Source organism: Kaistia sp. MMO-174 (assembly GCF_037147815.1).
Classification (GTDB): Bacteria; Pseudomonadota; Alphaproteobacteria; order Rhizobiales; family Kaistiaceae; genus Kaistia; species Kaistia nematophila.
Window position 1 is genome coordinate 52,644 of record NZ_JBBCUO010000003.1, and the last position, 55,194, is coordinate 107,837.

The 55,194-nt window shown below is 67.1% G+C and carries 54 protein-coding genes, 1 tRNA gene and 1 pseudogene (2 of these 56 running past the window's edge); 29 read left to right on the top strand and 27 right to left on the bottom strand.

The annotated features are described in order from the left end of the window. Together cysE and WFK98_RS12125 are read right to left on the bottom strand one after the other, a co-directional pair. On the bottom strand, positions 1-403 hold the 5' portion of the coding sequence (gene cysE, locus WFK98_RS12120) for a serine O-acetyltransferase (RefSeq protein WP_266338245.1). 422 nt of this gene lie to the left of the window's left edge; only the first 403 of its 825 coding nucleotides appear in the window; its start codon is at positions 401-403; its stop codon lies beyond the left edge, outside the window. Between the two features lie 307 nt (positions 404-710). Further along, complete coding sequence (locus WFK98_RS12125; RefSeq protein WP_266338246.1) at positions 711-1,469, bottom strand: alpha/beta fold hydrolase; 759 nt, start codon at positions 1,467-1,469, stop codon at positions 711-713. A gap of 154 nt (positions 1,470-1,623) precedes the next feature. Between WFK98_RS12125 and WFK98_RS12130 the strand changes: the two genes are divergently transcribed. Together WFK98_RS12130 and WFK98_RS12135 are read left to right on the top strand one after the other, a co-directional pair. Then, entirely contained in the window at positions 1,624-1,872 is a 249-nt protein-coding gene (locus WFK98_RS12130) for a zinc-finger domain-containing protein (protein WP_266338247.1), read from the top strand. Between the two features lie 15 nt (positions 1,873-1,887). Next, on the top strand, positions 1,888-3,054 hold the full coding sequence (locus tag WFK98_RS12135) for an FAD-dependent monooxygenase (RefSeq protein WP_266338248.1): 1,167 nt from the start codon (positions 1,888-1,890) through the stop codon (positions 3,052-3,054). A 30-nt stretch (positions 3,055-3,084) separates the two neighbouring features. Here WFK98_RS12135 and WFK98_RS12140 read toward each other — a convergent pair whose 3' ends face one another. After that, positions 3,085-4,533 carry a GGDEF domain-containing protein gene (locus WFK98_RS12140; protein WP_336800391.1) on the bottom strand — a complete coding sequence of 483 codons (1,449 nt, stop codon included), beginning with the start codon at positions 4,531-4,533 and terminating at the stop codon, positions 3,085-3,087. Between the two features lie 154 nt (positions 4,534-4,687). Continuing rightward, positions 4,688-6,271: an AMP-binding protein gene (locus WFK98_RS12145; protein WP_336800392.1), complete on the bottom strand. Its 1,584-nt coding sequence runs from the start codon at positions 6,269-6,271 to the stop codon at positions 4,688-4,690. 210 nt (positions 6,272-6,481) lie between these two features. Between WFK98_RS12145 and WFK98_RS12150 the strand changes: the two genes are divergently transcribed. From WFK98_RS12150 to WFK98_RS12200, 11 genes are all read left to right on the top strand, one after another. Continuing rightward, positions 6,482-7,171, top strand: coding sequence for a PadR family transcriptional regulator (locus WFK98_RS12150; protein ID WP_266338252.1), 690 nt, complete (start codon positions 6,482-6,484; stop codon positions 7,169-7,171). A 1,022-nt stretch (positions 7,172-8,193) separates the two neighbouring features. Beyond that, positions 8,194-9,774, top strand: coding sequence for an arylsulfatase (locus WFK98_RS12155; protein WP_336800393.1), 1,581 nt, complete (start codon positions 8,194-8,196; stop codon positions 9,772-9,774). Between the two features lie 231 nt (positions 9,775-10,005). After that, a complete protein-coding gene (locus WFK98_RS12160; RefSeq protein ID WP_266338254.1) occupies positions 10,006-10,971 on the top strand; it encodes a formylglycine-generating enzyme family protein in 966 nt (321 codons plus the stop codon). A 39-nt stretch (positions 10,972-11,010) separates the two neighbouring features. Continuing rightward, a complete protein-coding gene (locus WFK98_RS12165; protein ID WP_336800394.1) occupies positions 11,011-12,039 on the top strand; it encodes an HAD family hydrolase in 1,029 nt (342 codons plus the stop codon). A 6-nt stretch (positions 12,040-12,045) separates the two neighbouring features. Next, complete coding sequence (locus WFK98_RS12170) at positions 12,046-13,017, top strand: AAA family ATPase (RefSeq protein WP_266338256.1); 972 nt, start codon at positions 12,046-12,048, stop codon at positions 13,015-13,017. 13 nt (positions 13,018-13,030) lie between these two features. Next, positions 13,031-14,023, top strand: coding sequence for a DUF58 domain-containing protein (locus WFK98_RS12175; protein WP_336800395.1), 993 nt, complete (start codon positions 13,031-13,033; stop codon positions 14,021-14,023). Continuing rightward, positions 14,020-14,493: a DUF4381 domain-containing protein gene (locus WFK98_RS12180; protein WP_266338258.1), complete on the top strand. Its 474-nt coding sequence runs from the start codon at positions 14,020-14,022 to the stop codon at positions 14,491-14,493. The genes WFK98_RS12175 and WFK98_RS12180 overlap by 4 nt, the downstream gene beginning before the upstream one ends. A 3-nt stretch (positions 14,494-14,496) precedes the next feature. Further along, entirely contained in the window at positions 14,497-15,522 is a 1,026-nt protein-coding gene (locus WFK98_RS12185; protein ID WP_266338259.1) for a VWA domain-containing protein, read from the top strand. Further along, positions 15,519-16,442: a vWA domain-containing protein gene (locus WFK98_RS12190; protein WP_336800396.1), complete on the top strand. Its 924-nt coding sequence runs from the start codon at positions 15,519-15,521 to the stop codon at positions 16,440-16,442. The genes WFK98_RS12185 and WFK98_RS12190 overlap by 4 nt, the downstream gene beginning before the upstream one ends. Beyond that, on the top strand, positions 16,439-17,110 hold the full coding sequence (locus tag WFK98_RS12195) for a hypothetical protein (RefSeq protein ID WP_336800397.1): 672 nt from the start codon (positions 16,439-16,441) through the stop codon (positions 17,108-17,110). The genes WFK98_RS12190 and WFK98_RS12195 overlap by 4 nt, the downstream gene beginning before the upstream one ends. Then, positions 17,107-18,420, top strand: a complete 1,314-nt coding sequence (locus WFK98_RS12200) for a hypothetical protein (RefSeq protein WP_336800398.1) — start codon at positions 17,107-17,109, stop codon at positions 18,418-18,420. The genes WFK98_RS12195 and WFK98_RS12200 overlap by 4 nt, the downstream gene beginning before the upstream one ends. A 13-nt stretch (positions 18,421-18,433) precedes the next feature. Here the strand turns inward: WFK98_RS12200 and WFK98_RS12205 are convergent, their stop codons facing one another. Together WFK98_RS12205 and WFK98_RS12210 are read right to left on the bottom strand one after the other, a co-directional pair. Then, positions 18,434-19,603 carry an MFS transporter gene (locus tag WFK98_RS12205; RefSeq protein ID WP_336800399.1) on the bottom strand — a complete coding sequence of 390 codons (1,170 nt, stop codon included), beginning with the start codon at positions 19,601-19,603 and terminating at the stop codon, positions 18,434-18,436. A 20-nt stretch (positions 19,604-19,623) separates the two neighbouring features. Next, on the bottom strand, positions 19,624-20,838 hold the full coding sequence (locus WFK98_RS12210; RefSeq protein ID WP_336800400.1) for an MFS transporter: 1,215 nt from the start codon (positions 20,836-20,838) through the stop codon (positions 19,624-19,626). Positions 20,839-21,055: 217 nt separating this feature from the next. Here WFK98_RS12210 and WFK98_RS12215 point away from each other — a divergent pair, with 217 nt between their 5' ends. Beyond that, entirely contained in the window at positions 21,056-21,826 is a 771-nt protein-coding gene (locus tag WFK98_RS12215; protein WP_336800401.1) for a DeoR/GlpR family DNA-binding transcription regulator, read from the top strand. A gap of 33 nt (positions 21,827-21,859) precedes the next feature. Here WFK98_RS12215 and WFK98_RS12220 read toward each other — a convergent pair. Both WFK98_RS12220 and WFK98_RS12225 read right to left on the bottom strand, forming a co-directional pair. Then, positions 21,860-21,944 (bottom strand) — tRNA-Leu (locus WFK98_RS12220). Positions 21,945-22,023: 79 nt separating this feature from the next. After that, positions 22,024-22,998 (bottom strand): hypothetical protein, encoded by a 975-nt coding sequence (locus WFK98_RS12225; protein ID WP_336800402.1) that lies wholly within the window; start codon positions 22,996-22,998, stop codon positions 22,024-22,026. Positions 22,999-23,333: 335 nt separating this feature from the next. Between WFK98_RS12225 and WFK98_RS12230 the strand changes: the two genes are divergently transcribed. Beyond that, entirely contained in the window at positions 23,334-24,032 is a 699-nt protein-coding gene (locus WFK98_RS12230; RefSeq protein ID WP_336800403.1) for a hypothetical protein, read from the top strand. A 93-nt stretch (positions 24,033-24,125) separates the two neighbouring features. On the opposite strand, the gene WFK98_RS12235 is transcribed toward WFK98_RS12230, so the two are convergent. Next, positions 24,126-24,986 carry a LysR substrate-binding domain-containing protein gene (locus WFK98_RS12235; protein ID WP_336800404.1) on the bottom strand — a complete coding sequence of 287 codons (861 nt, stop codon included), beginning with the start codon at positions 24,984-24,986 and terminating at the stop codon, positions 24,126-24,128. Positions 24,987-25,112: 126 nt separating this feature from the next. On the opposite strand from WFK98_RS12235, the gene WFK98_RS12240 reads away from it, so the two are divergent. Continuing rightward, on the top strand, positions 25,113-26,021 hold the full coding sequence (locus WFK98_RS12240) for a DMT family transporter (RefSeq protein ID WP_336800405.1): 909 nt from the start codon (positions 25,113-25,115) through the stop codon (positions 26,019-26,021). 72 nt (positions 26,022-26,093) lie between these two features. On the opposite strand, the gene WFK98_RS12245 is transcribed toward WFK98_RS12240, so the two are convergent. The 3 genes from WFK98_RS12245 to WFK98_RS12255 form a co-directional block, all read right to left on the bottom strand. Next, positions 26,094-26,429: a hypothetical protein gene (locus WFK98_RS12245; RefSeq protein ID WP_266338270.1), complete on the bottom strand. Its 336-nt coding sequence runs from the start codon at positions 26,427-26,429 to the stop codon at positions 26,094-26,096. Positions 26,430-26,440: 11 nt separating this feature from the next. After that, the gene (gene gpt, locus WFK98_RS12250; protein WP_266338271.1) at positions 26,441-26,938 is read right to left on the bottom strand and encodes a xanthine phosphoribosyltransferase; all 498 of its coding nucleotides are present in this window, start codon (positions 26,936-26,938) and stop codon (positions 26,441-26,443) included. Between the two features lie 96 nt (positions 26,939-27,034). Then, the gene (locus tag WFK98_RS12255) at positions 27,035-27,793 is read right to left on the bottom strand and encodes a competence/damage-inducible protein A (protein ID WP_266338272.1); all 759 of its coding nucleotides are present in this window, start codon (positions 27,791-27,793) and stop codon (positions 27,035-27,037) included. Between the two features lie 325 nt (positions 27,794-28,118). On the opposite strand from WFK98_RS12255, the gene map reads away from it, so the two are divergent. Both map and radC read left to right on the top strand, forming a co-directional pair. Beyond that, positions 28,119-28,952 carry a type I methionyl aminopeptidase gene (gene map / locus WFK98_RS12260; protein WP_266338273.1) on the top strand — a complete coding sequence of 278 codons (834 nt, stop codon included), beginning with the start codon at positions 28,119-28,121 and terminating at the stop codon, positions 28,950-28,952. Then, on the top strand, positions 28,949-29,650 hold the full coding sequence (gene radC, locus WFK98_RS12265; protein WP_266338274.1) for a RadC family protein: 702 nt from the start codon (positions 28,949-28,951) through the stop codon (positions 29,648-29,650). Before map ends, radC begins: the two co-directional genes overlap by 4 nt. Here the strand turns inward: radC and WFK98_RS12270 are convergent. After that, positions 29,637-31,121 (bottom strand): MFS transporter, encoded by a 1,485-nt coding sequence (locus WFK98_RS12270; protein ID WP_336800406.1) that lies wholly within the window; start codon positions 31,119-31,121, stop codon positions 29,637-29,639. The genes radC and WFK98_RS12270 overlap by 14 nt on opposite strands. Positions 31,122-31,387: 266 nt before the next feature. Here WFK98_RS12270 and WFK98_RS12275 point away from each other — a divergent pair, with 266 nt between their 5' ends. Genes WFK98_RS12275 through WFK98_RS12290 form a run of 4 tightly spaced genes read left to right on the top strand, consistent with a single transcriptional unit; the run spans position 31,388 to position 34,912 of the window. Continuing rightward, complete coding sequence (locus WFK98_RS12275; protein ID WP_336800407.1) at positions 31,388-32,317, top strand: metal ABC transporter substrate-binding protein; 930 nt, start codon at positions 31,388-31,390, stop codon at positions 32,315-32,317. Next, positions 32,314-33,207: a manganese/iron ABC transporter ATP-binding protein gene (locus WFK98_RS12280; protein ID WP_336800408.1), complete on the top strand. Its 894-nt coding sequence runs from the start codon at positions 32,314-32,316 to the stop codon at positions 33,205-33,207. Before WFK98_RS12275 ends, WFK98_RS12280 begins: the two co-directional genes overlap by 4 nt. Further along, a complete protein-coding gene (locus WFK98_RS12285) occupies positions 33,204-34,064 on the top strand; it encodes a metal ABC transporter permease (protein WP_336800783.1) in 861 nt (286 codons plus the stop codon). The genes WFK98_RS12280 and WFK98_RS12285 overlap by 4 nt, the downstream gene beginning before the upstream one ends. Continuing rightward, positions 34,061-34,912: a metal ABC transporter permease gene (locus WFK98_RS12290; RefSeq protein WP_336800409.1), complete on the top strand. Its 852-nt coding sequence runs from the start codon at positions 34,061-34,063 to the stop codon at positions 34,910-34,912. Before WFK98_RS12285 ends, WFK98_RS12290 begins: the two co-directional genes overlap by 4 nt. Before the next feature lie 66 nt (positions 34,913-34,978). On the opposite strand, the gene WFK98_RS12295 is transcribed toward WFK98_RS12290, so the two are convergent. The 4 genes from WFK98_RS12295 to WFK98_RS12310 all read right to left on the bottom strand — a co-directional run bounded on the left by WFK98_RS12295 (position 34,979) and on the right by WFK98_RS12310 (position 39,394). Continuing rightward, a complete protein-coding gene (locus WFK98_RS12295; protein WP_336800410.1) occupies positions 34,979-36,652 on the bottom strand; it encodes a L,D-transpeptidase family protein in 1,674 nt (557 codons plus the stop codon). Then, positions 36,633-37,655, bottom strand: a complete 1,023-nt coding sequence (locus WFK98_RS12300; protein ID WP_336800411.1) for an amino acid ABC transporter substrate-binding protein — start codon at positions 37,653-37,655, stop codon at positions 36,633-36,635. Before WFK98_RS12300 ends, WFK98_RS12295 begins: the two co-directional genes overlap by 20 nt. A gap of 167 nt (positions 37,656-37,822) precedes the next feature. Then, positions 37,823-38,812, bottom strand: a complete 990-nt coding sequence (locus WFK98_RS12305) for a potassium channel beta subunit family protein (RefSeq protein WP_266338654.1) — start codon at positions 38,810-38,812, stop codon at positions 37,823-37,825. 96 nt (positions 38,813-38,908) lie between these two features. Beyond that, complete coding sequence (locus WFK98_RS12310) at positions 38,909-39,394, bottom strand: VOC family protein (RefSeq protein WP_266338281.1); 486 nt, start codon at positions 39,392-39,394, stop codon at positions 38,909-38,911. Positions 39,395-39,785: 391 nt separating this feature from the next. Here WFK98_RS12310 and WFK98_RS12315 point away from each other — a divergent pair, with 391 nt between their 5' ends. Then, on the top strand, positions 39,786-40,529 hold the full coding sequence (locus WFK98_RS12315; RefSeq protein WP_336800412.1) for a peptidase: 744 nt from the start codon (positions 39,786-39,788) through the stop codon (positions 40,527-40,529). 52 nt (positions 40,530-40,581) lie between these two features. Here WFK98_RS12315 and WFK98_RS12320 read toward each other — a convergent pair whose 3' ends face one another. From WFK98_RS12320 to WFK98_RS12345, 6 genes are all read right to left on the bottom strand, one after another. Continuing rightward, the gene (locus WFK98_RS12320) at positions 40,582-40,851 is read right to left on the bottom strand and encodes an usg protein (protein ID WP_336800784.1); all 270 of its coding nucleotides are present in this window, start codon (positions 40,849-40,851) and stop codon (positions 40,582-40,584) included. 155 nt (positions 40,852-41,006) lie between these two features. Continuing rightward, on the bottom strand, positions 41,007-41,618 hold the full coding sequence (locus WFK98_RS12325; RefSeq protein ID WP_336800413.1) for a nucleotidyltransferase family protein: 612 nt from the start codon (positions 41,616-41,618) through the stop codon (positions 41,007-41,009). Then, positions 41,615-42,322 (bottom strand): XdhC family protein, encoded by a 708-nt coding sequence (locus WFK98_RS12330; RefSeq protein ID WP_336800414.1) that lies wholly within the window; start codon positions 42,320-42,322, stop codon positions 41,615-41,617. The genes WFK98_RS12325 and WFK98_RS12330 overlap by 4 nt, the downstream gene beginning before the upstream one ends. Further along, a complete protein-coding gene (locus tag WFK98_RS12335; RefSeq protein ID WP_266338285.1) occupies positions 42,323-42,664 on the bottom strand; it encodes an XdhC family protein in 342 nt (113 codons plus the stop codon). A gap of 12 nt (positions 42,665-42,676) precedes the next feature. Beyond that, positions 42,677-43,894 carry a vWA domain-containing protein gene (locus WFK98_RS12340; RefSeq protein WP_336800415.1) on the bottom strand — a complete coding sequence of 406 codons (1,218 nt, stop codon included), beginning with the start codon at positions 43,892-43,894 and terminating at the stop codon, positions 42,677-42,679. Next, entirely contained in the window at positions 43,891-44,805 is a 915-nt protein-coding gene (locus WFK98_RS12345) for an AAA family ATPase (RefSeq protein WP_336800416.1), read from the bottom strand. The genes WFK98_RS12340 and WFK98_RS12345 overlap by 4 nt, the downstream gene beginning before the upstream one ends. A gap of 169 nt (positions 44,806-44,974) precedes the next feature. Here WFK98_RS12345 and pcaD point away from each other — a divergent pair, with 169 nt between their 5' ends. Beyond that, complete coding sequence (gene pcaD, locus WFK98_RS12350; protein WP_266338288.1) at positions 44,975-45,760, top strand: 3-oxoadipate enol-lactonase; 786 nt, start codon at positions 44,975-44,977, stop codon at positions 45,758-45,760. Here the strand turns inward: pcaD and WFK98_RS12355 are convergent, their stop codons facing one another. The 3 genes from WFK98_RS12355 to WFK98_RS12365 form a co-directional block, all read right to left on the bottom strand. Next, positions 45,761-46,174, bottom strand: a complete 414-nt coding sequence (locus WFK98_RS12355; protein WP_336800417.1) for a DoxX family protein — start codon at positions 46,172-46,174, stop codon at positions 45,761-45,763. It abuts the gene before it with no gap. Between the two features lie 108 nt (positions 46,175-46,282). Further along, the gene (locus tag WFK98_RS12360) at positions 46,283-47,944 is read right to left on the bottom strand and encodes an electron transfer flavoprotein-ubiquinone oxidoreductase (RefSeq protein ID WP_336800418.1); all 1,662 of its coding nucleotides are present in this window, start codon (positions 47,942-47,944) and stop codon (positions 46,283-46,285) included. 179 nt (positions 47,945-48,123) lie between these two features. After that, a complete protein-coding gene (locus WFK98_RS12365; protein WP_336800419.1) occupies positions 48,124-49,428 on the bottom strand; it encodes a PQQ-dependent sugar dehydrogenase in 1,305 nt (434 codons plus the stop codon). 100 nt (positions 49,429-49,528) lie between these two features. Here WFK98_RS12365 and WFK98_RS12370 point away from each other — a divergent pair, with 100 nt between their 5' ends. Continuing rightward, positions 49,529-50,365, top strand: coding sequence for a uracil-DNA glycosylase (locus tag WFK98_RS12370; RefSeq protein ID WP_336800420.1), 837 nt, complete (start codon positions 49,529-49,531; stop codon positions 50,363-50,365). A 140-nt stretch (positions 50,366-50,505) separates the two neighbouring features. Next, positions 50,506-51,810 carry an MFS transporter gene (locus WFK98_RS12375; RefSeq protein ID WP_266338292.1) on the top strand — a complete coding sequence of 435 codons (1,305 nt, stop codon included), beginning with the start codon at positions 50,506-50,508 and terminating at the stop codon, positions 51,808-51,810. A gap of 167 nt (positions 51,811-51,977) precedes the next feature. Here WFK98_RS12375 and WFK98_RS12380 read toward each other — a convergent pair whose 3' ends face one another. Beyond that, positions 51,978-52,475 (bottom strand): flavin reductase family protein, encoded by a 498-nt coding sequence (locus tag WFK98_RS12380; protein ID WP_266338293.1) that lies wholly within the window; start codon positions 52,473-52,475, stop codon positions 51,978-51,980. A 273-nt stretch (positions 52,476-52,748) separates the two neighbouring features. On the opposite strand from WFK98_RS12380, the gene WFK98_RS12385 reads away from it, so the two are divergent. The 3 genes and pseudogenes from WFK98_RS12385 to WFK98_RS12395 form a co-directional block, all read left to right on the top strand. Continuing rightward, the gene (locus WFK98_RS12385; protein ID WP_266338294.1) at positions 52,749-53,666 is read left to right on the top strand and encodes a branched-chain amino acid ABC transporter permease; all 918 of its coding nucleotides are present in this window, start codon (positions 52,749-52,751) and stop codon (positions 53,664-53,666) included. A 1-nt stretch (position 53,667) separates the two neighbouring features. Next, positions 53,668-55,047 (top strand): high-affinity branched-chain amino acid ABC transporter permease LivM, encoded by a 1,380-nt coding sequence (livM, locus tag WFK98_RS12390; protein ID WP_336800421.1) that lies wholly within the window; start codon positions 53,668-53,670, stop codon positions 55,045-55,047. Next, positions 55,047-55,194, top strand: a pseudogene (locus WFK98_RS12395) (ABC transporter ATP-binding protein) (its annotated part continues 743 nt past the right edge of the window); the annotation flags it as partial. The gene livM and the pseudogene WFK98_RS12395, both read left to right, overlap by 1 nt.

Below are 55,194 nucleotides of genomic sequence, written 5' to 3' on the forward strand. Positions count from 1 at the left end.
GGTTCTGTCCCCACAGCCAATGAGCGAGACGATGGGTCTCGATGGCGTGGAAGCCCTTGAAATAGAGCAGCGGCTCGATGGCGCGCGTGCAGGCGGGATCGCGGTCGAACACCGCCTGGATATCGACGCGCACCGCCTTGGCGATGCCGGGCTCGTCGGCGAAAGCCTCGGCGAAGGCCTGGCGGATGAATTCCGCCGAAAGATCGCGATGATGCAGCCGCTCGGCGATGCGATGGGCGACGGCCTCTTCCAGCCGGTCGTGGTTCAGCACCGTGGCATAGATGAAGCTCGCCAGCGCCGGCTCGGCGCGCATGATGTCTTCGGCCTGCGACCGGATGGACGACCAGAGCGGATCGAAGCTCGCAAGCCCCTCGCCCACGACACGGGAATTGACGGCCGACATTGACGTCTCCTTGCTGCCATCCATCGCTGCAGCCAGTTCGGAGCAGCACCCTAACATGGGGTCGGGATGCCGCAAAACAGACCTCCGCGAGGAAAAATTGCTCGCAGGCCGGCCCGCCGACATGCGGCCCGGATGGGGCTCAGAGACATATCGGCCGGCCCGGAAAAAGCAACGAAAATCCAGATAATCGGACCGCAAATCGAGGGATAGCCGCCGCGACCGAGCCGAAACGGCGCGATCCCGGGCGGAATCAAGCCTTGAAGGGCGGCGGGCAAGCCCCCGACGGAACGGAGCTTTGATCCGCGCTTCAGGAAAGGCCGCGCCGCTCGAGGAAGGAGAGCACGCCGGCCTTGTAGACCTTGTCGCCGACGGCGAGCATGTGGTCGCGCTTCGGGATATCGAGCACCTCGGCGTTCGGCAGGATCTCGGCGAGCTGGGCGGCGGAGCCGGCCAGTTCGTCGCGCTCGCCGACGGCGACCAGCACCGGCAGGCGGAGCGTGGCGAGATCGTCCGCCGAGATCGGCTGCCGCGTCGCCTTCATGCAGGCCGCAAGCGCGATGCGGTCGCTGCGAGTCTGGTCGGCGAACCTGCGGAACATCTGGCCGATCGGATCGGTGATGCTGTCGGGATCGTCGGTCTCGAGCGCGTCGACGACAGGCCCCCACGGCCCGATGCCGGTGACGATGCCATAGCCGAGGCCGCCGAGAATGATCGACTTCACCATCTCGGGATGCGCCAGCGCCAGGAAAGCGGTAATGCGGGCGCCCATCGAATAACCCATGACGTCCGCGCGGGCGATGCCGAGATGCAGCAGCAGGTTGCGCGCGTCCTCCGCCATGGCGGCGACGCGATAGGCGGCGACCTCGTGCGGCTTGTCGCTGTGCCCGTGGCCGCGATTGTCGAAGGCGATGACGCGGCGGCCCGCCTTCACCAGCGTGTCGACCCAGCCGGGGTTGACCCAGTTGACCCGGGCGCTCGATGCGAAACCGTGGATAAGCAGGATCGGCGGCCCCTCGCCCTCATCCAGGTAAGCGATGGAGTGGCCATTGGAAAGGAAGCTTTGCATTGGGGGATTCCGACGATGTCTGCGGCGCAGTTATGAAGGATCGCGACGACCGCGCCAAGGTGTCGCCGCTGGTGGGTGCCATGCGGTCTGTTCATGGCGACGTCGCAACGCTATGGTCCGCGCAACCGCTGCTTCGAACCGACGGACCCGCTCCATGGCCGCACATGTCATCCCGCACTTCCACAACGATTCCGGTGTCGTGACCATCGAAATCGGCGTCAAGGAATTCATGTGCGTCGGCGCCAAGCCGCCCTTTGACCATCCGCATATCTTCATCGACATGGGAGACGACAATGAAAAGGTCTGCTCCTACTGCTCGACGCTCTATCGCTACAATGCGCGCCTGCATGGCGGCGAGACGCTGCCGCCCGGCCACCTGTTCGTCGACCCGATCGCAGCGTAACGGGTCCAGATCGGCATGACATCGATCCGCGTCGGAATTGCAGGCGCGGGCATCGCGGGCCTGACGACGGCGCTGTCGCTGGCGCGGCGGGGCATTGCCTCGACCATCATCGAGCGCACGACGCAGCTCTCCGAAGTCGGCGCCGGACTGCAGGTTTCGCCGAATGCGGGGCGAATCCTCGAAGCGCTCGGCCTGACCGAAGCGCTCGACCGGGCCGCCGTGCAGCCCGAGGCGATCGACCTTCGCGACGGGGAGACCGGTGAGCCGATCGCCAGCCTCCCGCTTGGCGCCCACGCCCACCAGGCCTATGGCGCTCCCTACCGGCTACTGCATCGTGCCGACCTGCAATCCATTCTCCTTGAAGCCGTCCGCCGGGAAGGCCTGATCGACCTGAAGCTCGGCGTCGAGGCAGAGGCGGTCGCGCAGGCGCAGGACGGAGTCACGCTGTTTCTCGACGACAGCGCGCTTTCGTTCGACGCGATGATCGCCGCCGACGGCGTGCGCTCGAAGCTGCGGAGCGCGGTCAAGGGCGCCGCGGCGGCGCGGTCAAGCGGCCGCACGGCCTGGCGCACCACCATACCGATCGGCATGGCGCCGCGAGACCTGCCGCAGGAACGCACCACCGTGCTCCTCAGCCGCGCTGCGCATGTCGTCATCTATCCTGTGCGCGGCGGCCGCCAGATCAACGTCATCGTCGTGATCGAGGAGGACTGGCGCGAGGATGGCTGGAACGCGCCCGGCAATGCCGACGTGCTGCGGCAGCGCTTCGATCAGGACGGCACGCGCTATATCGGCCGGCTGGCCGAGCTCGACCTGCCGTGGACGCGCTGGTGCCTGACGGAGGTCGACCCGGGCGGCGCCTGGTCGGACGGACGGATTGCGCTCATCGGCGATGCCGCCCACGCCATGGTCCCCTTCCTCGCGCAGGGCGCGGCGATGGCGATCGAGGATGCCGACGTGCTGGCGACCGAACTCGCCAGCGCACCGGTCGGCGAAGCCCTCCAGCGCTACCAGGCGCAACGCCGTCCGCGCGTCAGCCGTGTATGGAAGGCGGCGCGGCAGGCGGGCCAGATCTATCATCTGGGCGGCGCCATGGCCTTTGCCCGCGACATGACGATGACCGCGCTCGGCGGCGAGCGGCTGCTGCGCCGCTATGACTGGATCTATGGCTGGCGCCCCTGACCGCAGGTCGGGCGGCGCCCGTCCAGGAGACTACTCCGCCGCGGCCATGGCCCTGCACGACGACGAGCAGAGGACGATCCGGTTGCGGCCCGTGGCCTTCGCCTCGTAGAGCGCCGCGTCGGCAAGCGGCAGCAGCTCGATCAGGCCGCCCGCGGGCGGCCGCGACCGATGGACGACGCCGATCGACACGCTGACGCGGATCGGCTGCCCCTCGCCAACCTTGACCGACAGGCGCTCGACCGCATGACGCAGCCGTTCGGCCAGGGTGACGGCGTCGGCGCTGGCGATGTCCGGCAGGGTAATGGCGAATTCCTCGCCACCGATGCGGCCAAACAGGTCATTGCGCCGAAGCTGGCCGGAAATGGCATCCGTCACCGCGACCAACACCGCGTCGCCGGAGGCGTGACCATAACGGTCGTTCACCTGCTTGAAATGGTCGACATCGATCATCAGCACGGCGACGCCAGACCAGAATCCGGGCCTCGGCCGGGAAAGCAGCGCCGCGCTCTGGTCGAGATAGGCGCGACGGGCGAGGATGTCGGTCAGGCCGTCCATGCGGACTGCGCGATCGAGACGCAGCATCAGCTTGCGATGCACGGCGGTGATGGTCGCGACCGTCAGCGGACCCAGCGCCAGCAGCGTCAGGCCGAGTCGGAACGAGGTGGCGCTGTCGATCAGATCCTCGACGTGAACGAAGCGGAACAGATCGGCCGTCTCCGCTCCCAGCATCGCAAGGCTCGACAGCAGGACCAGCAGCGTGACGGGAAACAGGCCATAGGTCAGCGAGCACCAGAGCAGCGCCGGCACCGGAAAGGCGATGGCGCCAGGGCCGCCGATGACGATCGAGCCGACCACCGAAAGGCCGAGCGCGACGACCGGCATGATCGTCGCGAGGCTCGGCCGGAAGCGGGCCAGCCTGTCCAGCATCACGCCGCGCGCCGGGATTTCCGGCAGCGTCAGCAGCACCGGCAGAATGACCACGTAGTTCGCGAGTTCGGTGGTGAACCAGTAGGCGAAGCCGACCCGCGGCAGGGAGCTGGGAACGAGCAGCCCCAGGCCGCAGCCGGCAATGGCGGCCGCGACCGCCGCGACGATGCAGACCAGCAGCATCCGCAACACGGAGGAAGGCCGCTGCAGGGCACGGTCTTCCGCGTCGAGCCGGCGAAGCAGGATGAAGCCGGCGACGATGCCGGCGAGGTTCGCAGCCGTCAGCCACAGATTGAGGAGCGGCGCATCGCCGCTGACATGGCCGGCCGCCAGATAGGCCAGGACGGCCGCTACCCAACCCCACGGCCCGGCGAGCGACGGACGAATGACGAACAGGCCGAGCAGCACGGCATTGGCCGGCCAGAGCGTGGCGAAGAAGCCGATCGGCCGGGTGAGGATCCCTATCTCGGCCGTACAGAAGACCACCAGCGCCACGACGACGATCCGCCGGATCATGGACGGAAGAAGATGGTGTGCGGTGTCTTCGTTCATCAGTCCCGATTCAATCGATGCGCGCCCTCACGCGCGACGTGCCAGGCGCGGCCACACTCTCGAAGGGATCGATATCACGGCCGCCTTGTCGTCCACTGTGAACAAAAACACTGAAATTTGAAGAATTACAGAAAATTCCGACCGCGCCGCTACGTTATCCCCGCGCCAGTTCCGCGATGGCAGGATAGTCGGTCTTGCCGGTCGCCAGCATCGGCAACGCCTCGACGGTTACGATCCGCTTCGGCACCATTATCTCCGGTACGCCATGCGCCTTGGCAGAGGCGATCAGTTCGTTGCGGTCGGCGTCGATGCGATCGGTGACCAGCACGATCTGCTCGCCCTTGCGCTCGTCGGCGACCGAGACGGCGGCATGGATATTGTCCGGCCAGACCTGCGACGCATAGGCCTCGACGGCCGCCAGCGAGATCATCTCGCCGCCGATCTTGGCGAAGCGCTTGGCGCGGCCGCGAATGGTGATGTAGCCCTCGGCGTCGAGGGTGACGATGTCGCCCGTGTCGTGCCAGCCGCCCGGCGTCCGCTCCAGCACGCCAGGCGCGCTCTCGCGCATGTAGCCGAGCATGACGTTCGGCCCCTGGATCCAGAAGCGTCCGCCCTCGTCGAGGCCCGGAACCGGCTCGATCCGGTAGGACATGCCCGGAAGCAGGCGACCGACCGTGCCGTCCTTGTGGTAGAGCGGCGTATTCGCCGATACGACGGGTGCGGCCTCGGTAGCGCCATAGCCCTCATAGAGCTCGATGCCGAAACGATCGCGCCAGAGCGTGCGCGTCGGCGGCTTGATCTTCTCCGCCCCCAGCACGACCAGCCGCAGATTGGCGAAATTCTCCGGCTCGGCCATCCGCGCCCAGCCCGCCGCGAAAGTGTCGGTGCCGATCAGGATGGTCGAGCCGCTGTCGCCGACCAGCGCCGGGATCTGCTTGTAGTGCAGCGGAGTCGGATAGAAGAATACGCGCATGCCGATGGCGAAGGGCGCGATCAACCCGACCGTCATGCCGAAGGAGTGAAAGACCGGCAGCGGATTGAAAAGGGAATCGTCCGCCCTCAGCGCCAGCGTGCGCAGGAACTGCTCGACATTCGCCAGCACGTTGGCATGCGTCAGCGCCACCCCCTTCGGCGCGCCTTCCGAGCCGGACGTGAAGAGCAGCACCGCGACATCGTCCGGCTTGACGCCGGAAAGCGCATGCAGCGGCCGCGCGAACCAGGACGAGACGACGCCCCGCAGCTTGTCGAGCTTGCTGACCGACTTGCCGATGTCCTCCAGCCACAGGATCTCGACATGCGCCTCCAGCGCCGCGACGAGCGGCTCGAGCTTGCCCTCGGCGATGAAGCGCCGCGACGAGATCACATGCTTGATGTCGGCCGCCTTGCAGGCGACGAGCAGGTTCTTCGGCCCGGCGCTGAAATTGAGCATCGCCGGCACGCGGCCAAAGGCGACGAGGCCGAAGAAAGTCGGCGCCACGGTGGCGACATTCGGCAGCAACACGCCGACGCGCTCGCCCCGCTTCGTCTTCGCGGCGAACACCCGGCCAAGCACCCGCGCGCCGATCACCACGCGGTCGAAGGTGAGAGGCTTGCGCTGGATGTCCTCGATCACCTCTCGCTTGCCGCCGAACTGGGCGCGGGAATCGAGCAGCATGCCGAACAGCGTCTTGCGCCAGCGCCTCGGATCAAGCGGGATCGCCTGCGTGGCTGGGCTGGGAATGGCGGTCGGCATGTCCATCGGCGCTGATTCGCTCTGCTACAGGGTCAAGTGGGCCGCGCATCATCCGAACGGCGCGTCAACATACAATGACCACGGGCACGGTGACGATAAACCGTACCCGGATCGGCTTTGACATAGGCGCGGGCGCGACCATGTCGTAAGATATATCTTGACGGGCGGGGGCGTCGGACTTAGCGCTAAGATATCTTACGATATATCGGAGCCATCGTGCCGCAGACGCCTCCCCCGAACGGGCCGGACCAGACCGCGCCGAGCAGCGGACGCACCCAATTGTCGATGGCGCGCCGCGGCGACAGCCCGGAAAAGCCCGGCAGCGGTCGCCTCGCGCCCGGAAACCGGGGCGGCGACGGATTTCGCGTCGGCCGCATGGTCGCCGACGGGGATCTGCGCCTCATCGTTCTGTCTCTGCTCGCGGAGCAGCCGCGCCACGGCTACGACATCATCAAGGCGATCGAGGAACTGACCAGCGGCAGCTACAGCCCCAGTCCCGGCGTGATCTATCCGACGCTGACCTTCCTTGAGGAGGCTGGCCACGCGACGGCTTCCACCCATGGCAACAAGAAGATCTACGCGATCTCCATCGCCGGCACGGAACACTTGTCGGAAAACAACGCCACGGTCGCCGGCATCCTGGATCACCTCGACCGCATCGGCCGCCGCATAGCTCAGGCGCGCGAATGGTTCGGGCGCGGCGAAGCGGGCGCCCGCGACGACCGGCCCGACCGCGACATACCCGGCGTCATTCCGGAGATGAACGACGCGCGCCGCGCCCTGAAGGCGGCCATCGCCTCCAAGATCGGCAGCACGTCGATCGAGCAGCATCGCGTCACCGAAATCCTGCTGCGCGCCGTGGCCGAGATCCGGGCGGAGCAGCCCGAGGACGGTATCGACATCTAGACGATCCCACGGGGGTTCCCATACCGATATTTCAATTTTCTACCTATTCCAGTCGAGCGAGTGCTTAACCCCAAGCAACGATCGTCACGCGTCAAGTACAACACGAAAATAGACTCTGGACAGCGCTCCCCGGGCAATCCTATCCTCACCGCGACACACGCTCGACGGGGGAGGACAGTCGATAAAGCCTGGGTCGCTGGCGCGCCGTTGTTCCGGATAAAGAAACGGAACGGCGGTCCTGCCTGATGGCGACGGTCCCTTCCCCCAAATGAACTGCTGCCACCGTCGCCCGACGGTGGATTCCGCCGGAGGCTGCTGGCCGGCGGATGTCGAGGCGCAGGACGGGTCCCGAATCCGAAACGCGCCCGACGCATCTTCTCGAAGGCTCTTTGCTCGACGGTTCTTTCTATTGCCACGCTTCGAAACGAGGTCGACGACAATGCGAAGGATTGCACCGCCTCCCGCGGATTTCGCCTCGAAGCGCGCTCGGCCTCGCCGGGGACTGCGGCGACACCTGGCAGCAGCAATATGAGGACCACGACATCGTCTAGGTCGCGGACACGCCGCCGACCTGATCCGAAAAGCTACCGCCCCGGATTTCAGGCCCGAGCGGCGCGCTCCCGGTCTGCGGACGGGTCCAAAAATGCGGTTCGCTCCCCTACCGGCGGCGAAGGCGGGCGCTAGATGGAGGTCGGAAGGCGTGCCTCGATCCGAGGCGGAGGATCCAGCCCATATTGTAACCACCAACCTATGGTGGCAGAATGGGGTAATTGGTCCACCGCTACCGACCGCATGACGGCACTTTGACAGGAAAATGAACCTCTTCGGAGGTTGAACTGCCAAGCCTGGGCTTCGGCCCCGGGTCAATACTGCGAAAGAAGCGCAGCTCTGCCCTGGTTCCACGGCCAGCAACGACAGATCGGACTCCATCTTGCGGTCCGAGTGTCCCCCTGCTGGAAGCCATCGCATCCACCAAGACACTACCTCGACGGCACTACCTTTAGGCAATGCAGGAGAAGGTCATGCGAATCGCGGGATTGATCGCGTCAGCCGCTGTGGTTGGCGCCGGGTTGCTGGCGCCAGTGGCGCCGGCATTTGCCCAGGACGCGGCGCCGGCCCAGCCGAACATCCTCGTGATCTTCGGCGATGACATCGGCCAGTCGAACCTGTCGACCTACAGCTTCGGCCTGATGGGATATCAGACGCCGAACATCGACCGCATCGCCAAGGAAGGTCTGAAGTTCACCGACTATTACGCCGAGCAGAGCTGCACGGCGGGTCGTTCGACCTTCATCACCGGCCAGTCGACCTTGCGGACCGGCATGTCCAAGGTCGGCATCCCCGGCGCGGACCTCGGCCTCCAGGCGTCCGACGTCACGCTCGCCTCCGCCCTCAAGGACAAGGGCTACGCCACCGGCCAGTTCGGCAAGAATCACCTGGGCGACAAGGACGAGTTCCTGCCGACGGCGCACGGCTTCGACGAATTCTACGGCAATCTCTACCACCTGAACGCGGAGGAAGAGCCGGAGGACCGCAACTATCCGCAGGATCCGGCGTTCCGCAAACGCTTCGGACCGCGCGGTGTCATCCATTCCTTCGCCGACGGCAAGATCGAGGACACAGGCCCCCTGACGCGCAAGCGCATGGAGACCGTGGACGACGAAACCGCCGCCGCCGCGATCGATTTCATGCAGCGCCAGAACACGGCGAAGAAGCCCTTCTTCACCTGGTTCAACACGACACGGATGCATTTCCGCACCCATGTGCGCGACGAGCACCGCAGCCCTCCGGGACTGACGGCCCTGACCGAATATGCCGACGGCATGGTCGAGCATGACGCCCTCATCGGGACGGTGCTGAAATCGCTCGACGACATGGGCATCGCCGACAACACGATCGTGATCTACACGACCGACAACGGCCCGCACCAGAACTCCTGGCCGGATGCCGGCACCACGCCGTTCCGCAGCGAGAAGAACACCAACTGGGAAGGCGCGTATCGCGTGCCCGCCATGATCCGCTGGCCCGGCCACATCAAGGAGGGCTCGATCGCCAACGGCATCTTCTCCGGACTCGACTGGTTCCCGACCCTGATGGCCGCGGCCGGCGACACCGACATCACCGAACGCCTGCTGAAGGGCACGACGATCAACGGCAAGCAGTACAAGAACCACCTCGACGGCTATAACCAGCTTGCCTACCTCACCGGACAGTCGGACAAGAGCGCCCGCAACTCGTTCATCTACATGAATGACGATGGCGAGATCGTCGGGTTGCGCTTCGAAAACTGGAAGCTCGTCTTCGCAGAACAGCGCAAGACCGGCACCATGGGCATCTGGGCCGAGCCCTTCACCAAGCTGCGCCTTCCCAAGATGTTCGACCTGCGGTCGGACCCCTACGAGCGCGCGGACATCACTTCCAACACCTATTGGGATTGGCTGCTGTCGCACAGCTATCTGGCGATCGCCGGTCAGGCCTACGTGGGCAACTTCCTGGCGACCTTCAAGGAGTTCCCGCCGGCCCAGCGCCCGGCGAGCTTCTCGATCGATCAGATCCAGGAGCAGATGAACGAGTCCTTCAAGAACGTTGGCGGCGGCCAGTAAAGACGTCGTGGCGGCGCGGCTCGGACGAGCCGTGCCGCCGCTTCTCCATCCGATACATGCGATCCTTTCGCCAAAGCCTTTGACCGCGCGTAACGGCGGGCGCAAGACTCCCGGTTGCCGTTGACGGTCGGACCCGATCCACTATCTTCGACGACCTCTGCTTGAGCGGCTATCGGATCCATCGTGGCGCGGCGACATCCGCCCGCCCCACCCTCGCTGCGGGATTGGCCCATGAACCACGCTCTTCGCCACACATCACCTTCCGCCGCGGCCACGACCGACGAGATGATCTTCATCCCCGGCGGCACGTTCCGCATGGGGTCGGACGACCACTATGCCGAGGAAAAGCCGACCCATCGCGTGACGGTCGACGGCTTCCACATCGATCCGACGCCGGTGACCAACGCCCAGTTCCGCCGCTTCGTCGAGGCGACGGGCCATGTCACCTTCGCCGAGATCGCGCCCGACCCGAAGGACTATCCGGGCGCGCTGCCGCATATGCTGAAGGCAGGCTCGCTGGTCTTCACGCCGCCCGGCCACCCGGTCGACACGCGCGACTGGTCGCAATGGTGGGCGTTCCGCTTCCGCGCCAACTGGCGCAGGCCCTATGGTCCCGGCAGCTCGATCAAGGGCCTCGACGACCACCCGGTCGTGCATGTCGCCTATTCCGACGCCGAGGCCTATGCGAAATGGGCCGGCAAGGAGCTGCCGACGGAGGCCGAATGGGAATTCGCCGCCCGCGGCGGCCTCGACGGCGCCGAATTCGCTTGGGGCGATGAGTTGAACCCCGAAGGCCGCCAGATGGCCAATACGTGGCAGGGCCAGTTCCCGTCCGAGAACCTGAAGACCGACGGCTATGAGCGCACCTCGCCGGTGCGCGCCTTCCCTCCCAACGGCTATGGCGTGCACGACATGATCGGCAATGTCTGGGAGTGGACCGCCGACTTCTGGTCGACCCACCATCCCGCCGACGCCCCGAAGGCTTGCTGCGTGCCTGAAAATCCGCGCGGCGGCCCGATGGAGGCGAGCTTCGATCCCTGCCAGCCGCAGATCCGCATTCCCCGCAAGGTGCTGAAAGGCGGCTCGCATCTCTGTGCGCCGAGCTATTGCCGCCGCTATCGCCCGGCCGCCCGCCATGCCGAGCCGATCGACACGTCGACGAGCCATGTCGGCTTCCGGTGCATCCGCCGCGCCTAGCGGACAGAGACAATCCAGGGGGATGGAACGATGGAGGAAATGATGCGCGCAGCCGGCCAGCTTTCCCGCCGCGCAGTGCTGGGCCTCTGCGCCGGACTGTCGCTGTTCGGAAGCCTCGCCCTGTCGGGAGCCGCCTCGGCGCAGGCGCCCGATCCGCTGCCGTCCTGGAACGACGGCGCGACCAAGACCGCCATCGTCGACTTCGTGACGCGCACGACGACGACCGGAGGCCCTGATTTCGTCGAGGTGGGCGACCGCATCGCCACCTTCGACAATGACGGCACGCTCTGGTCCGAGCAGCCGATGTACTTCCAGGCCGCCTTCATCCTCGACCGCATCAAGACGCTGGCGAAGGATCATCCCGAATGGAAGGAGCAGCAGCCCTTCAAGGGCGTGCTGGAGGGCGACATCGAGGCAGTGATGGCCACCGGAAACCAGGGGCTCGGCGAGCTTCTGGCCGCCAGTTCCACCGGCATGTCGGTCGAGGAATTCGCCGCCGTCGTGAAGGACTGGATCCAGACGGCGAAGCATCCGCGCTTCGACAGGCCCTATGTCGAGCTCGTCTTCCAGCCGATGCTCGAACTGCTCGCCTATCTCCGCGCCAATGGCTACCAGACCTTCATCGTCTCGGGCGGCGGCATCGAGTTCATGCGGCCCTGGGTCGAGGGCGTCTATGGCATCCCGCCGCAGCAGGTCGTCGGCTCGTCCGGCAAGACCGAATTCAAGCTCGACGGCGACAAGCCCGAGATCCTCAAGCTGCCGGGCATCGAGTTCGTCGACGACGGCCCCGGCAAGCCGGTCGGCATCAACCGCTTCATCGGCAAGCGGCCGGTCTTCGCGGCCGGCAATTCCGACGGCGACCTCCAGATGCTGCAATGGACCACGCTCAACACAGGTCCGCGCATGGGCATCATCATCCATCACACCGACGCCAAGCGCGAATGGGCCTATGACCGCGATTCCCATTTCGGCCGGCTCGACAAGGCGCTGGACGAAGCGCCGAAGCGCGGCTGGGTCGTCGTCGACATGAAGAACGACTGGAAGATCATCTATCCCTTCGAGAAATGAGCCGTGATGACCGCAAGAGACTCCATTCTCGAGATCCAGAAGCGCGTCAACGCGGCCGTGATCGGCCAGGAAAGGGTGGTCGAGCGGCTCGTCATCGCGCTGCTCGCCAATGGCAATGTTCTGGTCGAGGGATTGCCCGGCCTCGCCAAGACGCGCGCCATCAAGAGCCTGTCCAAGGCTCTTGAATCGGAATTCAGCCGCATCCAGTTCACACCCGACCTGCTGCCTTCCGACGTCACCGGCGGCGAGATCTATCGAACCGACGCCGGCGGCGCCGGCTCGTTCGAGTTCCGCAAGGGGCCGATCTTCGGCAATCTCGTCCTCGCCGACGAGATCAACCGTGCCCCTGCCAAGGTACAGTCCGCGCTGCTCGAGGCGATGGAGGAACGCCAGGTCACGGTCTCCGGCAAGCGCTATACCCTGCCGGAGCTCTTCATGGTGCTGGCGACGCAGAATCCGATCGAGCAGGAAGGCACCTATCCTCTGCCCGAAGCGCAGATGGACCGCTTCCTCATGCATGTGCGCATCGACTATCCGAGCGATGCCAACGAGGTGAAGGTGCTGCAGCTCGTCCGCGCGGAGCAGTCCGGCGCCGCCGCCGATGCCGCGGCGAAGATCCCGCAGCAGGCGATCTTCGATGCCCGCAAGGAGATCGACGCAGTCAAGTCGGCCGACGCGGTCGAGACCTATATCGTCGCGCTGATCGCCGCGACCCGGCGACCGGCCGAGTTCGGCGACAAGCTCAAGGACTGGATCGCCATTGGCGCCAGCCCGCGCGGCTCGCTCGCGCTCGACAAGTCGTCGCGCGTCTTCGCCTGGCTGCAGGGCCGCGACTACGTCACACCGGAGGACGTGCAGGCGGTCGCGCATGACTGCCTGCGCCACCGCGTGTCGTTGACCTATGAAGGGAGCGCGGACGGCGTTCATGCCGACGACGTCATCGACGAGATCGTCCGGCAGGTCGCCGTCGCGATCTAGGAATGGAGGCGGCATGGCATCGCGGACAAGGACGGCGGAGGAGCCATCGGGTCCGGCGCGGGCCTATGTCACGCTGGACGAACTGCTGCGCCTGAAGACCAGCGCCAAGGGCTTCAGCTTCCTGCCGCGCCAGCCTGTGCACAGCCTTCTGACCGGCCGCCACGCCTCGCGCCTGCGCGGGCGCGGCCTCGATTTTGAGGAACTGCGCCACTACTACGAGGGCGACGACACCCGCACGATCGACTGGGCGGCGACCGCCCGTCTCGGCAGCCCGCATGTCCGCGTCCACACCGAGGAGCGCGACCGCAGCGTGCTGCTGCTCGTCGACCAGCGCCTGTCGATGTTCTTCGGCAGCAGGCTGATGATGAAATCGGTCGCCGCGGCCGAATCCGCCGCCCTCTCGGCCTGGCGCGTCACCTCGCTCGGCGACCGCATCGGCGCCATCGTCTTTTCCGAGGACCGGATCACGGAGATCCAGCCGGAAGCACGCGACAGGGGCGTGCTGCCGATCCTGCATGAAGTGGCGCGCCAGAACGCGGCGCTGAAAGCGACCGACAGCCGCGCCGCCGATCCCGGCCTCTTCAACGAGGCGCTGCGGCGCGCCTCGCGGCTGGTCCATCACGATTGCCTCGTCTGCGTCATCTCGGACGCCTATGGCGCGGACGCGGAGACAACGAAGCTCGTCACCCGCATCACCGCGCATAACGACGTCCTCGCCATCTTCGTCTCGGATCCGATCGAGGCGGATCTGCCGCCACTCGGCCGCGTCATCGTCGGCGAGGGCGACAACCAGATCGAGGTAGATAGCGCCGCCGTTTCGCTGCGCCACCGCTTTGCCAGCGGCTTCAGCGAGCGGCGCGCCAGCCTCGAGGGCTTTTCACGGCAGCGCACGATCCCGGTGCTGCCGATCGAAACCGGAAGGGACGTCTCGGCGCAATTCCGCGACCTGCTCGGCCAGCGCCTCGCCCATTCGCGCGAGACTTCCGGAGCGCGGGCGTCATCATGAGCGGCAATCCCTCCGATCTCTCCAATCTGCGTGACATCGTGCTGCCGGCGCCAGTCCCGTTCTGGCCGCCGGCGCCCGGCTGGTGGATCCTCGCCGCCGCCGTCCTCGCCGGCCTCGTCCTGCTCGCCGCCCGGCAGGTCGTGCGCCGCCGTCACGACGCCTATCGCCGGCAGGCGCTGCGCGAGCTGGCGGCCCTGCCCGAACCGCTCGACGCCGCCGGCGCGCAGCGGCTGTCGTCGATCCTGAAGCGGACCGCGCTCGTCGCCTTTCCGCGAAGCGAGGTCGCGGCGCTCACGGGCGTCGCCTGGCTGCGCTTCCTCGACCAGACCGGGCGGATGCGGGCTTTCGAGACCGGCCCGGCCCAATCGCTGCCGAGGGTCGCGCTCGGCGCTCCGGCCCCTGGCGACGACAGCGACATCCGACGGGCGGCGCGCGACTGGATCCGCCGCCATCGCGCGGCCGGTTGGTGAGCCATGCCCAGCTTCGCCTATCCCTGGTTCGCGGTTCTGCTGCCGTTGCCGCTCGTGGTCTATTTCCTGCTGCCGCGCCATCGCCAGCGCCGGCCGGCGCTCCGCGTGCCGTTCTTCACGCGGCTGGTGACGCTGACGGGCGCAAAGCCCGAGGGCGGCTCGGTCGTCGGCCATCGCGGCCTGATCCGGAGCCTGCTGCTCACGGGCTGCTGGCTCCTTGCCGTCGCGGCGCTGATGCGGCCACAATGGATCGAGCCGCCGCTGCATTTCGACAAGCCTGCGCGCGACCTTCTGCTGCTGGTCGATCTCTCTGGCTCAATGGACACCAAGGATTTCACCGATGCCAGCGGCGCCACGGTCAGCCGGCTGGCTGCCGTGAAGCAGGTGCTGACGGATTTCCTGAAGCGACGCGAGGGTGACCGCGTCGGCGTCGTCGTGTTCGGCGATGCGCCGTTCACGCTTGTCCCGTTCACCACCGATCTCTCGCTCTCCGAGCGGCTGGTGGGCGAGATGCAGGTCGGCATGGCCGGGCCGCGCACCGCTTTCGGCGATGCCATCGGCCTCGGCATCAACCTGTTCGCCAAGTCGACCGTGCCCGCGAAAACGATGATCGCGCTGACCGACGGCAACGACACGGCGAGCAGCGTGCCGACCGACCAGGCGGCCCGCATCGCCGCCGACAACGGCATCGTCATCCACACCATCGCGGTCGGCGACCCGGCCGCCGCCGGCGAGGACAAGCTGGATGAAGCGGCGCTGAAGGACGTCGCCAGCGCGACCGGCGGCGGCTATTACCGCGCCATGGATCGCGAGCAGCTCGCGACGATCTACGACAAGCTCGACCAGATCGAGACGCGCAAGGTCGACACCGTCACCTTCCGGCCGAAGACGGAGCTGTACTGGATCCCGCTCGGCGCTCTGGCGATCCTCTCCATGCTCGGGCAGGCGCTGCTGCTCATCCGCTGGCCGCATCGCCGCGCGACGGCGTCGGCCACTTCCGAAGCACGGGCGGAGGCGGTGAGAACATGACGCTCGCCTCCGTCCTTGCCGGGTTCCATTTCATCCGCCCCTGGTGGCTGCTGCTGCTCCTGCCGGCGCTGCTGCTCTGGTGGGCCGAGCGCCGCTCGGCCGACAGCACCAATCGCTGGCAGAAGGTGATCGACCCGGCACTGCTCAAGCATCTCGTCACCGGCGGCGAGACAAGGCGGCGCGTCCGGCCCGGCGATGTCGCGCTTCTGGGCTGGATCCTCGGCATAGTCGCGCTGGCAGGGCCGACCTGGCGCGAGGTGCCCTCGCCCTTCGCCGCCGCCGCGCGCCCCGCGATGATCCTGCTCAAGGTCTCGCCGACCATGCTGGCGACCGACCTCGCGCCGACCCGGCTCGACCGCGCCCGCCAGAAGCTCGACGACATCCTGAAAAGCCGGGCCGGCGCGCCGACGGGCCTGATCGCCTATTCCGGCACTGCACATCTGGTCCTGCCGCCGACTGTCGACGGCGATGTCGTGCTGACGATGGCCAAGGCGCTCTCGCCCGAGATCATGCCGCGCGAAGGCGACGCGCTCGCCGACGCCGTCGCGCAGGCGGATGCCGTGCTCGGCGAGGCCAGGCTCGGCGGCTCGATCCTCGTCCTCGCCGACGCGGTCGCGCCCGACCAGGTCGGCGCGCTGGCGAAACCGGCCGTGCCGGTGACGATCCTCGGCCTGACGGCGCCGAACATCGCGGCGGATGCCGGCCTCGCAGACGCCGCCAAAACCCTCGGCGCCAGCCTGATCCCCACCAGCCTCGACGACACCGACGTCGCCGCGATCACCCGCCGGCTCGCCGCCGGCGCGGCGCCTGCGCTCGGCAATGGCGAAGGCGCGCGCTGGGAGGAGGCCGGCTATTGGCTGGTGCCGCTGATCGTGTTCATCGTCCTGCTCTGGTTCCGGCGCGGATGGGTGCTGGCATGACGACATCAGCCTCCCCGCCACGCTTCGGAAAATACGGCCTGATCGTGCTCGGCGCCGCTATCCTGACGCTGGCGCTCGGTGCGGCGCAATTCGGCTGGCGCGAGCTCTGGGCCTCTCCGGACCAGCGCGGCCGTCTGCTGTTCGAGCGCGGCCGCTATGCGGACGCTGCCGCGAGCTTTCACGATCCGATGTGGCGCGGCGCGGCGCTGATGCGCGCCGGAGATTTCAAGACGGCCGCGCAGGTCTTCGGCGGCATCGACACGGCCGAAGCGGCCTATGATCAGGGCAATGCGCTGGTGATGCTCGGGCAATATGAGACGGCCGTCGGCCGCTATGATCGCGCCCTCGAACTGAAGGCGGGCTGGGACGACGCCACCGCCAACCGCATGCTGGCGCAGATGCGCGCCGAGATGATGAAGAGCCCGGGCGGCGATCTCGGCGACCAGGAGGAAGGCGCCGACGAGATCGTCTACGACAAGGACGCCAAGAGCCAGAACGGCCAGGACACGCAGGTCGACGACACGCCGATGAGCGACGCCGAGGTGCGCGCACTCTGGCTGAAGCGGGTGCAAACCAAGCCGGCAGATTTCCTGCGCGCCCGTTTCGCCTATCAGCTTCAGGTGGCGTCCGCGCAGCCTCAGGCAAAGCCGGCCGAGCCGAAGCCATGAGACGCGCCATCCTCGCCTTCGCTCTCCTGCTCGCCTCCGCGACGGCGCGGGCGCAGGAGCCGCCTTCCGCAAGCACGACGGCCGTGGCTCCCGCCGCCGCCCCTGTCGTCCGCACCACGCTCGATCCGAAGGAAGGCGCCGTCGTCGGCCAGCACATCGCGCTCTATGTCGACGTGCTCTTTCCAGGCGACATGCCACATCCGCCGCGCGTCTCCATCCCGGACATGCCTGGCGCCCAGGTGATGCGGTTCGAGAGCCAGGCCACGACGATCAGCGACACCGTCGATGGCGCCAGGCTGAATGGCCAGCGCTTCGAATTCGCCGTCTTTCCTCGACGCGGCGGCGCCCTTTCGATCCCGCCCGCCCGCGTGACGCTGCTCGATCGCGCCGGCAACGTCATCGGCAGCGCCAGCGGCGAGGCAGTGCAGGAGACGATCCAGGTGCCGAAAGGCATCGACGCCAAAGGCGTTGTCGTCGCAACGGAGAAGCTGACGCTCGAGCAGAGCTGGAACCCCGAGCCCGCAAAGCCGCTCCACGCCGGCGACGCGCTCGTCCGCACCATCACCCGCACAGCGACCGACATTCCGGCGCTGGCGATGCGCGACCTCTCCTTCGACGCGCCGGAAGGAGTCCGCGTCTATGTCGATACGCCCCAGAATCTTGACCGGAGCGACCGCGGCACCATCACCGGCAAGCGGATCGACCGCGCCACCTATGTGTTCGAAAAGGCGGGTAGCTTCGCGCTGCCAGCCGTGAAGCAACCCTGGTGGAACCTCGCCGGCAAGCAGGCGGAGACGGCTTCCGGCAAGGCCGCGACCGTCACGGTCTCGCCGGGCCCGGCGCCGGCTGCGACCGGCGGACCCGAAGCCTCGAAACCCGCCATCCGGCCAGAAACGGGCGCCGCCATCGCCACGCTGGTCGTGCTGGCGGGATTGGCGCTGGCCGCGTTCGGACCAGGCTGGCGCCGGCGCGCCGCCGAGCGCCGCGCACAGCGGGCGAACTCGGAAGCGACCGCCTTCAAGGGGGTGATCCGCGCCTGTGGCCAGGACGATGCGGAGGCGATCTACGCGGCGCTCGCGACCTGGCGCGCCCGCCTTCCCGCCACCTGGCCGGCGCCGCCGGAAGCTCGGCCGCTCGAAGCCGCGCTCTTCTCCATGGATGCGGACCAAGGCAAGCCCCGCTGGTCGCGCGCCATGGCGCACGAGCTTCTGGCCCGGCTCCGCCACTACCGGCGCGATTGCCTCGCCCGTCCGGCGCGGCCGGCGGCCGCGCCCCTGCCGCCGCTCAACCCGGCCCGGAAGATGGGCTGAACCGCCTCCGCCGTCAGCGGCGGTAGACGGCCGGCCCAGCGATGCCGACGACCAGCAGCCCGACCGCGATCAGCACGAAGCCGGCGCCGATGCTGAGATGCTGGGCGACGAAACCGATGGCGGCCGGCCCGATCAGGATGCCGGCATAGCCGAGCGTCGTGATCGCGGCGACCGCCAGGCTCGGCGGCATGCGCGTCTGCCGGCCGGCGGCCGTGAACAGCACCGGCACGATGTTGGAGGCGCCAAGGCCGACGAGCAGGAAGCCTGCAAGCGCGATCGACGAAGTCGGCGCGAACACCGCGATCAGGAACCCGGCCGCGCTGAGCAGACCGCCGATGACCATCACCCGCGTCGCCCCGAACGTCCGGACGATGTGGTCGCCGGTAAGCCGGCCGAACGTCATCGCGACGGCGAACATCGTGTAGCCGAGGCCCGCATGGCTCGGGTCGACGGCCTGGGTCGAGATCAGGAAGAGCGCGCTCCAGTCGAGGACTGCGCCTTCCGCCAGGAAGACGATGAAACAGAGGACGCCGATGAAGATGACGATGCCGCGCGGCATGACGAAGAGCGGCGTTCCCTCGGCCTCCCGGTTGCCATAGGGCAGCAGTCCCGCATAGGCCGTGACCACAAGCACCACCAGCAAGGCGCTGACCAGCAAGGTGACCATCAGCGGGGTGAGGCCCATGCCGAGAAGCAGGCTGACCCCGCCCGCACCCGACATTCCGCCGACACTGAAGAGGCCATGAAAGCCCGACATCATGTGGCGGCCGCTGTCTTTTTCGACCATCACCGCCTGGATGTTCATCGCCACGTCGAAGGTTCCGACGCTGGCCCCGAACAGGATGAGAACGATCGCCAGCGCGATCATCGAATTCGCCAGCACGAGCCAGGGCATGACGAGGGCGAAGACGATGGCCGAAATTACCAGCACGGAGCGGCAGCCGAAGCGGCTGGCGAGGACGCCGGTGATCGGCATGGCCACGATCGATCCAAGCCCGAGGCAAAGCAGGAGCAGTCCGAGCGCCGCGTCGTCGACGCCGAGGCGCGCCTTGGCGAAGGGCACCAGCGGCGCCCAGGATGCGAGAGCAAGACCGGCAACGAGGAATACGGCCCGTGTGGCGATCTGTTCCGTTCGGCCGGAAAGCGGATGGGTCTGGGCGGGCGTTGAAGCAAGCGATGTCATCGGGATGAGCTTTCGTGGGGCTAGCGAACGGGATACCGGCTCGCCATGGCGGCGAGCCCGGCCACCGCCAGGAGCGCCAGGCCGGCGGGGATGAAGAAGACATTCGGGAGGCCGAACGCGGCCACTCCCAGGCCGCCCGCGACGCCGCCAAGGGCGGAGCTGAGCGCGCTGGAGCTCATGAAGATGGCGGAAGCGGTCGCGACGGCGTCCGGCAGCAGGCGCTGCGCGACCAGGATGCCGAGAACGGCGAACAGGCCCCACACGCCACCCATCAGGATCTGGCCGACAAACATGCCGGTCGCCGAAGGCCAACCCGCGAAACAGAGATTGGCGCCGACGCAGAGGGCGGCGGCGAAGCTCATCAGATGGAGCGGGCCGAACCGTCGGCTTAGCGCAACGCTGAACGGCATGATGACAAGCTCGATCAGGGGCTGGATGCCGATGATCGCGCCGCGAAGCGCCGGTTCGAGCTTCAGTTGCTCCTCCATATAGAGCAGCAGGAAACCGAACTTGATCGCCTCGCCCGCATAGACGAGGACGAAAAGCGCGGTGAACGCCAACAGGGGCCACATCGACTGGAGGCTCGCTCGAGCGGAGGAGCGACCCGAATCGGCTTCAGCGCCCCGCCCCACTCCGCTCGCGCGCAGCGTTCCGAGCGGGACGATCTGGGCCAGGAAGCAGATCGCGGTTCCCCAGAACAGCGCACGGAGGCCCGCCTCGGCGGCAAGCCAGGCGCCAAGCGCCGGCCCGATCACCCAGCCGGCTGTCAGCGCCATGCGGATGATCGCGACGACGTCGTCGCCGCTGCGTGACGGCGCGCGGACCAATTCGTCGTGGACGGCAGCGAAGAGTTGCGACGCCGCAGCGCCCGAGAAAGCCAGAACGATCGCTCCGATCGCGAACGGCATCCATGCCTCGGTCGCCAAGGCGAAACCCGCCCAGCCCGCGAAGCCGGCGATCGCGCAGAGGCGGAAAAGACCGAGGCGGCCGCCGGTCCGGTCCGAATAGCTGCCGATGAGATAGCCGGCGACGGGCGCCGTCAGGCTGGTCAGATAGTAGAGCCCGGCTACCGGCAGGGACGTACCGAGTTCCCGGACGAGGAACAGGACGATCTGCGGCGCCGCCGCCGACGTTCCGAGACCGGAAAGGAACATGGCGAGCGCCGCGCCACGATAGAGCGGCGACGACAAAAGCTCGTAGATCGGCGAATGGCGCCGGGAAACGGTGAGGGTCACGACAATGCCCCGGACCAGACAGCCAGTTCGATGAAAGCGTCGACAAGTCGGATCGGGAATTCGGAATGAACGTGCATTCGACCTGTCTTCGGTTGTTCACTGCGGGGCCGGATTCGCGCCGGAATGAACAGCGACGCACGTTCCTGAACCGGCGAGGCCTCAGCATTGCAGAATGTACAACAATACGCAATAATGCGCATAAACAAGGCAGGCAGTGATGTTCACCGACGAGCGGCACGAGCAAATTCGGCAGGAACTTGCGGACAAGGGCCGTGTCCTCGCAGCCGATCTGGCGGGCAGGTTCGGCGTGTCGGAGGACACCATTCGCCGTGACCTGCGCGAACTAGCGAAGGCCGGAGAGTGCCGGCGCGTCTATGGCGGCGCGCTGGCGCCGGCCCCCGATGGCGGCCCGCTGGCGGCGCGGCTGCGGGAAGGACGCGACGCGAAGGCCCGGCTCGGCGAGGTCGCGGCCGGTCTGGTAGGCACGGCGCAGACGATCTTCATCGATGCGGGCTCGACCAATGTCGCAATCGCGCGCGCCCTGCCGATAGACCGGAAATTCACGGTCGTGACCAATTCGCCCGCGATAGTCATGGCCTTGGAATCACACACCAATTGCACGCGCGTCCTGCTCGGCGGCGTCTTCGATCCGGACAAAGGCGCCTGTCTCGGCGCGCAGACGCTCAGGGACGTGCAGCAAGTTTTCGCCGACCTGTTGATCCTGGGCAGCTGCGGCCTGTCCCCGCTCGGCGGCGTAACCGCCTTTGACTGGGACGAAGCGGAAATCAAGCGCGCCATGATCCGCCAGAGCCGTCAGGTCATCCTGGCAGCCACCAACGAAAAACTGGGGACGGTCGCGCCCTTCCGCGTCTGCGAGATAAGCGACGTGAACCAGCTGGTGCTGGAAGCGAGCGCCTCGCCCGCCGACGTCCGCGCCGTGGGAGAAACCGGCACGATCGTGCATCAGGTCGCCGAAACCACGGACTGAGCCAGCCTGCAGGAACCAACGGCTGGATCCGGATGGTGCGGGCGGCGGGGATCGAACCCGCATGACCGAAGTCGAGCGATTTTAAGTCGCTTGCGTCTACCAGTTTCGCCACGCCCGCAATGCGGGCTTTCTGCCATCTCGACGGCACCGTGGATAGCCCCATCGCGCGACGTCGCGCGCCGCTGTGCAAATCGGGCCTAGCCCGGCGCCGCGACCTCGACGTCGAGCAGAGCGGCGCGCAATTCCGGCCAGCCCTGGTCGACGATCGACTGGCGAAGCAGGAAATGCTGGCGGCCCGCCTCCTCGGGATTGTCGAGCGCGGCGCGCCAGATCCGTTTCGCCACTTCCACCTGCCCGTCGGCATAGAGGCAGCTGGCATAGGTATGGCGGGCGAGGATCACGTCGCCGCGGTCGCACTCCGTGCCCCGCTGCGCCGCCTGCATCGCCTTCTCCGACCGCCCCCTGGCGGCGTAGTGGGCGGAAAGATTGAGCCAGTAGGTCGCAATCCGGGCCCGGTCCAGCCTGCGCGTGCGGATGGCGTCGCGCTCGCGCGTCGGGTCGAACACGAGCGACTTGATCAACTGGCTGATCGTCCGGTTCTGGCCGAACCAGTCCAGCACATGGTGTCCCGCGAACGGCATCTTGATCGTCGTCAGCGGATGGCGCTGCGTGATCAGGTCGACATGGCGCTGGTCGTTGCGGTTGTGCGGATCGAAGAAGAGATAGCCCGGCACCGGCGCGATCTCCGACACGACGTCATAGCGGCAGGCAAGGCTCTCCTGCTCCTGCCAGCGGTTCTCCCACGGCACCCGCTTGAGGTCGGGCGAATATTGCGGCGAGAAGAGCAGGACGCGCGACAGCGACAGCCGCTCGGAGAAATTGACCGCGGCGTAGCCGCCCATGCTCGAGCCATAGCCGACCCGGTCCCGACCCGAGAGGCGCTGGTTGATCCGGTCGACGACCTCGTCCATCTCCTCGTGCTGGTACCAGTGATTGCCGTGCGACTTCACCGAGAGGACGTTGATGTTGTTGGTCGAGAAATAGCGCAGGCCGAACGGCGCCCGGTCCGGATCCGGCTTGTTGATCCAGGGGTCGAAACAGACGACCACAGGCCCGTCGGCCCGGATATCCGCCGACACCCCGTAAGAACGGCCGGAAAACAGCTCTTCCATCTGCGGGCTCTCTATCGAAAAGATTCTATATTTGAAATAATTCCGGGACAGATACGGAATTACGCTAGACGAAATCCAATACTTGGAAATAGTCTATCGACAGTCGGCGATGCATTCTATCCCCCAATGCATAGGGGCTTCCGATGCTGCCGGCGAACCCGCATGGCGCGAGGCGGCGTTCCGTGCCGCTCCGGCTTGCGCCATTGCCCGCCCAAATAGGCCTTCAAATCGGCACCCGCGCGCTGCTAAACCGCAGCGGGGGATTCGTGGCACCACGACGGCTCGCCCAAGCCTTGACCGAAAGCCTTGCAAGACGAGCCATAGAGGGTGCTCCCATGACCGATCCCGTTTCCCATCGCCAGGCGCTGGCGCCGGAACCGTTCGCCGTTCTGAGCCGCGTTCCCGCCATCGGTAATCTGATCCTCGGCGTGCGCGCCGACGGCGCGCTGCTGGAAGGCCTCGGCGCCATCGACAGCGTGGAGTTGGAGGACGGATTCGCCGTTCTGCGCGGCCCCGCGCGCGAGACGCGCCTCGACCTCTCGAAGATCGGCAGCATCGTCGCCGACCAGATGGTGATGAAGAACGTCCTGCCGTTCCTGGAAATCCTGGACACCGACGGCAAGGCCATCGCCAAGCTGACGGCGCTGGACGGGCTGGAGCGCTTCGACGCCGCGCTGGAGGGCATCGAGCGCCTTCCGCTCGACGCCGCGCCGCCGGCCGCGCGTCCGGACCCAGGTGACGAACCGGCCGACGGCCCCCTGAAGGCGGCGGAAGCGGCGGCCGAGCCGGTGACGCTGCAGGCGGTCAAGAACGGCGTCGTGCATCGCTGGTCCGGCACGCTCACCAGCGTCTCGTTCAGCCATGGCTTCCTGAACGCCATGCAGCCCGACATGCACCTGCATATCCGCGCCGGCGCCATCGCCTCATGGAAGAAGGAAAGCGTCGACGGTTCGGACGTCTTCAGCGCCATCGACGGCCATGGCAAGGCGATCGGCCTGACGCTGAAGGCTGAGGCCGGCGCTCTCGCCGTCTAGGAACGCCACTTCAAGCAAGACCCTCACCCGCCCCCTCCGCAAGCGGGAGAAGGTGGGGTGAGGGTCAGACTTGAACTCAGACCAGGAAGAAACTCACGCGGCGCGCGCGAGGCCTTCCTGCTCGCAATAGGCAAGGACGAGGTCGGCCAGGTCCCGGACCGGCCGGCGCGCGCCCGGCGCGACCTTGAGGGCCAGTTCGGTGGGCGGCACGGGAACGAACCCGTCGCCCACCAGCACCGCATAGGACGGGCGGACGGCCCGCGCCTCGATCAGCGCAACGCCAAGGCCGCCCGCGATCGCCGCCTCGATGCCGATCAGGCTGGCGCTCTCATAGGCGACGCGCCAGCGCCGGCCGGATGCTTCCAGTGCATGCACAGCGCGGTCGCGATAGCGGCAGCCCTGCGGAAACGCGATCAGCGGCACCGGATCGACGCGCCGCCAATCGACATCGGCGGCGCCGACCCAGACCAGCTTCTCCGGCCAGATGCCCTCGGCCGGACCGCCGCCGGCGTCGCGCTTCATCAGCACGAGGTCGAGATCGCCGCGCTCCAGCCCCCGTTCTAGCTCGACCGAGAGGTCGCAGCGGACGTCGAGCCGGCATTCCGGCCGAAGCTTCGCGAATTGCGCCACCAGGCTGGTCAGTTCGGCGACGGCGAAATCCTCCGTCAGACCGAGACGGACATGCTCCGCCGCCTGCGCGGCGCCGACGACGCTGCGCGCCTCCTGCGACAGCGCCAGGATTCTGCGCGCATAGCCGACGAGCCGCTCGCCCTCCGCCGTCAGCGCGACGCCCCTGCCCTCGCGGATCAAAAGCGGCGTTCCCGCCAGATCCTCGAGCTTGCGGATCTGCTGGCTGATCGTCGACTGGGTGCGATGCACGCGCTCGCCGGCGCGGGTGAAGCCGCCGGCGTCGACGACCGAGACGAAGGTCTTCAGGAGATCGAGATCGAACATGGCGACACCTGCGCTATCGATTTATCGAATGAGTAGCATCAAAACATCGAATTTCCAAATACCACGCGAAACGCTTATGGCTTCGTCACCGGCTGAGGCCGGCACTTTCTCAAGCAGGCTATCGACATGACGGACCGAGCCATACCCACCACAACCCAGCGCAAGGCGCCCGGCAACAGCCGCGCCGACCTCGGGCTTATCGCGCTCTTCTGCCTGATCTGGAGCTCGGCCTTCGCGGCGGCGAAGTTCGCCCTGCCGGATTGCCCGCCGCTCCTGCTGCTGGCGAGCCGCTTCCTCGCCGCCGGCGCGATCCTGCTCGGGCTGGCCGCGCTGGCGGGTCGCCTCGAATGGCCGGACCGGCGCGCGATCTGGAGCTGGGCCGTGCTTGGCGCCCTCAACAGCGCTCTCTATCTCGGCCTCAGCTATGCCGGCATGCGCACCGTCTCCTCCGCCTTCACGGCGGTGCTGATCAGCGCCAATCCGCTTCTGACAGCGCTCGTCGCCAGCCCGGTTCTGGGCGAGCGACTGTCGCCTCTGAAGCTCGGCGGGCTGCTGCTCGGCATGATCGGCGTCGCCATCGTGCTGCGCTCGCGGCTCGCGGGCGGCGCGGAGGACTGGCACGGCACGCTGCTGGTGCTGGGCGGGCTCGTCGCGCTGGTCGCCGGCACCATCCTGTTCAAGAAGCTGAAGCCGGATGGCGACCTCTGGACCGGCACGGCGATCCAGTCGCTATCGGCCGGGATCCTGCTCCTTCCCGTGGCGCTGGCGACGGAGAGCATCGCCGATATCCGCATGACGCCGGCGCTGATCGGTGGCTGGAGCTATCTGGTGATCGCGGCCTCGATCGGCGGCTATCTACTCTGGTTCCGCCTGCTGCAGACGAAGACCGCGACCGAGGCGTCGACGCTGCATTTCCTGATGCCGCCGCTCGGCCTCGCCTTCGGCTGGCTGCTGTTCCGCGAGCCGGTCGGCCTGATCGATTGCCTCGGCATCGTGCCGATCGCCATCGGCATCGCCATGGTGACGCGCGGCTAAGCCCGGTCAAAAAGAAAGCGGCGGCTCCGAACCCGGAACCGCCGCATTCAGAACTCACGAAGCCGGGGCTTTTCAGCCCTCGTCTTCCTCGCGCTGGGCCTTGACCTGAGCGATGAAGTCCTCGGCGTCCTGCTTGGCAGAACGGGAATGCTCTTCCGCGTCCTTGTTGAAGCGGTCGAGTTCCATCTTGAGGCCACTCACGGACGGCTTCTCGACGCTGTTCGCATAGGCGATCATGCGCAGCGACACGGCGAGATCGAGCACCATGGCGGCGAGCAGGCCGTCATCGAGCTGCTGGTCGTCGGCATAGTCCGAGATCAGGTCGTAGAGCGCGTCCCGATGCTCTTCATATTCCTCGGCAAAGGCCTCGAAATCTTCGTCGTCGGCGGGCTGGTTCGGATCGGCCATCTTTGTATCTCCTAGCCGGCGATCGGCGGTTGGAAGGTGAGACCCATGTCCCAGGGGAAATAAATCCACGTATCCTGTGACACTTCGGTGATGAAGGTGTCGACGATGGGGCGGCCCATCGGCTTCGAATAGAGCGTCGCGTAATGCGCCTTCGGCAGCATCTCGCGCACCAGGCGGGCGGTGCGGCCGGTATCGACGAGATCGTCGATGACGAGGACGCCGGCGCCCTCGCCGCCGCCGAGATCGATGATCTCCTGGCTGACGGGCTTCAGGACCTTGAGCGAACCCTGGTCCTTGTAGTTGTGATAGGAGGCGACGCAGATCGTCTCGATCATGCGGATGCCGAGTTCACGCGCCACGATCGCCGCCGGCACAAGGCCACCGCGCGTCACGCAGACGATCGCCTGCCACTTCTGATCGCCGGAAAGGCGCCACGTCAGGGCGCGCGCGTCCCGGTGAAACTGGTCCCAGGATACGGGGAACGCCTTGTCGCTGCGAGCGTCGACCATCATTGTCTCCTGCGCGTGAAAGAAGCGGAAGCTGTGGAATGCGGCTCCTTGCCATGCAATCGGGCCAAATGTCGATCCACAGAAATCGCCGGCATGTCAGCCATTCGCCTGCATCATGGCTGCCACCATCGCCTCGACGGCGCGGGCGGCCTGGTCGAGCCGGCCCTCGTCGCGCGAACGCAGCACGATGTCCGTCGCGAACGAACCATCGAGCATCTTCGGATAGCTGCCGATCGAGACGTCGGGATATTCGAGCTGGATCTCGCCGAGTTGCTTGGCGATGCGGCCCTCGCCCATGCCGACGGGCACGGTGCGCGACAGCATCTTGGCGCCGGTCGGGATCTTGGCGGCGACCTCGTCGAACATCGCCTGCATGATCGAGGGCACGCCGGCCATCACATGCACATTGCCGAGGGTGAAGCCCGGCGCCTTCGAGACCTTGTTCAGGATCAGGTCGGCGCCGTCCGGGATCCGCGCCATGCGCATCCGCGCCTCGTTCAGCTGGCCGGCCGCGTAGTGGTCGGTCAGGATGGCGACGGCGCGCGGATCATGGTCGATGCCGACGCCGAAGGCCTTCGCCATCGAATCGGCCGTGATATCGTCATGCGTCGGCCCGATGCCGCCGGTCGAGAAGACGTGGTCATAGCGGGCGCGCAGCGCGTTCACCGCGGCGACGATCTCGCCCTCGACGTCCGGCACGATCCTGACTTCGCGGATGTCGATGCCGATATTGGTGCAATATTCGGCAATATAGCCGATGTTCTTGTCCTTGGTGCGCCCCGAGAGGATCTCGTCGCCGATGACGAGGATCGCTGCGGTGACGACAGGCGCGGCTTCCGTGGCGGGTTCAGCCATTCACTACTCCATCGGTCCCCCATGGGTTTAGCCTTCCCGCGCCGGCCGCTCAAGGGAGCAGAATGCGAGCGCCGATGCGGCCCGGAAAACGCTGCATTGCGAAGCGCCGCAATCGCGGCCCCCGGCGCATTCCTCGCTCATTCCTGGCGGCATGCATGGCCGAGCGGCCCGGCAATCGACCCATGGCGCGGCATCGCGCCCGCCGCCACCGCGCAAAACTACTTGTAACTCGGCGCCCGATACGCCAGATCGGGGGCAATCCTTCACGATCAGGCTTGTCCCCGCCGCCGCGGAATGCTGTGCTAGCGGGACACGGAGTACCCAGATGGTCACCTATGTCGACGCAGACGCGGCCCCGGTAAAGAACACCGGACAGATCCGGCTGTATGGTCCGGAGGCCTTTGCCGCCATGCAGCGCGCCGGCCAGCTGGCGGCTGCCTGCCTCGACGGCCTGGCCGACATCGTCAAGCCGGGCGTGCCGACCGACGAGATCGACCGCTACGTCTACGAATTCGGCGCCGACCATGGCGCGCTGCCGGCGACGCTCGGCTATCGCGGCTACACCAAGTCGACCTGCACCTCGATCAACCACGTCGTCTGCCACGGCATTCCCGACGACAAGCCGCTCAAGGACGGCGACATCGTCAATGTCGACGTCACCTATATCCTCGACGGCTGGTATGGCGATTCCAGCCGGATGTATCTCGTCGGCGACGTCAAGCGCGCCGCGGCCCGGCTGGTCGAGGTCACCTATGAATCGCTGATGCGCGGCATCGCCGCCGTGCGGCCCGGCGCCACCACCGGCGACATCGGCTATGCGATCCAGTCCTATGCCGAAGCCGAGCGCTGCAGCGTCGTGCGCGATTTCTGCGGCCATGGCGTCGGCAAGGTGTTCCACGACACCCCCAACATCCTGCACTACGGCAATCCCGGCGAAGGCGTCGAGCTGCGCCCGGGCATGATCTTCACCATCGAGCCGATGATCAATCTCGGCCGGCCGCATGTGAAGGTGCTGCGCGACGGCTGGACCGCGGTCACCCGCGACCGCTCGCTCTCGGCGCAGTTCGAGCACACGGTCGGCGTCACCGACACCGGCTGCGAGATCTTCACCCTGTCGCCGCGCGGCTATACCTGCCCGCCCTACCCGACAGGGGCATGAGCGGGTTCGACGAGAACCTCGAGAATGCGCCCCATTTCGTGGGGCATCGCGAACGGCTGAAGACGCGGTTCCGCGAGAGCGGGGCGGAAGCGATCGCCGACTACGAGCTTCTGGAACTGATCCTGTTCCAGGCCGTGCCGCGCCGCGACACCAAGCCGATCGCCAAGGCGCTGCTCGCCCGCTTCGGCACGTTTTCCGACGTGCTGGCGGCGCCCGAGGCGCGGCTCACCGAGATCGCCGGCGTCGGCCCGTCGGTCGCCACCCATCTGAAGCTCGTGCACGCCGCCGCCACCCGCTACGCCAGGGGCGCCGTGCGCCAGCGGCCCCTGCTCGGCTCCTGGAGCGCGGTGGTCGACTATTGCCGCGCCGCCATGGCGTATGAGGAAAAGGAGCAGTTCCGCATCCTCTTCCTCGACCGCAAGAACGTGCTGATCGCCGACGAGGTGCAGCAGGTCGGCACCGTCGACCACACACCGGTCTATCCGCGCGAGGTGGTGAAGCGGGCGCTGGAACTGTCGGCCACCGCCATCGTGCTGGCGCATAACCATCCTTCCGGCGACCCGACGCCCTCGCGCGCCGATATCGAGATGACGAAGACGATCGTCAGCATCGCCGGCCCGCTCGGCATCGCCGTGCATGATCACATCATCGTCGGCCGGCAGGGGCATGCCAGCTTCCGCGGGCTCAAGCTGATCTGACGGAAGCCGCAGCGCTTGCCGGCTTCGCCGCGATCGGTTCGCCATGCCGATCCTCGAGGCTCGCCGCCCCGCCGAGTTCCTCGACCAGCAGCGCCGTGATCAGCGCGCCGCCGAGGCTGACCACCGCCACCAGGACCAGCACCGCCGACAGGCCGAACTCCGCCTTGATCACCGGCAGGAAGAAGGCGCCGAGCGCCGCGCCGACCTTGGCCGAGGCGGAGGCGAGGCCGGAGCCCGCGCCGCGCAGCTGCGTCGGGAAGAGCTCGGCCGGCAGCGCGAAGGTGGTCGAATGCGGCCCGGCATTCATGGCGAGGTTGAACAGGATGAAGCCGGCGAAGATGGCGGCGACGGCCGGATGGGCCGGCCCGCTCCACCAGAGCGCGGCGACCAGGATCAGCATGCCGGCGGTCATGCCGAGGAAGCCGGCGACCTGCGGACGCAGGTGACCGAAGCGCGGCACCACCCAGAAGGCAGCGAGAAAGCCGATCACCAGGAAGATGTCGATCAGCGAGGTGCCGCCGATCTCGGAGAAATCGGCCAAGACGATGTTGCTGCGCGAGGCGCCGAAATGCAGGTCCGCCAGCAGCATCGGCGTGAACAGGCCGATGCCGTAGGAGGCGATGTCCATCAGGAACCACGGCACGCAGGCGAGCGCGGTCCGACGCCGATAGGCGGAGCCGAACAGCGCCGCGATGCCGCGCTTCCTCACCTCGTCCGGTGCCTTGGCGACGATGTGCACGGCGCCGGCCGCTCCGTCGCCGAGCGCCGCGAGCTTGGCCCGATCGGCTGTAATCACCGCCCCGATCGCGTCCGCCGCGGCGCGGTTGCGTCCCTGCCCCATCAGCCAGCGCGGGCTTTCCCGCATGAAGAGGCGGCCGATGAGGAAAAGCAGCGGCAGGGCGACGAACGTCGCCATGAATCCGCGCCAGGCATCGTCCGCATCGACGACCGTGAGGATCGCCGCCGTCAGCGCCGCCGCCAGCATGAAGCCGACCGCCTGGAAGGTGATGGCGGCGACCATGACGCGGCTGCGCGCTGCGGCAGGCATCCATTCGGCCACGTAGCTGCTCGACACCGGATAATCGATGCCGACGCCGACGCCGAACACGAAGAGCCCGAGGGTCAGCATGCCGGGGTCGCCGGCGAAAACGGCGATCAGCGCGCCGGCGATCATCACCACAGTATCGACGAGCATCAGCGGCTTGCGGCCGAAGCGGTCGGCGAGCGGACCACCGATCGCCGCCCCCGGTACTGCGCCGGCAAGCAGCGCCGCGCCGAGCAGGCCCTGCATGGCGGCATTGAGGGCGAAGCTCTTGACGAGGAGCGGCAGGGCGACGCCGAGGGTGAAGACCGAGACGCCGCCCAGCATGGTGCCACCGGTCGACAGCAGGAAGATCCAATAATGCGCCCATCCCATCGGCGCGCGATCCAGCATGACGAGCATCGCCTGTTGGTGTGATGTCTGCTGCATATCCGATCCTTCATCGACCGCCCGGCGAACGGCAAGCTCCCCACCTTTGTTCGCTGCAGCGTAGATTCGCAATAGTTGTACAGGGTTAGGAGCACACCGTGCGCGCCCACCGCGCGGCGCGCACGCCCTCACGCCCCCCGTGTCCCACCCGATCCCGGACAACTCCCACGATCCGCTTCGTCCTCATTCCTGCGAATGAGTTGCAATTGCGAACAAGCCATGCCAGCTTGTTGCGAGTAGGTCGCAATTGCATGGAGGTGCCCCACATGATCGACCGCCCGCGCCGACGATTCCTCGCCGCGCTCTCGGCTATGCTGTTCGCCACAACGATGTCGACGACGGCGCTCGCCGGCGAGGCAGGGGCGAAGTTCAAGGCGGTCACGACCTTCACCATCCTGGCCGACATGGCGCAGAACGTCGCCGGCGACGCCGCGATCGTGGAATCGATCACCAAGCCTGGCGCCGAGATCCACAACTACCAGCCGACCCCGCGCGACATCGTGAAAGCGCAGGACGCGCAGTTGATCCTCTGGAACGGCCTCGGGCTGGAACTCTGGTTCGAGAAGTTCTTCGCCAATCTGGACGGCGTCCCGCAGGCGACCGTCTCGGCAGGCGTCGCGCCGATCGGCATTGCCGAAGGCCCCTATTCCGGCAAGCCCAACCCGCACGCCTGGATGTCGCCCGACGCGGCACTCATCTATGTCGACAACATCCGCGACGCCTTCGTCGCGCAGGATCCGGCCCATGCCGAGACCTACAAGGCGAACGCGGAAGCCTACAAGGCGAAGATCCGCGCCACCGCCGCGCCGATCCGCGAGGCGCTCGCCGCCATTCCCGACGAGAAGCGCTGGCTGGTCTCCAGCGAGGGCGCCTTCTCCTATCTCGCCCGCGATTTCGGCCTGAAGGAGCTGTATCTCTGGCCGATCAATGCCGACCAGCAGGGTACGCCGCAGCAGGTTCGCAAGGTGATCGACGCGGTGCGGGCCAACAACATCCCGGCCGTCTTTAGCGAAAGCACCATTTCCGCAAGCCCCGCCGAGCAGGTGGCGCGGGAAACGGGGGCTGCCTATGGCGGCGTGCTCTATGTCGACAGCCTCTCCGAGGTGGACGGCCCGGTACCGACCTATCTCGACCTGCTGCGCGTCACCTCGGAGACAATCGCCAAGGGGATCGCGCAGAAGGAAGCCGCGCAGTGAACGCCCGCGTCGCGCCCTCTCCTTTGCCTCCCCTCGCCGATCCGGGGGCCGGCATCACGGTTGCCGACGCCACCGTGACCTATCGCAATGGCCACACGGCCCTGCGGAACGCCAGCTTCGAAATCCCGACCGGCACCATCACGGCGCTGGTCGGCGTCAATGGCAGCGGCAAGTCGACCCTGTTCAAGGCGATCATGGGCTTCGTCCGCGTCTCGCGCGGCACGATCCGCCTGCTCGGCCAGCCGGTCGAACAGGCGCTGAAGCAGAACCTCGTCGCCTATGTGCCGCAGAGCGAGGATGTCGACTGGAACTTCCCCGTGCTGGTCGAGGACGTCGTGATGATGGGCCGCTATGGCCACATGAACTTCCTGCGCATCGCGACGGCCCGCGACCGCGCAGCCGTCGACGAGGCGCTGGAGCGGGTCGGCATGAGCGCGATGCGCAAGCGCCAGATCGGCGAATTGTCCGGCGGCCAGAAGAAGCGCGTCTTCCTCGCCCGCGCGCTGGCGCAGGATGGCCGCGTCATCCTGCTCGACGAGCCCTTCACCGGCGTCGATGTGCAGACGGAGGCCGCGATTATCGAGCTCCTGCGCGGCCTCCGCGACGAGGGCCGGGTGATGCTGGTCTCGACCCACAATCTCGGCAGCGTGCCGGAATTCTGCGATCGCGCCGTCTTGCTCAACCGCACCGTGCTCGCGCATGGCCCGACGCGGGAGACTTTCACGAAGGCCAATCTGGAGCGGACTTTCGGCGGCGTCCTGCGCCATGTGGCGCTCGATCCGGCGACGGTCGGCAGCGGACCGATCAGCATCCTCTCCGACGACGAGAGCCCGCTGCTGTTGCCGGATCCGCCGGCCGCGAGCGCCGAAAGCGCGGAGGCGCGCCCCTGATGGCGATCCTCCTCGAGCCCTTCGCCTATGGCTACATGGTCAATGCGATGTGGGTCAGCGCGCTCGTCGGCGGCGTCTGCGCCTTCCTCTCCGCCTATCTGATGCTGAAGGGCTGGTCGCTGATCGGCGACGCCCTCTCCCATTCGATCGTGCCCGGCGTCGCCGGCGCCTACATGCTCGGCCTGCCGTTCTCCATCGGCGCCTTCTTCTCCGGCGGGCTCGCCGCCGCCGCGATGCTGTTCCTGAACCAGCGCACGCGGCTGAAGGAAGACGCGATCATCGGCCTGATCTTCACCGGCTTCTTCGGTCTCGGCCTCTTCATGGTGTCGCTGTCGCCGACCGCGGTGAACATCCAGACGATCGTGCTCGGCAACATCCTGGCCATCACGCCGGAGGATACGCTGCAGCTCGCCATCATCGGCTTCCTGTCGCTCGCCATCCTCCTGGCGAAATGGAAGGACCTGATGGTCACCTTCTTCGACGAGAGCCACGCCCGCTCGATCGGCCTCAATCCGACCTTCCTGAAGATCCTGTTCTTCACCCTGCTCTCGGCCTGCACGGTGGCGGCGCTGCAGACGGTCGGCGCCTTCCTCGTCATCGCCATGGTGGTGACGCCGGGCGCCACCGCCTATCTGCTCACCGACCGCTTCCCGCGCCTGCTCGCGATCAGCGTCGCTGTCGGCGCGCTAACCAGCTTCACCGGCGCCTATGCGAGCTATTACCTCGACGGCGCCACCGGCGGCATCATCGTCGTGCTGCAGACACTGATCTTCCTCGCCGCTTTCGTGTTCGCCCCGAAGCACGGGCTGCTCGCCGCCCGCCGGCGCGCCGCCGAAGCGCTGGAGACAGCCGCATGACTCTGCTGGAAACGCTGCTGCAACCGCTGCAGTTCGAGTTCATGCGCAACGCGCTCGTCATCTCGGCGCTGGTCGCCGTGCCGACCGCCCTGCTCTCCTGCTACCTGGTGCTCAAGGGCTGGTCGCTGATGGGCGACGCGATCTCGCATGCCGTGCTGCCGGGCGTCGTCATCGCCTATATCGTCGGCGCGCCCCTCGCCATCGGCGCATTCGTCGCCGGCATGGGCTGCGCGCTCGCGAGCGGCTATCTCAAGGCAAACAGCCGCATCAAGCAGGATACGGTGATGGGCATCGTCTTTTCCGGCATGTTCGGCCTCGGCATCGTGCTCTACACCAAGATCGAGACCGACGTTCACCTCGACCACATCCTGTTCGGCGACATGCTGGGCGTGGGGGGCCGCGACATCGCCGAGACGGGGATCATCGCGCTCGTCATCACCGGCCTGCTCGCCATCAAATGGCGCGACCTGCTGCTGCACGCCTTCGACCCAATCCAGGCGAAGGTCGTCGGCCTGCCGGTCAACTGGCTACACTACGGGCTGCTGGCGATCCTGTCGCTTGCCATCGTCGGCGCGCTGAAGGCGGTCGGCATCATCCTCGCCATCGCGATGCTGGTTTCGCCCGGCGCCATCGCCTTCCTGCTGACCAAGCGCTTCGGCGCGATGCTCTGGCTGGCGGCGACGATCGCCGTCCTCGCCTCGCTGGCCGGCGTCTATCTGAGCTTCTTCCTCGACAGCGCCCCGGCGCCGACCATCGTGCTGCTGCTGACGATGATCTTCATCGCCGCGTTCATCGTCTCCAAGCGGCGGGCGGCGCGCATGGAGACGGAGGAAGCCGGTCTTTCATAGGCAATCGAGATGGGTTGCTCAGCGCATCAAAGGCGCCAACCGTCACGGTTCAGCCGAGGCTCATCCTCACCAGGCCAGCGCCTTGCCGTCGAGGGCAGCCAGCAGCTTGGCGTCCTGGTTGTAGATGTCCTTGCGGAAATTGACGCCGTCGTCGTCGACCCAGGCGGTGAGATAGGTCAAGTGGATCGGCAGCGGCGTGGCGAGCTTGACGACGGTATTCTTCTCCGTCGCCACGACCTTGTTGATCCGGTCCATGTTCCAGCCGGAAATGCCGCCGGCCGTCAGCACCTGAAGGGCAAGTTCAAGCGGCCGGCTCAGCCGGATGCAGCCATGGCTGAAGGCGCGCTCGGCCTTCGAGAACGCGCTGCGCGAGGGCGTATCGTGCAGATAGACGTCATGCTGGTTCGGGAACATGAACTTGACCCGGCCGAGCGCGTTCTTCGGTCCCGGCTGCTGGCGCAGCTGGAACGGGAAATTGCCCGGCCCGTAGCTCGACCAGTTGATCGAGGTGAGGTCATAGACGTCCTTGCCGCGCACGGCCTGGAACCCCTGCGAGGCGAGACTGGCGGGGTTGGAGCGCAGCTTGCCGAGTTGCTCCTTGACGGCGATGCCGGCCGGGACCGTCCAGTAGGGGTTGAGCTCGATATAGCGGACCTGGTCGCTGAACACCGGCGTGCGGCTATAGGGCTTGCCGACGACGACCGACATGCGCTCCTCGGCCTGGCCGTCCCTGACCCGGCGCAGCTCGAAGCCGGCGATGTTGACCATCAGATATTGCTGGCCGAGATCGCGCGGCATCCAGCGCCAGCGCTCCATCGCCAGCTCGATTTCCTGAATGCGGTCCTCGATCGGCACGTTCATCGCGACCAGCGCCGCCGGCCCGACGACACCGTCGACATCGAGGCCGTGGCGCGCCTGGAAGCGCTCGACCGCCTTTACCAGCTCCGCGTCATAGAGCTCGGCATTTCCAGCCGCGGCCGGATCGGCGCCGTCTGTGACCGCGAGCCGCTCGCGAAGAGCGCCAACGCGCGGGTCGGTCATGCCCGGCTTCAGCGTCGGGCCAAGAGGAACCGGCTCCCATCCACCCTCGGCCTGAAGCTCGCGATATTGCGCCAGCGCGCCCCGAAGCGACGCGTAATAGCTGCTCGGCGGCTGGGCGACGTCGAAATACTCGTCGAGGTCGTCGACCCTCGATATCGCCTGCAGCGCCGCCGCCTGGTCGAAGGTGCGCGTCTTCAGGAAGAAGTTGGGATCGACCTTGCTGGGCAGGAAGCGGCCGACGGAGAGATCGGCGCTATATTCCAGAAAGGCAGCGGAAAAATAGAGCTCGATCAGCGCAAGGCCGCGGAAATCCTCGGGATCGGCGCGCTGCATCAGCGAGAGAAGCTGGTCGGTCGGATAGTCGTCCGGCCGCAGGCCGTCCGCGCCGGCGTCGTTCAGGATCGCGACCAGCGCCTCGGCCCGGTCATCGCGCAGCCAGAGAAGCTCGCCCGCCTGCTCCTCGTAATAGGCGCGCAGCACGTCGCGGCGCTGCTGGATCGGCAAGGGCAGCCTTGGCTCACGCGCCAGCAGGTCGATGGCGTTGATGCGGATGACGGCGAGGTTCCGCTGCATCTCCTCGACGCTGGCGGCCTCGGCCGCCGGAACGCTTGGCAACATCGGCGCGAGCGCGAGAAAAGCTCCCGCGCAGAGCCGGAGGGCGAAACGACGGATCGGGGCGTTATTGAATGGGCGGCGCATAGAGGATTCCGCCTTGCGTCCAGAGGGCGTTGATACCACGGGAGAGTTGCATCGGCGTGTCTTCGCCGAGATTGCGGTCGAAGATCTCGCCGATATTGCCGACGCCGCCGATCACCTGGGTGAGCCAGGCATCCGACAATCCGAGCGGCGGCCCGCTCAAGGCACCGAGCAGGGCGGCCTGCTGCGCCTTGTCGGCGGCGATGGAGGTAGAGCTCAGCCCGACCTCCTCCGCGTCGATCAGGCCGAACAGCACCCAGCGCACGAGATTGACCCATTTCGGATCGTCGTCGCGCACCACCGGGCCAAGCGGCTCCTTCGAGATGACGTCCTTGAGGATGACGTGCTCGTCCGGCTTCGGCAGGTCCGCTCGCTCGCCGGCGAGCGCCGAACGATCGGCGGTATAGGCGTCGCACTTGCCGTCGGCATAGGCCTTGCGGGCGTCCTGCCGCTCGGCGAAGGGCAGGAACGACACCTTGAGGCCTGCCCGTTCGAAATAGGCGGCGGCGTTGTCCTGCGTCGTGGTTCCGCTGACAACGCAGACGGTGGCGCCGTTCAATTGCAGCGGGCTGGTCGCGCCATAGAGCGCCGGCACCATGAAACCCTGGCCGTCGAAATAGCTGACGCCGACGAATTCCAGCGACTGCCCGGCATCGCGCGAAAGCGTCCAGGTGCTGTTGCGGGAGAGAAGGTCGACCTTGCCATCCGTCAGCGCCTTGAAGCGGTCGGTCGCCGACAGCGGCACATAGTCGACCTTGCCGGCATCGGCGAAGATCGCGAGTGCGACCGCCTTGCAGAAATCGACGTCGAAGCCGCGCCAGGCCCCCTGCTCGTCCTTCTCGGAAAAGCCGCCGAGCCCCTCGCTGACGCCACAGACGAGCGTGCCGCGCGTCTTGACGGTCTCCAGCGTCCCCGCCGCCGCATGGGTGGCGGAGCCGGCGGCGAGCAACAGGCTCAGCGCCGTGGCGCACGCCGAAAGGCGAGCGGAAAGGGATTTCAGCTTCATCGATGGGCCCCGATATCACGACGGCAGTACCGGCATGATACATCGGCGCGCGCCGCCAACAAGGCCACAACCCAAGATGTCGGCCGCGCTGCGACGGAACCCTCGAAACGGGCATGGCCGGGACGAGCCCGGCCATGTGATGTTCTTCGAAGGAGGCGCGTCAGCGCTCAGTAGCGGGCGGGCGCCGCCGGCTTGTTGCCGAGGATGGCGTCGATCCGGTCAAGCACGTCCTGAGTCAGCTTCTCGCGGCTGTCGAGGGCGGCGAGGTTGTCCTCGAGCTGGCTCTTCTTCGAGGCGCCGAGGATGACCGTCGAGACGTTCTTGTTGGCGAGGCACCAGAGCAGCGCCATGTGGTGGATCGGCAGGCCGATCTCCTCCGCCAGCGCCGCCAGCTTCTCGACCTGGGCGATGCGCTGCTTGCCCTTCTCGCCCTGCCAGATCTCCTTCAGCCACTCATAGCCCGGCAGGTCGAGGCGGCTGCCGGCCGGAATGCCCTTGTTGTACTTGCCGGTGAGAATGCCGGAGGCGAGCGGGGACCAGATCGTCGTGCCGAGGCCCATCAAATCGTAGAGCGGGCGATAATCGCCCTCGACCTTCTCGCGCTCGAACAGATTGTACTGCGGCTGCTCCATGGTCGGCGGCGTGATCCTGAGGTCCTTGGCGACGGCCCAGGCCTCGGTCAGCTGCTGCGCCGTCCATTCCGAAGTGCCCCAGTAGAGCACCTTGCCCTGCTGCACGAGGTCGTGCATGGCGCGGACGGTTTCCTCGATCGGGGTATCGATGTCGGGTCGGTGGCAGAAATAGAGGTCGAGATATTCGACCTGCAGGCGCTTCAGCGCCGCGTGGCAGGCATCGGTGACATGCTTGCGCGACAGGCCGCGCTGCGTCGGCTTCGAGCCGCCCCAGAACACCTTGCTGGAGACGATGTAGGAATCGCGGCTCCAGGCGAGCTTGGCCAGCGCCTCGCCCATCAGCGTCTCGGAGACGCCGGCCTCGTAGCCCTCGGCATTGTCGAAGAAGTTGATTCCGCGATCATAGGCGAGCGTCATGATGTCGAGCGCGTCGCGCTGGTCGACCTGCTTGCCGAACGTCACCCAGGAACCGAGCGAAAACTCGCTGACCTGCAGGCCGGACTTGCCCAAACGGCGGTACTGCATCATCCATCCGATCATTGTTGAATTAGGCTGCGGCGTGCGCCGCGCGCGGCAGGCTAGTCCACTTGCTTCCGGCGCGCTACTCCGCCCGCCAAGGGCTCAGGACGCGACGGCCTGCCCCTCATAGGCCCGCCGCAGTTCGGCGATGTCGATCTTCGTCATCTGCAGGTAGGCCTCGGTGACGCGCTGCGTCTTCTGCGGCTCGGGATCGACCAGCATCGGCGCCAGGATGCTTGGCACGATCTGCCAGGAAATGCCGAACTTGTCCTTGAGCCAGCCGCAGCGCCCCGTCGAGCCGCCCTCGGAGAGCCGCTCCCAGTATTCGTCGATCTCGTCCTGCTCCTCGCATTTGACCACGAAGGAGATCGCCTCGTTGAACTGGTAGCGCGGACCGCCATTGAGGGCGGTGAACTCCATGCCCTCCAGCTGGAACGTCGCCGCCATCACGCCGCCCTTCGGCCCCGGCCCGGCATCGCCGAAGCGGGCGACCTTGCCCACCTTGGCATTCTTGAAGATCGAGACATAGAAGATGATCGCCTCTTCGACCTGATTGTCGAACCATAGGAACGGCGTGATCTTCTGCATGGTTTTGCCCTCCTTGCTGCAACCGTGACGGCCCGAATGCCCCCATCCGGGCCACCACGGCGTCACGGCGATGTCGGTGCCGTCGCGGCAAGGAACAGATCCGGAATTGCAGGATGCCGGGACGCCCCCCGGGCCGGTCCCGCGCCGCGACCAAAGAAGGAAAACGCCATGCCCGCCCTTGCGTTCCCCGCCGCCCTCGCGCGGGCCGGTCACGGTTTCGACAAGCCGGGTCACCCGTGGATTGGACTATGATGGCGACCGACGCCGGCCTTCGCCGCGGGCCGGGTGCCGCTGCAAGCTGTGCGACAAGCCCCGCGAGGCCCGCATTTTCGCTTGCACCTCAATTCTGCGGCTCTAAAAGAGCGGCCGGGGCGGGCAGGACGAAGAGTCTATGACTTATTGCGTTGGAATCCTGGTGCGCGACGGACTGGTCATGCTGGCCGATACGCGCACGAATGCCGGTCTCGACAACATCGCGACGTTCCGGAAGCTGCACCTCTACCAGACCGAGGGCGAGCGGGCGATCGCGGTCGCGACCGCCGGCAATCTCGCCGTCAGCCAATCCGTCCTGAACATCCTGACCGAAGGCCTCGAAAATCCGGAAACCGGGCGGATCGAGACCATCCATACCATCCCTTCCATGTTCAAGGTGGCGCAGTTCGTCGGCCGGGCCATCCGCGAGGTCTATCGCATCCATGGCCCGTCGATGGAGCAGCAGGCCGCGAGCTTCGACGTCACCATGCTGCTCGGCGGCCAGGTCAAGGGCGGGCGGCTGCGCCTGTTCATGATCTATCCGGCCGGCAATTTCATCGAGGCGACGACCGACACGCCCTACCTGCAGATCGGCGAGCACAAATACGGCAAGCCGATCCTCGACCGCGCCGTCACCAGCGACACCGCGCTCTACGAGGCGCTGAAGCTCGGCCTCGTCTCAATGGATTCGACGCTGCGCTCCAATCTCGGAGTCGGGATGCCGATCGACATCGCCGCGATCCGCCGCGACGACCTGCGGTTCGAGATCTCCCGCCGCGTCGATGACGGCGACGAGTATTTCGCCAGCCTGCGCGAGCGCTGGTCGGCCGCGCTGCGCGCCGCCCACCAGGCGATCCCCAACCCTCCCTACGACAAGCCCTGAGGGACCCGCGCCGGGATCGCTGGACGCGGGCTGAGCGGGTACGGCCGCGGCGTCAGTGCAGCGCGAATTCGGTGGCGATCCGGCATTCGGCCGGCCCGATCAGCCTCTGATGGGCCACGCGCACCGAATGAAGCGGGCCATCGATCTCGCGCCGCCAGAAGTCGAGGAAGCCGGTCAGCTCCGGGAATTCCGGGGCGAGGTCGTATTCCTGCCAGACGAAGGTCTGCAGCAGGGCCGGATGGTCCGGCAGGCGGTAGAGGATGTGGGCAGTCGTCAGGCCATAACCCGAAAGCTGGCGCAGCAGGGATGACGGCATGGGCACCTCATCTTGCATCGGCAGTCCCTCACGAGGACTTGCCCATGCTCCCTCCTGCTCCGAGTCGTTTCAATGGAAAAATCAACGATTCATCATTTACATCAAAAGGTTAGCAGCATAGACGCCTGAGTGCTGCCACCGGGTGCGACACAGGCCCGCGCCTATCCGGGCAGGCGCCCGCCCGCCGCGTCGAGCGCTTCCGGCGTGTCGATGTCGAGCGCCACCTCGGGACCGATTTCCACCTCGACGACGGCGCCGGCATGCGCGCCGATCAGCTGGCGGGCGCCCATGTCGCCTTCGATCGCCTGCAGCGCCGGAAAGAACCCGCGCGACCAGAGCACGGGATTGCCGCGCCTGCCGCCATGGGTCGGCACGACGATGCATTCCGGCGCCGCCGGGTCGAACGCGGAGATCAGGCGATCGAGAATGGCGCCCGTGATCCCGGGCATGTCCGCGAGCAGGACGACTACCCCGTCCGGGTCGTCGCCGAGGCTGGCGACACCCCGCCGCAGCGATGTCGACAACCCCGCGGCATGGTCGGGATTGTCGATGAAGCGCACGCCGGCGCCGGCGAGTGCCTGCTCGACAGCCTCGCGCTGATGGCCGGTCACGACCGTCACCGAGGCGGCGCGGCTGGCGAGCGCGGCGTCGGCGACGATCCGCACCAGGCTGCGGCCGCCGATCTCCGCCAGCAGCTTGTTCGGCCCGCCCATGCGCCGGCCCTGCCCCGCCGCCAGCACCAGCGCCGCGATCGCCGGCCCGGCGCGCGTCACGCCGCCACGCCACGCTTGCGCAGCGCGTCCACGATTTCCGCCAGCACCGAGACGGCGATCTCCGCCGGCGATTGCGCGCCGATGGCGAGCCCGATCGGCGCGCGGATGCGCGCGACGTCCGCCTCCTCCAGCCCGGCCGCCGTAAGCCTTTCGACGCGCTTCGCATGGGTCTTGCGGCTGCCGAGCGCGCCGACATAGAAGCAGTTCGCCGCCAGCGCCGCCTGGAGCGGCATATCGTCGATCTTCGGGTCGTGCGTCAGCGCCGCCACGGCCGTGAACGGGTCGAGCGGCAGGCGCCGCAACGCCTCCTCCGGCCAATGCGGCATCAGCGCGATGCCGGCGAAGCGCTCCGGTGTGGCGAAGGCGGTGCGCGGATCGATGATCGTCACGTCGAAGCCGGCGATGCGGGCCATCGGCGCCAGCGCCTGCGCGATATGCACCGCGCCGATGACGACGAGGCGCGGCGGCGGCACATACACGGTCAGGAAGAACTCGTCGCCCTCCGCCGTGCGGACCAGGCCGGAATGGGCGGAGCGAAAGCGTTGCGGCAGGATCTCGCCAAGCGCCGGCTCGATCATAAGGTCGAGGCCGAGATCGTTCTCGCGCACCAGACGGACGAGGCCCGAGGCAAGATTGGTGATCAGGATCGCGGCCTGCCTCTGCCCGCGCGCCTCGTTCAGCCCTTGCAGCGTGAAGCGATCCATTCACACCACCTTCTCGACATAGATGCGGATGCGGCCGCCGCAGGAGAGGCCGACACGCCAGGCCGTCTCGTCGGCAACGCCATATTCGAGCAGGCGCGGCTCGCCCGAGGCGATCACCTCGATCGCCTCGCCGATGACGGCGCCCTCGACACAGCCGCCGGAGACGGAGCCCTCGAAATGGCCGTCGGCGTCGATGACGAGATGGCTGCCCGCGGGGCGCGGCGCCGAGCCCCAGGTCTCGACCACCGTCGCCAGCGCCACGGTGCGGCCGGCCCGGATCCACGCCTCGGCGGTGCCGAGCACGTCGGCGTCCCCCAGGCCAAGCGGTCGTTCAGCGGACATGATCAACCCTCCTCAGGCCACGGCGAGAACGCGACGGGGATCGGCGGCACCGACCGCCGGCCCGAAGTGGAGCGCGTGGACGAGATCGGCCACCGCCTCCAGCGAATGCACGGCGCGAAGCTCGTCGACATGGGGGAGCATGGCGCGGATGCCGCGCGCCTTCGCCTCGAAGCCATCGAAGCGCAGCAGCGGATTGAGCCAGATCAGCCGCCGGCTGGCGCGATGCAGCCGCTCCATCTCGGCTGCGAGATCGTCGCCGCCGTCGCGCTCCAGTCCGTCGGTCACCAGCAGCACGATGGCCCCCTGCCCCAGCACCCGCCGCGACCACAGCCGGTTGAAGGCGCGAAGCGTCGGCGCGATCCTCGTGCCGCCCGACCAGTCCTCCACCGCCGCCGCGCAGGCGGCGAGCGCCGCGTCCGGGTCCTTCAGCCGCAACGGGCGCGAGACGTTGGTGAGCCGGGTGCCGAACAGGAAGGCGTCGACCCGCCGCGTCGCGCCGAGCGCGTGCAGGAAATGCAGCAGGATGCGGCTGTAGCGGCTCATCGAACCGGAGATGTCACAGAGCGCGACGACGGGCGGCAACGCGGTCGCGTGCCGGCGAAAGGCGGGCAGGATCAGCTCGCCGCCATTTCGCAACGCGAACCGCAGCGTCCGGCGCGGATCGATCCGGCCGCGCGCGGCCGAAACCAGGCGGTGCTTCGGCTGCCGGTCGCCGGCAAGCGTCAGCCGGCCGATCGCCGCCTCCGCGTCGGCGAGCTCCGCGGCGCTCATCTGGGCGAAGTCGCGCTTTTGCAGCCGCTCCTCCGCCGAAACGGCGAGACGCTCGCGCTCGGGACCCGGATCATCGTGAGCCTCGGGCGCGCGATCGCCGAGCATCGCCTGCGTCACACGGGCGGCCGCGGCGGCCTGCGCCGGCGACGCCTGGCCGGGCGGCCGATCGACGAAGACCGGTGCACGCAGACGGCCGCTTCGCCAGAACTGGCGGAACGCCTCGTCGAACACCGGCCGCTGCTCGCGCCGGCTCAGAAGCGTGGCGTGCAGCGCCCAGTAGAAGTCGTCGCGCGCGGCGGGACCGACGATCTCGGCGGCGCGGAGCGCATCGGCGATCGCCGCCGGCCCGACCGGCACGCCGGCCCGGCGCAGCAGCCGGCCGAACTGCAGGATGTTCTCGTCGAGCCTGCCGCCACCCGGAGGCGGACGATCGTCGAGAAGGGCGGGCGTCGCCGTCATGCCGCCGCCTCCTCCCGTGCCGCCGCGACCAGCGCCCGCACGCGGTCTTCGTCCAGCCGGGCGATATCGTCCTGGTATTTGAGCAGGACGCCCAGCGTGTCGGTGACCATTCCCGGCTCCAGCGCCACCTGGTCAAGCTCGGAGAGAGCCGCCGCCCAGTCGAGCGTCTCGGCGAGGCCCGGGCTCTTGAACAGCCCTTCGCGGCGCAACGACTGCACGAAGGCGACCACCTGGCGCGACAGGCTTTCGCCCGCGCCCGGCACCTTGGCGCGCAGGATCCTGAGCTCGCGCGCGCTGTCGGGATAATCGACCCAGTGGTAAAGGCAGCGCCGCTTCAGCGCGTCGTGGATCTCGCGCGTCCGGTTGGTGGTAACCACGACGATCGGCGGCTCGGCGGCGTGGATGGTGCCGAGTTCCGGCACGGTCACCTGGCTGTCGGCCAGCACCTCGAGCAGATAGGCCTCGAACGCCTCGTCGGCCCGGTCGAGCTCGTCGATCAGGAGCACCGGCGCCCCGCCGGGCCCCGCATCGAGCGCCTGCAGCAGCGGGCGGCGGATCAGGAAGCGCTCGGAAAAGACGTCGTCGACCAGCCGCTCCCGGTCAACGCCGCCAGCCGCCTCGGCGGCGCGGATCTCGACCATCTGCGCGGCATAGTTCCATTCATAGACGGCCGAGGCGACGTCGAGCCCCTCATAGCATTGCAGGCGGATCAGCCGGCGGCCGAGCCGCTCGGCCAGCACCTTGGCGATCTCCGTCTTGCCGACGCCCGCCTCGCCCTCGAGGAACAGCGGCCGGTTCAGCCGCAGCGACAGGAACAGCACCGTCGCCAGCGCCCGGTCGGCGACATAGCCGCCCTCGGCGAGCAGCGCCTCGGTGGCCTCGATCGAAGCGGGGAACGGCCGGTCGGACATCGCAACTCCCTGCAACCCGGAACAACCTGCCGGCCTGGCGCGGACATGAACCAGACTCTTGGCCGGATCGCTCGCATTCGCTAGGCTGATGCCAGCAACGCCCTTGTCAGGGGCCTGTGGCCATCATGCGGGCCGATCCGGCCGGCTGGCAAGTTCGACGGGGTATCTTATGCCACTGATCGCTATGGACGACGGCATCCGACTGAATGTCGAGGCCGATCCGGACAATGGCAAGCCGGCGCTTCTTCTCGCCAATGCGCTCGGCACGAATCTCGGCATGTGGAACGACCAGCTCCCTGCCTTCCGCGAACATTTTCGCGTGATCCGCTTCGACGACCGCGGCCATGGCGGCTCGGACGTCCCCGACACGCCCTACACGATCGATCGGCTCGGCCGCGACGCGCGCAGCGTGCTCGACGCGGTCGGGGTCGAGAGCGCCCATATCGTCGGGCTGTCCAAGGGGGGCATGGTCGGCGCCTGGCTCGCGGCCAACAAGCCGGACTATGTCGACAAACTGGTGATCTGCGCCTCGGCGCCGCATCTGCCGCCGCGCGACATGTGGGAAGGCCGGGCCAAGACGGCCCGCAACGAGGGCCTGACGGCGCTGGTCGATTCCGTCATCGGTCGCTGGTTCCGCGAAGGCTTTCGCGCCGGCGCGCCCCAGGTGGTGGCGCGCATCCGCGAGATGATCCTCGGCACGCCGGCCGAAGGCTACGCCGCCTGCTGCGAGGCACTGGGGGAAATGGACCTGCGCGACGACCTCGAGCTGATCCAGTCGCCGACCCTCGTCGTCTGCGCCGATCACGACGCCAGCGTCCAGCCGGCCAAGGCGCGCGAATGGGTGGCGGATATCGACGGCGCCCGGATGGAGGTCATCCAGAACGCCGCCCATCTTTGCAATGTCGAGCAGCCCGAGGCGTTCAACCGCGTCGTGCTCGATTTCCTGCGCGCCTGATCAGGCGCGCTCGCGCTTCAGGAGCGCATCGACGCTCCAGCGGCCAGGACCGGCGAAGACGAGATACAGGAAGATGAAGCAGTAGAGGATGGCGGCGTCGCCGCCATTCAGCACCGGATAGACGCTGCGCGGAGCGTGGGCGAGCCAATAGGCGAAGGCCATCAGGCCCGACAGCACGAAGGCAACCGGACGCGAGAACAGGCCGATCAGCAGCAGGAAGCCACCGAACAGTTCCAGCATACCGGCCGTCCATGAAAGACTGAACATCGCCGGGGCTTTATCCGAAGCCGGGAAACCGAGAATCTTCTGCGTTCCGTGCGCCATGAAGATCAGCGAAGAAACGATACGCAACAACCCCAGCGTATGGGGTTGAAACTTAGAAATCTTCTCAAATAGCACTACGATTGTCTCCATGTGATCAGTACGCCCCTGCTAACACGGCAGGGATATCGCGCCTAGAACACGGAGACACAGAATCGGGGACTGCGGATAAACTTGTGATCACGCGAACGTGATCACAGTTCACATGTTCGGATAGTTCGGACCGCCGGCACCCTCGGGCGTCGTCCAGTTGATGTTCTGGTTCGGATCCTTGATGTCGCAGGTCTTGCAGTGGACGCAGTTCTGCGCGTTGATCACGAAGCGCGGGCCGTCCCCGTCCTCGACCCATTCATAGACGCCGGCCGGGCAATAGCGCGTCGACGGGCCGGCATAGACGTCGTGCTCGGACGTCTTCTGCAGCGCCGCGTCCAGCACCTTCAGATGCACCGGCTGGTCTTCCTCATGGTTGGTGTTCGACAGGAACACCGAGGACAGCCGGTCGAACGTCAAGACGCCATCCGGCTTCGGATATTCGATCTTCCTGCAGGATGCCGCCGGCTTGGTCGCGGCGAAATCCGGCTTGCCGTGCTTCAGCGTGCCGAACAGCGTGAAGCCGAGCGTGTTGGCCCACATGTCGATGCCGCCGAGCGCGATGCCGAGATAGGTGCCGAGCTTCGACCACAGCGGCTTGACGTTGCGCACCCGCTTCAGGTCGCGACCGATCGGACCGGCGCGCCAGTTCTGCTCGTAGCCGAGGATCTCGTCATGCGCGCGGCCGGCCGCCAGCGCGTCGGCGACGTTGTCTGCCGCCTCCATGCCCGACAGCATGGCATTGTGGCTGCCCTTGATGCGCGGCACGTTGACGAAGCCGGCCGAGCAGCCGATCAGCGCGCCACCCGGGAAGACCAGCTTCGGCACCGACTGGTAGCCGCCCTCGGTGATCGCGCGCGCGCCATAGGAGATGCGTTTCCCCCCGGCGAAGACGGGGGAAATCGTCGGGTGCGTCTTGAAGCGCTGGAATTCCTCGAACGGCGACAGATAGGGATTCTCGTAGTTCAGGTGCACCACGAAGCCGACGACGACCTGATTGTCCTCGAGATGGTAGAGGAACGAGCCGCCGCCGGTCGAGCCGCCGAGTGGCCAGCCGAACGAATGCTGCACCAGGCCGGGCTTGTGCAGCTTCGGATCGACCTGCCAGAGCTCCTTTATACCGATGCCGTATTTCTGCGGCTCGCGGCCCTCCGCCAGGCCGAAGGATCCGATCAGCTGCTTGGCGAGCGAGCCACGGGCACCCTCGCCGATCAGCGTGTACTTGCCGCGCAGCTCCATGCCGCGCTGGTAGTTCGGGCCGGGCTCGCCGTCGCGGCCGACGCCCATGTCGCCGGTGGCGACGCCCGCCACCGCGCCATTCTCGTCGAACAGCAGCTCGGCGGCGGCGAAACCCGGATAGATTTCGACGCCGAGCGCTTCGGCCTTCGCCGCCATCCAGCGGCAAACATTGCCGAGCGAGACGATGTAGTTGCCGTGGTTCGACATCAGCGGCGGCATCACGATGTTCGGCAGCCGCACCGAGCCGGCCGGCCCGAGAAACAGGAACTGGTCCTCCCTCACGGGCGTCTTCAGCGGCGTGTCGTCCTCCTGCCGCCATTCCGGCAGCAGCCTGTCGAGCGCGATTGGATCCAGCACGGCGCCGGACAGGATGTGCGCCCCCACCTCGGAGCCCTTCTCGACGACGACGACCGAGATGTCGGGATCGCGCTGCTTCAACCGGATGGCTGCCGCGAGCCCGGCAGGACCCGCGCCCACGATCACAACGTCAAATTCCATCGCTTCGCGATCGGGAAGCTCTACCGAGGTAGCCATGCGTGCCCATCCGGTTCTGATTGTTGGGTCCTCTTTAGAAGAGCAACAATCCTCAGGCAATGGCGAAAATATAGTGATGCGAAGGACTTGATGAGCATCGCGCATCAACATGATGCGGATCCGGCGCGAAGGTGCCGCATGGGCCGCGCAACGGAACGACGGGCCCGAATGACGGCGAATTATTTCGCCGCCCGAACCCGCCAGACCGTTCCGCTCGCATCCTCGGAAACATAGAGGGCGCCGTCCCCGCCGACCGTGACGCCGACCGGACGGCCCCAAAGCTCATGGTCGGAGAGGATGAAGCCGGTCATGAAGTCCTGATACGCGCCGGTCGGCCGACCGTCCTGCATCGGTAGACGTACGACCTTGTAGCCGGTCGGCTTGCCACGGTTCCAGGAGCCGTGCAGCGTGACGAAGGCATCGCCGCGATATTCGGCCGGGAATGCGTCGCCCTCATAGAAGGCGATGCCGAGCGGCGCCGAATGCGGCTGCAGCAGCACGTCGGGCACCGTGACCCGATCCCTAAGGTCGGCGCGGGCGCCGTCATGGCGCGGATCCGGGTTGGCGCCGATATAGAACCAGGGCCAGCCGTAGAAGGCGCCGGCCTTGACGGAGGTCGCGTAGTCGGGCGGCAGGTTGTCGCCGAGCCCGTCGCGCTCATTGGTGACGCACCAGGGCTCGCCCGTCGCCGGCGCGATGGCGAGGCCGGAGCAATTGCGGATGCCGGCGGCGAACGTGCGGAGATTGCCACCGTCCGGGTCGGCGACGAGCACGGCGGCCCTGCCCGCCTCCGCCCCCCAGGCAGCGCCGAGACCATGCTCGCCTTCCCAGGCCCGGATCGCCTCGGCGCTTTTCTCGCCCATCCGCTCGCCGGCATTCGAGGCCGAGCCGACCGAGATGAAGAGCTGCTTGCCGTCCGGCGAGAAGGCGATGTCGCGCGTCCAGTGCGAGCCGCCCTTGGGCAGGCCGCGAACGACGATCTCGGCCTTGCCCAGCGCCTGCCGGTCGCCGGCGGCATAGGGGAACCGCACGACCTGGTCCGTCTCGGCGACATAGACGAAGCGTGGATCGGGACCGGCGGGATAAAAAGCGATGCCATAGGGACGGTCGAGCCCCTTGGCGAAGACGGCCGGCGCGGCATCGCCGCCCTCGGCGAGCACGCGCACCTGGCCGGCGCCGCTCTCGGCCAGGAAGATGTCGCCGTTCGGCGCGGTGCGCAGGACACGCGGAGTCCTGAGCCCTTCCGCCACCAGCTCCGCCACGAAGCCGGCCGGCACGCGGGGCAACCGGCCCTTCGGCCGCGCCACCGTATCGGGCTGGGTCGCCACCGATTCCGTCGCATGAGGCGGCGGCAGGTCGCCGGGCTCGATCCGATGCGTCCCGCCCGGCCGGTCGGCGCGCCAGTCGCCAAATGTCGATGGCGCCTGCGCCAGCGCCGTGGCGGGAAGCAGGATGAGGGCGGCGGCCAGCAGGCGTGCGATCAACGGCGAAATCTCCCTGAATGATGCTAAGGTGCGCGAGCGCCACCGGGGCGACTTAGACGCTCGACACGGGCGCCCGTTGCGCCTACTCAAGAACGATATGATGGCTTCCGAGTTGCAACCTCCGTCCCCCGAAGCGCTGGCGGCGCTATTGGATTGGTACGTCGCCAATGATGTCGACGTGGCGATCGAGGAGGAGGCTGTCAACCGGCTGGTCGCCCGCGCCGCCGAGGAAATCGCGCCGGAGCCGATCCAGCGGCCGATGCCGCCCGTCTTCGACGCCGCGCCGCGTGCGCAGCCATCACTGCCGATCGCCACCGCGCGCACGCCCGAGGCCGAGGTTCTGGCCGCGCGCGAGGCGGCCGCGAGCGCCCCGACGCTGGAAGCGCTCCGCGACGCCCTCGGCCGCTTCGAAGGCTGCGCGTTGAAGACGACGGCGAAATCCCTGGTCTTCGCGCAGGGCAATCCGAATGCCCGGGTCGTTCTGGTCGGAGACCCGCCTGGCCGCGACGAGGACCTGCAGGGCGAGCCCTTCAGCGGCGCGGCCGGTCCGCTCGTCGACCGCATGCTGGCGGCGATCGGCCTTTCGCGCGCCGAGGTGCATCTCGCAAACATCGTGCCGTGGCGGCCGCCGGGCAATCGCGCGCCGACGCCGCAGGAGACGGCGGTCTGCCGCCCGTTCCTCGACCGCCAGATCGAGCTGGTCGATCCCGACTACCTGATCTGCCTCGGCCCGATGGCGGCCAAGGAGTTGCTGCCGACGACGGAGGGGCTGCTTCGCATTCGCGGCCAGTGGTTCCCCTACGACACCGGCCGGCGGCGGATCCGGGCAATGGCAACCCTTCATCCGTCCTATCTGCTTCTGCAACCGCTGCAGAAGCGGCTGGTCTGGCGCGATCTTCTGGCGCTTCGGGCTGCGCTCGATGAGAAAAACGCGTAAAGATCTGGCGGATCGCTAGTTTTTCATGCCGTAAACTCAATATTCACCACAAAGTGCCATCATTTGGACATGCGAGCGGTCGACAAAGCCGCAGCACCACAATCGATTCAATTCGGCCGCATTCGGCGCCCCCGGTCCAGATGGCATCCCAGCTCATTCCCGTCGCCGCGCTCCTCATCGGGTCGGCACTTCTCCTGATCGCAGGCGGCATCCATGGCCTGCTCCTCCCGATCCGCGGGGCGATCGAAGGGTTCTCGACCACGGAACTGGGCCTGATCGGCACGGGCTGGGCCGTCGGCTTCGTGCTGGGCTGCATCGTCGTGCCGCGCATCGTGCGCCGGGTGGGCCATGTCCGCGCCTATGGCGTCATGGCCTCGATCGCCGGCGTCGTCATCCTGCTCAACCTGCTGATCATCTCGCCCTGGGCCTGGATCGGGCTGCGCGCCTTTTCCGGCTTCTGCTTCGCCGGGGCCCAGATGATCGTCGAAAGCTGGCTGAACGAGCGCGCCACCCGCGAGAACCGCGGCACCATCTTCTCCGTCTACCAGATGGTGAATTTCGCCGCATCGACGGCCGGCCAGCTTCTGCTCGCCACCGCGCCTGCCGAAGGCTTCTTCTTCTTCGTGCTGGGCGCCATCTTCTACAGCCTGGCGATCCTGCCCTCGGCGCTGTCGACGGCGCAGACGCCGCGCCCGCTGAAGACGACGAAGATCGACCTGCGCAGCCTGTTCCGCAATTCGCCCGTGTCGGCGGTCGGCTGCTTCCTGATCGGCCTCGTCAACGGCGCGTTCGGAACGCTCGGCGCCGTCTATGGCCAGAAGATCGGCCTGCCGACGGCCGTCATCGCCTTCTTCATGAGCGCGGCCGTGCTCGGCGGCGCCATCACGCAGGTGCCGCTCGGCAAGCTCTCCGACAAGATCGACCGCCGCCTCGTGCTGATCGGCGTCGCCGCGGCGGCGATCGTGATGAGCCTTGCCATCGCCTTCGTCAGCCCGACCCAGCCGACCGTCATCATCGTGATGATCGCGCTGTTCGGCGGCATGATCTATCCGATGTACGGCCTCGCCGTGGCGCATGCCAACGACTATGCCGCGCCGGACGATTTCGTGAAGGTCGCGAGCGGCCTGCTGCTGATGTCGGGCTTCGGCACCATGATCGGCCCGATCATCGGCGCGCTCGCCATGACGCATCTTGGCCCGGCCGGCCTCTTCACCTTCTTCTCGGTGATCCACGTGGTGCTGATCGGCTACACCGCCTTCCGCATGTCGCGGCGTCCGGCCCCGCGCGACGTGCCGCGCGACGCGTTCCAGTCGATGCCGCCGCTGAAGAACGCGACGCCGGAGACGATCGCCCTCGACCCGCGCGCCGAGGACGGCAAGCCGGCCCAGACGGTCGCGCCCGCCACGGCGCCCCTCCCGGCACCGGCCACGACGCCGACGATCTGAGGCCCCTCACACCGCCCCTTTCCCGCAAGCGGGCGAGGGAGCGCGTCGAGCCTCGTCTTCAGGCTTCGGCCACACCGACCGAATGAACGAAGCGGACGCCCCAAAAGCCCTCTCCCGCTCGCGGGAGAAGGTTCGGTGAGGGTCTTGCTGACTGGATGCCTGCCGCCTCAGACGCGGTGATAGGTGCGGTCGAGATACACCAGCGCGCTGTCATGCGGGCCGACGCGCACCGCCTCGACGACGCCGAACAGCACCGAATGGGAGCCCTGCTCGACCACTTCCGAGAGGCGGCAGTCGAAGCTCGCGCGCGCGGATTCGAGCACTGGCGCGCCGGTCGCCAGCGTCACCCAGGAGCCGAGCGCGAAGCGCTCCGGCATGGAAAGGCCGGTGCGGCCGGCGAAGGCCTCGGCCAGGCCCTGCTGGCTGCCTTCCAGCGTGTTGATGCAGAAGATGCCGTTCTGCTTGAAAGCGGCGTTGGTCAGGCTCTTCCGGTTGACGCAGACCAGCACGATCGGCGGCCGGTCCGAAACCGAGGTCACGGCCGAGGCCGTCAGGCCGCACGAACCGCCTGCCCCGGTCGTCGTCACCACATGGACCGGAGCGACAAGGCGACTCATCGCCTCGCGGAACATTGCCGGATCGACCAGATCCGTGAGCGTATCCATGCCTGTTTCTATCCCAATCCTCGAAGCATCGTCACCTCTGGTGGTACCGGGTCGGGCCGACGCCGACAAGCCGCCCGCTACGAAGCAGGATAAAAATCGGGCCACCTACTTATAAGGTCGACTTATCAGTTACCCCAGCGTCAGCGAAGTGTTCGGTATGGCTTGTTGTTTTGTTCGGTTCGTGTACCTAATCGAGGGATAAATGAGAGGCTGGCCTACGGGCACGGACCTCCGGGAACAAAAAGAACTAAGCTGCATGCGGGGATCCATGAGATGGACGTATTCCTACAACAATTGATCAATGGGATCACGCTTGGGTCAATCTACGGCCTGATTGCGATTGGATACACGATGGTGTTCGGCATCATCGGAATGGTCAATTTCGCCCATGGCGACGTATTCATGACATCGGCGTTCATTGCGCTGATCTTCCTGCTGGTCCTGACGACAGTACTTGGCATGACGTCAATGATATTGGCGCTGATCATCGTGATGGTGATCGCCATGGTGCTGACCAGCCTGATGAGCTGGGCGATCGAGCGGGTCGCCTATCGTCCGCTGCGCGGCTCGTTCCGCCTGGCGCCGCTGATCTCGGCCATCGGCATGTCGATCGTCCTCTCCAACTTCGTGCAGGTCGCCCAGGGCCCGCGCAACAAGCCGATCCCGCCGATCCTGAGCGGCGGCATCGAGGTGATGAACTCGAATAACTTCGCCGTCACGCTCTCTTACAAGCAGATCCTCATCTGGGTGACCACGGCCGTGCTGCTGGCCGGCTTCTGGTATCTCGTCCAGAAGACCTCGCTCGGCCGCGCCCAGCGCGCCTGCGAGCAGGATCGCAAGATGGCGGCGCTGCTCGGCGTCAATGTCGACCGCACCATCTCGCTGACCTTCGTGATGGGCGCCGCGCTCGCCGCCGTCGCCGGCACGCTGTTCCTGTCCTATTACGGCGTCGTCAACTTCTCGGACGGCTTCGTGCCGGGCGTGAAGGCGTTCACCGCTGCCGTGCTCGGCGGCATCGGTTCGCTGCCCGGCGCCGTCATCGGCGGCCTGCTGATCGGTCTGATCGAGACCTTCTGGTCCGGCTATTTCTCGATCGACTACAAGGACGTGGCCGCCTTCTCGATCCTCGCCATCGTGCTGATCTTCATGCCGCAAGGCCTCCTCGGACGCCCCGAAGTCGAGAAGGTGTGACATGGCTGAAGCTACCCCGAAACAACATGGCCCGGATTTCTCCGCGGCCGTGAAGGACGCCCTGTTGTCCGGCCTCATCGCCCTCGGTCTGTTCGGGCCGCTGGTCGGGCTCAGGACCGAGCAGAACATCCGCAACGAACTGGTGGTGCAGGGTCGCTGGGGGCTGCTCGCCTCCGTCATCGCCGTCATCGTCGTCGGCCGCTTCCTGCTGCTGACGCTGGTCTGGCCGGCAATGGCCGCGCGCAAGGAGCGCGCGGCGCCCGCCTCCGACACGCCGTCGCCGCTGCGGCAGGCGGTTTCGCGCTGGTTCGCGCCCGCTTCGCTCGTCTTCCTGTTCCTCTATCCGGCGATCATCGTCAGCCTGCTCGGCTTCCAGGGCTCGCTGAAATGGGTCGACAATTTCGGCATTCAGATCCTGATCTACGTGATGCTCGGATGGGGCCTGAACATCGTCGTCGGCCTCGCCGGCCTGCTCGACCTCGGCTATGTCGCCTTCTATGCGGTCGGCGCCTATTCCTACGCGCTGCTGTCGACCCATTTCGGCTTCTCGTTCTGGATCCTGCTGCCGATGGCCGGCATCTTCGCCGCGCTCTGGGGCATCATGCTGGGCTTCCCGGTGCTGCGCCTCAGGGGCGACTATCTCGCCATCGTGACGCTCGCCTTCGGCGAGATCATCCGCCTGGTGCTGATCAACTGGCGCGACCTCACCAATGGTTCCTCGGGCATCAGTTCCATCCCGAAGGTCACGCTGTTCGGCATCAAGTTCGACGCGTCGCCGACCGGCTTCGCCAAGATGTTCGACCTGCCGATCTCGTCGGCCTATTACAAGATATTCCTCTACTACCTGATCCTGCTGCTGGCGCTCTTGACCGCCTTCGTCACCATCCGCCTGCGCAAGCTGCCGGTCGGGCGCGCCTGGGAAGCGCTGCGCGAGGACGAAATCGCCTGCCGCTCGCTCGGCATCAACACCACCAACACCAAGCTGACCGCCTTCGCACTCGGCGCCATGTTCGCCGGCTTCGCGGGCTCCTTCTTCGCCGCCCGCCAGGGCTTCGTCAGCCCGGAATCCTTCACCTTCATGGAATCGGCGATCATCGTGGCGATCGTCGTGCTCGGCGGCATGGGCTCGATGGTGGGCGTGGCACTCGCCGCCGTCGCCATGATCGGCGGCACCGAGGTGCTGCGCGAACTCGACTTCCTGAAGACGGTGTTCGGCGACAACTTCAACCCCGACCAGTTCCGCATGCTGATCTTCGGCCTCGCCATGGTCGGCATCATGATCTGGAAGCCGCGCGGCTTCGTATCGTCGCGCGAACCGACGATCTTCCTGGCGGAGAAGAAGTCGATCTCCGGCGCCCTCGTGAAGGAGGGCCATGGCTGATGTCGGAAGCCCTCTCCATGTCCAGCCCGGCCTTGCTGCCCTGGGAACAGAACCCGGTCCTGAAGGTCGAGCATGTCTTCATGCGCTTCGGCGGCCTGATCGCGGTCAACGACCTCTCCTTCAGCGTCGGGCGCGGCGACATCACCG

Bases quoted from the DNA above. Each gene is read 5' to 3' on its own strand.
- WFK98_RS12125 (WP_266338246.1), bottom strand. From the start codon at position 1,469: ATGCAAAGCTTCCTTTCCAATGGCCACTCCATCGCTTACCTGGATGAG.
- WFK98_RS12130 (WP_266338247.1), top strand. From the start codon at position 1,624: ATGGCCGCACATGTCATCCCGCACTTCCACAACGATTCCGGTGTCGTG.
- WFK98_RS12135 (WP_266338248.1), top strand. From the start codon at position 1,888: ATGACATCGATCCGCGTCGGAATTGCAGGCGCGGGCATCGCGGGCCTG.
- WFK98_RS12140 (WP_336800391.1), bottom strand. From the start codon at position 4,533: ATGAACGAAGACACCGCACACCATCTTCTTCCGTCCATGATCCGGCGG.
- WFK98_RS12145 (WP_336800392.1), bottom strand. From the start codon at position 6,271: ATGGACATGCCGACCGCCATTCCCAGCCCAGCCACGCAGGCGATCCCG.
- WFK98_RS12155 (WP_336800393.1), top strand. From the start codon at position 8,194: ATGCGAATCGCGGGATTGATCGCGTCAGCCGCTGTGGTTGGCGCCGGG.
- WFK98_RS12160 (WP_266338254.1), top strand. From the start codon at position 10,006: ATGAACCACGCTCTTCGCCACACATCACCTTCCGCCGCGGCCACGACC.
- WFK98_RS12165 (WP_336800394.1), top strand. From the start codon at position 11,011: ATGATGCGCGCAGCCGGCCAGCTTTCCCGCCGCGCAGTGCTGGGCCTC.
- WFK98_RS12170 (WP_266338256.1), top strand. From the start codon at position 12,046: ATGACCGCAAGAGACTCCATTCTCGAGATCCAGAAGCGCGTCAACGCG.
- WFK98_RS12175 (WP_336800395.1), top strand. From the start codon at position 13,031: ATGGCATCGCGGACAAGGACGGCGGAGGAGCCATCGGGTCCGGCGCGG.
- WFK98_RS12180 (WP_266338258.1), top strand. From the start codon at position 14,020: ATGAGCGGCAATCCCTCCGATCTCTCCAATCTGCGTGACATCGTGCTG.
- WFK98_RS12185 (WP_266338259.1), top strand. From the start codon at position 14,497: ATGCCCAGCTTCGCCTATCCCTGGTTCGCGGTTCTGCTGCCGTTGCCG.
- WFK98_RS12190 (WP_336800396.1), top strand. From the start codon at position 15,519: ATGACGCTCGCCTCCGTCCTTGCCGGGTTCCATTTCATCCGCCCCTGG.
- WFK98_RS12195 (WP_336800397.1), top strand. From the start codon at position 16,439: ATGACGACATCAGCCTCCCCGCCACGCTTCGGAAAATACGGCCTGATC.
- WFK98_RS12200 (WP_336800398.1), top strand. From the start codon at position 17,107: ATGAGACGCGCCATCCTCGCCTTCGCTCTCCTGCTCGCCTCCGCGACG.
- WFK98_RS12205 (WP_336800399.1), bottom strand. From the start codon at position 19,603: ATGACATCGCTTGCTTCAACGCCCGCCCAGACCCATCCGCTTTCCGGC.
- WFK98_RS12215 (WP_336800401.1), top strand. From the start codon at position 21,056: ATGTTCACCGACGAGCGGCACGAGCAAATTCGGCAGGAACTTGCGGAC.
- WFK98_RS12225 (WP_336800402.1), bottom strand. From the start codon at position 22,998: ATGGAAGAGCTGTTTTCCGGCCGTTCTTACGGGGTGTCGGCGGATATC.
- WFK98_RS12230 (WP_336800403.1), top strand. From the start codon at position 23,334: ATGACCGATCCCGTTTCCCATCGCCAGGCGCTGGCGCCGGAACCGTTC.
- WFK98_RS12235 (WP_336800404.1), bottom strand. From the start codon at position 24,986: ATGTTCGATCTCGATCTCCTGAAGACCTTCGTCTCGGTCGTCGACGCC.
- WFK98_RS12240 (WP_336800405.1), top strand. From the start codon at position 25,113: ATGACGGACCGAGCCATACCCACCACAACCCAGCGCAAGGCGCCCGGC.
- WFK98_RS12245 (WP_266338270.1), bottom strand. From the start codon at position 26,429: ATGGCCGATCCGAACCAGCCCGCCGACGACGAAGATTTCGAGGCCTTT.
- gpt (WP_266338271.1), bottom strand. From the start codon at position 26,938: ATGGTCGACGCTCGCAGCGACAAGGCGTTCCCCGTATCCTGGGACCAG.
- WFK98_RS12255 (WP_266338272.1), bottom strand. From the start codon at position 27,793: ATGGCTGAACCCGCCACGGAAGCCGCGCCTGTCGTCACCGCAGCGATC.
- map (WP_266338273.1), top strand. From the start codon at position 28,119: ATGGTCACCTATGTCGACGCAGACGCGGCCCCGGTAAAGAACACCGGA.
- radC (WP_266338274.1), top strand. From the start codon at position 28,949: ATGAGCGGGTTCGACGAGAACCTCGAGAATGCGCCCCATTTCGTGGGG.
- WFK98_RS12270 (WP_336800406.1), bottom strand. From the start codon at position 31,121: ATGCAGCAGACATCACACCAACAGGCGATGCTCGTCATGCTGGATCGC.
- WFK98_RS12275 (WP_336800407.1), top strand. From the start codon at position 31,388: ATGATCGACCGCCCGCGCCGACGATTCCTCGCCGCGCTCTCGGCTATG.
- WFK98_RS12290 (WP_336800409.1), top strand. From the start codon at position 34,061: ATGACTCTGCTGGAAACGCTGCTGCAACCGCTGCAGTTCGAGTTCATG.
- WFK98_RS12295 (WP_336800410.1), bottom strand. From the start codon at position 36,652: ATGCGCCGCCCATTCAATAACGCCCCGATCCGTCGTTTCGCCCTCCGG.
- WFK98_RS12300 (WP_336800411.1), bottom strand. From the start codon at position 37,655: ATGAAGCTGAAATCCCTTTCCGCTCGCCTTTCGGCGTGCGCCACGGCG.
- WFK98_RS12305 (WP_266338654.1), bottom strand. From the start codon at position 38,812: ATGCAGTACCGCCGTTTGGGCAAGTCCGGCCTGCAGGTCAGCGAGTTT.
- WFK98_RS12310 (WP_266338281.1), bottom strand. From the start codon at position 39,394: ATGCAGAAGATCACGCCGTTCCTATGGTTCGACAATCAGGTCGAAGAG.
- WFK98_RS12315 (WP_336800412.1), top strand. From the start codon at position 39,786: ATGACTTATTGCGTTGGAATCCTGGTGCGCGACGGACTGGTCATGCTG.
- WFK98_RS12330 (WP_336800414.1), bottom strand. From the start codon at position 42,322: ATGGATCGCTTCACGCTGCAAGGGCTGAACGAGGCGCGCGGGCAGAGG.
- WFK98_RS12335 (WP_266338285.1), bottom strand. From the start codon at position 42,664: ATGTCCGCTGAACGACCGCTTGGCCTGGGGGACGCCGACGTGCTCGGC.
- WFK98_RS12340 (WP_336800415.1), bottom strand. From the start codon at position 43,894: ATGACGGCGACGCCCGCCCTTCTCGACGATCGTCCGCCTCCGGGTGGC.
- WFK98_RS12345 (WP_336800416.1), bottom strand. From the start codon at position 44,805: ATGTCCGACCGGCCGTTCCCCGCTTCGATCGAGGCCACCGAGGCGCTG.
- pcaD (WP_266338288.1), top strand. From the start codon at position 44,975: ATGCCACTGATCGCTATGGACGACGGCATCCGACTGAATGTCGAGGCC.
- WFK98_RS12355 (WP_336800417.1), bottom strand. From the start codon at position 46,174: ATGGAGACAATCGTAGTGCTATTTGAGAAGATTTCTAAGTTTCAACCC.
- WFK98_RS12360 (WP_336800418.1), bottom strand. From the start codon at position 47,944: ATGGCTACCTCGGTAGAGCTTCCCGATCGCGAAGCGATGGAATTTGAC.
- WFK98_RS12370 (WP_336800420.1), top strand. From the start codon at position 49,529: ATGGCTTCCGAGTTGCAACCTCCGTCCCCCGAAGCGCTGGCGGCGCTA.
- WFK98_RS12375 (WP_266338292.1), top strand. From the start codon at position 50,506: ATGGCATCCCAGCTCATTCCCGTCGCCGCGCTCCTCATCGGGTCGGCA.
- WFK98_RS12380 (WP_266338293.1), bottom strand. From the start codon at position 52,475: ATGGATACGCTCACGGATCTGGTCGATCCGGCAATGTTCCGCGAGGCG.
- WFK98_RS12385 (WP_266338294.1), top strand. From the start codon at position 52,749: ATGGACGTATTCCTACAACAATTGATCAATGGGATCACGCTTGGGTCA.
- livM (WP_336800421.1), top strand. From the start codon at position 53,668: ATGGCTGAAGCTACCCCGAAACAACATGGCCCGGATTTCTCCGCGGCC.